The sequence below is a fragment of the Vibrio sp. 10N.247.311.51 genome, assembly GCF_041467855.1.
In the GTDB taxonomy this organism is placed as follows: Bacteria; Pseudomonadota; Gammaproteobacteria; order Enterobacterales; family Vibrionaceae; genus Vibrio; species Vibrio coralliirubri.
Map to the genome: position 1 here is coordinate 402,791 of NZ_JBFSVK010000001.1, position 57,671 is coordinate 460,461.

Consider the following 57,671-nt stretch of genomic DNA (forward strand, 5'->3'; position numbering starts at 1 on the left):
CCATGTGCGTGCCTGAGCCTTGCTCGATAAACAGAATCAGGAAGAAACTGACACGATGTGGCAATTGAGGATCGTGGTTAATATTGCTTTCTGAATAGAACCGAGACAAGGGCACCAACTCCAGCTCAGCTTGCGCCGTTTTCTCATGGTTAAAGCCAATATTCGGGATTACTTGAGGCACTATTAACTTCCTATTCATTTACTCAACGGCTCTTAGCAAGAGTAATGCATCGCAATGGGAACGGAAATGCTCTGAGCCTAGAAGTATGACTTAGCCAGCGTCACCAACAAGGTAAACATGCTCAACTTGCCAGACGCAACACAAGGTCAAAGCATTTAGATATAGGCAAAAAAATAGAGCCACCGAAGTGACTCTATTATTTTTAGCTCATGTTCTTTGCTAATTCACATCTGTTTTACAATGTAAATTAGTCTAGCTCAACGAGGTTCTTCTCGAACTCAGCGTGTTGCTTCTTAACTTCGTCTTCAGGCTCGCCCGTAATTAGACTCACGATAACGATAGAAAGAGTCGATAGGATGATTCCCGGTACGATTTCGTACACATCGAACCAACCGCCCGTGAACTGTTTCCAAAGTACAATCGTCACACCACCAACTACGATACCCGCTAGAGCGCCGTTACGGTTCATACGAGACCAATACAGGCTCAATACGATAGCTGGGCCGAATGCAGCACCAAAACCAGCCCATGCGTAAGACACAAGGCCAAGTACTGAACTGTCTGGCGTCATCGCTAGTACAAGTGCAATCAGAGAGATTAGGATAACCGCGAAACGGCCTACACGAACAATCTCTTCTGACGTAGCGTCTTTCTTCAGAACTTGCTTATACAGATCTTCTGCCATTGCAGATGAAGAAACAAGAAGTTGTGAATCCGCAGTACTCATGATTGCTGCTAGGATTGCCGCCAGTAGGATACCTGCGATTACTGGGTGGAACATCGCGTTCACAAGAAGCATGAAGATCTTCTCGCCATCGTCTAGCTTAGGTGCACCAGAGTTAGTTACGTAGATAAGACCAACAAGACCAACCAGCATTGCACCAATCATAGACAGTGCAGTCCATACCACAGCGATACGACGCGCGGTTGTTAGGTCTTTATTGCTACGCGTTGCTTTGAAACGAGCAAGGATATGTGGCTGACCGAAGTAACCTAGACCCCATGCTGCTAGCGAGATGATCGCGATAGCAGAAAGAGGCTCACCTTTCGCATCATTCCATAGCGTGAGTAGCTCTGGGTTGATGTTATGAAGGTCAGTAGATAACTGGCCAAGGCCGCCGTTCATTGCTGCGATTGGTACAATCAATAGCGCAGCAGACATTAGTAGGCCTTGAACCAAGTCAGTCCAAGATACCGCTAGGAAACCACCAAACAGGGTGTACGAAACCACACATACGGTACCGATAATTACCGCCGTTGTATAATCTAGGCCGAATACCGTTTCAAACAATTTACCACCTGCTACCAAGCCTGAGCTTGTGTAGAAAAGGAAGAATAAAAGGATAAAGAAAGCAGAAATTGTTTGGATCAGCTTAGAGTTATCGTTGAAGCGACGAGATAGGAACTCAGGCAGCGTCAGTGATTCAGTTGTAATACTGTAAGTACGTAGGCGTTTAGCACTGATTAACCAGTTTGCCCAAGTACCAACCAGTAGGCCACCAGCAAGCCAGAATGCCTCAAAGCCAGCAGCGTAAGCGTAACCAGGCAGGCCAAGTAGCAACCAACCACTCATGTCTGATGCACCAGCAGAAAGTGCAGCAGGCCATGGGCCTAACGAACGACCACCTAGGAAGTAGTCAGTTGAGTTAGATGTACGTTTGTAAGCAATAACACCGATCGCTAGCATCATAATTAGATACGCAATGAACGTCGTCGTTATTGCAAAACTGTTTTCTATCATTTGATAGTCCTCATTTTGTAGAAAGCCTTCCATGCCTAATTCAATGCAAGACACTCACCTAAAAGGCAAGCAAGTGCATTGAGTTAGGTATTCAGGCTCTAAAGCACTCAGAGTTAAATCCAAAAATGGAAAAAACCAACAATGGAGAAACCAAAAGTGCTTAGAGCCAATTTTACTGAAGGTTAGTGAGCTTCGCTTCCAAGTTCGAGCAAGGTCGCGTTACCGCCCACGGCTGTTATATTTATAGTTCGCGTACGCTCGGTAATGAAGCGCAGCGATAGGTGTGGATCATTAGCAACATTCATTGTCGCCAGATCCGTTTCAGCCACTAAACCGACGATTGCACCGTCACGCTTAGCAAGCTGTAAATTGATAGCTTGTGCCGTTTGTGAATTACCCACGTAACCTGCACTTCGCACATCGCAAGACAGCAGCTGTTGAGCAGCGTCGTACGATGAAACCTGTACTAAGTTGGTTGGTAGATTCGCTTGTTTTGCAGCATCAGCAATTAAGGTGTTGAACTGCACGTCATCACTGCACAATTGAACGCTGTTACCTGCCAATAATGCTGCAGTAATCATTGCTGTTGCGGTTTGCAGTGCCGGCAGCTTCTCTTCGCAATCATCAACAATCACCAAAGCCACACCGCGGCCAGCGGCATACAACTCGTTGGTTTCGCCCGTAGGACCCGCCATTAAGTGATGTTCAGAAAGCAGCGCTGATGCTTGCTCTAGATGATAAGTCGCCACCGCAGCCAAAGGCGCAGATTGGCTTTCGATCTCTGACTTAAATGAAAGTACCTGAGCACTCTTATGATCAAAGTCGGTAAGATTCCATTGTTCCCACGCTAACAAAGCATCAGAAAAACCTGTCACTTGATGAACCATGATACTGCTCCTTATGCCTTGTCTTGTGATTGAGAAAAATGAACATCAGTAAAGCGGTATAGGTAGTGAGGACCACCCGCTTTAGGGCCAGTACCCGACAAACCTTGACCGCCAAATGGTTGAACACCAACAACAGCGCCCACTTGGTCACGGTTGATGTAGCAGTTACCCACACGAATGTGTTTCTCGATCCAACGGTAAGTTGTTTCGTTACGGCTGTGGATACCCATAGTTAGACCAAAACCGGTTTGGTTAATTTGGTCTACTACTTGTGTCAACTCACTCGCTTTGAAGCGAACGATGTGAAGCACAGGGCCAAACTGTTCTTCTTTCAAGCAGCTGATGTCATCGATTTCAAACGCACTTGGTGGAACAAAGTCACCATGTTCACAATCCGTACCTAGAGAAAGTTGAGCCACCTTCTTCTGGGTATTGGTCATGTTTTCTAAGTGGGCCAACAACTTCTGTTTCGCGTTTTGGTCGATAACAGGGCCGACATCGGTTTTATGAAGATGTGGAATGCCAACACTCAGCTCGTCCATTGCACCGTGAATCAATGCAATCACACGGTCTGCGATGTCTTCTTGGATGTAAAGCACACGCAGTGCAGAACAACGTTGACCTGCTGAAGCGAATGCCGAACGAATAACATCACGAACTACCTGTTCAGGCAGTGCCGTACTGTCGACGATCATCGCATTCTGACCACCGGTTTCCGCGATAAACGGAACAGGCTTAGCGTTACGACTCGCCAATGACACGTTGATACGTTGTGCTGTTGGTGTTGAACCCGTAAAGGCAACGCCAGCAATTGCATCATGGCTGGTGAGTGCACTGCCGATCTCAGCGCCACGACCCGGTAGTAACTGAATCGTGCCAGCAGGGAAACCCGCTTCATTCATCAGTTCAACGGCGCGAGCTGCAATCAAGCTTGTTTGCTCGGCAGGCTTAGCCACAACCGTATTACCCGCAACCAAAGCTGCTGTAATTTGGCCAAGGAAGATCGCTAGAGGGAAGTTCCAAGGGCTAATACAAACGAACACACCACGACCTTGTCGAGAAGCGATTCGCGTTTGGCCATCAAAACCTTTTAGTTCGAAACCTTGTAGGTTATCTGCTTGTTTTGCGTAGTAACGACAGAAGTCGACCGCTTCACGCACTTCATCAACACTATCGTGAATCGTCTTACCCGCTTCTTGATGACAAATCGCCACCAGCTCAGCTAGGTTGTCTTCCATCAGGTCAGCTAACTTATCAAGTGCCGCCGCTTTGGTTTCAACCGAAGTTGCGTTCCAATCAGCGAATGCAGCATCTGCGCCAGTGATCGCTGCGGAAACATGATCAAGGTTAGCAAAAGCCACCTGACCCACATTAATACGACGATCATAAGGTGCAGTCACCTGTTCAACGTTCTGATCAGCCTTGATCATGCTTTCGGCAAGAGATTCACCGTTGATCACAGGGCCAGCAGTCCATTGATTGTTTAAGAAGCCTTTTACTTGCTCTTCAAACTGATGCGCTTCGCTTTCGATATCAATGTTCACACCGTATGAGTTCTTACGCTCAGGGAATACCGCTGGAGGCAGAGGAATCTTAGTGTTGTTCAATGTATCGAATGCCAGAAGCATATCGACAGGGTGTTGAGTCAGCTCTGCCACTGGGCAACGTGCATCAACTAGACGGTGTACAAACGAGCTGTTTGCGCCGTTTTCTAGCAAGCGACGTACTAGGTATGGCAGTAAGTCTTTATGGCTACCAACCGGTGCGTAAATACGTACTGACTGTTGGTAAGCTTCCATCGCATGGTTGTAAAGAGAATCACCCATGCCGTGTAAGCGTTGGAATTCAAAGTCTTTATGCTCGGTCATTACTGCAATAGCAGAAACCGTGTGAGCATTGTGGCTCGCAAACTGCGGGAAGATATTGCCACGAACACTTGGGCTCAATAGGTAACGTGCACACGCAAGGTAAGCTACGTCTGTCGCTTCTTTACGTGTGTAAACTGGGTAATCAGTAAAGCCCGCTTGTTGCGACCATTTGATTTCGCTGTCCCAGTACGCGCCTTTCACCAAGCGAAGCGGGATCAAATCACCCTGCTCTTTCGCTAGGCGGTTTAGCCAAACCAGAACAGGAAGTGCACGCTTTGAGTAAGCTTGAATTACCAGACCAAATTTACCCCACCCTTTTACAAGGTCAGTGCGGTACAGTTTTTCGAATAATTTAAGAGAAAGCTCTAGGCGATCCGCTTCTTCAGCATCAATCGTAATTGCAACATCAAGCTCTACTGCGCGGCGCAATAGCTGCTCTAACGTATCGCAAAGTTCCGTCAATACGCGGTCTTCGTTCGCCACTTCATAACGTGGGTGAAGCGCAGAAAGCTTGATAGATACCGATGGTGCTGGGCTCGATTTTGAAGAGACATACGTATCTCGACCTACGGCTTCGATCGCCATTAGGTAATCTTTGAAGTATTTGTTTGCGTCAGCAGTGGTCAGTGCCGCTTCACCTAGCATGTCGTATGAGTAGGTAAAACCTTTATCACGCATAGACTTACCGTTCTTTTGCGCTTCAGCAATGCTGCGGCCAAGAACGAATTGGTGACCCATGACCTTCATTGCTTGGTGCATCGCTTTACGAATTACCGGCTCAGAAAGCTTGTTCACTAAGCGGTTAACCGCTTGACCTGCACTCTGCTCTTTAGATGAAAGCCCAACTACCTTACCCGTTAGCATTAATCCCCAAGTGGATGCGTTAACAAACACTGAGTCAGAATTCTTTAGGTGAGATTTCCAATCCGCAACGCTGAGTTTGTCGCGAATCAATGCATCAGCCGTTGCTGAATCAGGAATACGCATCAAGGCTTCCGCCAGACACATCAGCAAGATGCCCTCTTGAGTATCTAAGCTGTATTCAAGCAACAGTGCATCGATCATCTGGATAGAAGCCTTATCCGCACGGATAGCTTCGATCAATGAGGTCGTTTTCTCTGAAATTTGCTGCTTTTCTGACTCAGAAGGGGTAGCTAGTGGCAGAAGTTGCTCTAGCCATTGGGTTTCATCCACCATATATAATGGTGAGATAAGCGACCATAGATCAGTAAGCGACTGCTCATTGAATTCTGGCTTTAACACATCAGTAGCTGTAAACATGCGTTTTCCTTAATCTCACACCCGGAATTAGCCCGGGATCTCTACAATGGCTGCAGTGTATTTAGAGTATATAAGGATTACTTGTCAAAAACTCCGAGTTTTTTGCTAAAAACTCGCTTTATTAACAAAACAAACACAACGTCACATATGAAACTTTAAAATAATATGCCGTTTTGTTTCACTATTTAACAGAAATTTTCTTTTTGTATTGGGATGGAGACATGCCTTGAAGGCGTGAAAAGGTGTGAGTAAAAGAGGATTGACCGGAGAAACCCGCCAGCTCAGCGACCTGGCCAAGGCTAAGATTACCTTGTTCAATTAAACGGCGAGAACGGTCGATACGCTTACCAAGAACATATTGGTGAGGGGTAATGCCCATTTGCTCTTTGAACAGCATATGGAACTGGCTTTCGCCCAAGAATACGCTGCCCGCAAGCTGAGCGACAGAGATCTTATTCGCGAGGTGTTGTTCGATGTAGCGATCCAGTGCTTCAAGATCAAAACGCGAGTCTTTAATTGAGGTTTCAAATGCCGAGATGTGCCTTTGCATCAGAGCGATCACCGTGTCATTACAGGCACGGCTTAACAATAGATCATCCGGGCTCGCCTGCATTTCTTGCACCAACATATGGATAAGCTTTTGAATTTGCGCGTCTAATTGAAAGTAGACGTTCGATGATTCTAACTGGTTAATCTTCTCTAACATTAGAGGGTCATCATCGGTTGGCACAGGCATGTTGAGCACTAGGATATCCGACTGACCGACCACCCCACCGAAAGCATGATCAGAGCTCGCTGTTACCACACAACCTTGACCCGGCCCAATAAGATTACCCTTACCGCAAACTTCAAATTCTGCCTGACCTTTTAAACCAATCACGACCTGCGAATAATGGTGATCGTGACAATCCATATGCGAAGGCAAAGTAATGATCTCCGCAGGGCGAGGGCCAGTAAGGCCTAGCGGGGACAAGTCTAGGTTTGGAAAGGGTAAAGGTTTTGGCATGACAGCAAAATACTCAGATCGACATAGTAAGAATAATACTCTGAAATCCGCATAAGATGAATTTGTAAATGATCATGAGAGTCATTTCCTCGCCTTAAACAGAAGATCATTACCGCGATCGTCTTGATCATGCCTCCGGAAAGATGATCAAGAGTGTACAAACTACGGGCATTGTAAAACCAATCGTTCCGGCGAGTTTAGGGGCTTCACCAGCAATCACACAAGCACGAAAAACCATGTGGTCAATAAATGCTTCTTCACGCCAACATAATGAATAAATTTTCTTATATAGCTCAAATAATTGGCTCTAAACCTGTAAAAAGTGTATCCGAAGTACCGAAACTTGGCTTTTGAGTAGATTGGATAGCAATAAAACGGTATAAAGACGGGTACTGTGTTAATTGCTAATAACTAGTGACTCACAACTAGGAAGTAGACACTTTATTAACGAGCCAATTTTCAATCTACAAGTTGCAGGGACCTATGACTAACTTTCGAATTTCAGCGCTTTTACTTGCGCTATCCCCACTTTGGGTATCTGCATCGGTATCCGCTGAAGAACTGAATCAAGTCGATCCCGTTTCAGCTATCGATGCAAAGCTAACAGAGAAAAACTCAGATATTGAGCGTATTTCAGCAACCAAAGTATCGGCGACTGAAAACCTAAAACAACTTCAAAACAAGAACAGCAAGTTGTTACGCGAAGGTGAAGAACTTAAGGCAAAACGTAACAGAGCCAAGTCTGTACTCGACAAGCAGTACAGTCGCTTGCTTGAAGATCCAGAAACGGATTTAGTCTCTTTCCAGAAAAGTTACCAAGACGCTTGGTCTGCGGTTAAAGAGAACCAATCGTCTCAACTAGATAACGAACAAACGATCAACGAGAGCGAAATTCATCTTTCTCAAATCAAGCAAAAGCAAGCTCGCCTGAATAATGAGCTGGCAAACTTGAGAGAATCAAAAGTTGAAGCTCGCGTAAAACGTATCGCAACAGAACTGCGTGAAAGTGCGGTACTTGAAACCAGCTACACCACCACATGTTCATCAACAATGACACTGGGTGAGTGTACTGCTCAGGGTAAATACCTGACCAATCAAAAAGCCGTACAAACGTTCAAGAGCCAATTACTTGAGCAGCTCACAGAAAGCACACTAGCGAAGCAAAACTTACAAGGTGTTCAGCTGAATATCCATGTTCAAGACAGCCAAGCGATCAAGAGCGGCTTCTCTGGTAACAACTCTTACTTCATGCAGATGCAAGCTCAACTTCAAGCAAAACCTGAAGCAGTGGCAGCATGTAACCTATTGAATGTTTCGACTCGCTACTGTTTAACAGGCAGTGACGCAGCAGTCGTTAAGAAGAGTGACAAACAGTGGGCTAACGTGACGGTACGTTCTGATCAGTACAACGACTCAGTAACCATCAACGGCATTAAGTATGGCAGCACCCCTCTTGAGGTTGCGCTACCAAGTGGTCGTCACCAAGTAACCATTTCAAAACAAGGTTACGAGTCTTACAACCGCACAGTTACCATCAACGGTAGCGACACGATTTGGGTTAAGCTTCTTCCTAGCAAAGAAAGCTAAACACCCTTTCTATATAGAGCTGAGCCAATTCAAAACGCTTAGCTCTATATCAGATAGCCGTGCCTATTTCACAAAGCTGAATGAACACTCGCCATTTTGTTGATAGTTATAAACTGTATGATCGTTACAAACTTGTATGGTCGTTATAACCTTATTTTATCGTTATAAACAATAGCTGCAGACGAAATGGCGTTCTCGTTTAGAATATTCGATTAACCTAAATTACGATTGAAGTAGCCCATCATGCGCCAAGGTCTTCCTACTCTATTATTTGCACTTGCTCCCTGCTTAATGACGCCAGCTGTTTTTGCTGAGGCAACACCACCAGCGATCGCGTCATCTGTCACCGACATTGAAAGCTCACTTTTCGAAAAGCATGCCGACTTAACGGCTGTTGAGAAGAAATTGGCTGACAAACAAAATGAAGTCGACAATCAGGCGCAGCAAACGGCACGTCTAGCTGAGTTATCAGCTCAAGTAGAGCAAACACTCGCAAAGGCGAAAGCCAGCCTAGAGCAAGATTACACGCGCATGATTGATGAGCCCGATTTCGATATCTCGCTTGCTCAAAACCGCTTCCAAGACGCTTGGAAAACCGTAAAAGAGGGCAAGCTTGCGATTTCAGACTCAGAACAGAAGCAGCAAGGCTTAGTGATGGAGCTTGAGGCTATTCAAGCTGAGAAAGCCGCGGCAGAAGCTTCAATCGCAAACCTGAACCAAGACAAGCTAAGGGCAAGAGCTGAGCGACTAAGAAACGAGATCACTCAGACGGAAGAGCAAACCGTTAGCTTTACCAACCGTTGCAGCAGCGATATGACACTGGCGCAATGTTCAGACCAAACGGTGACATTGGCACTTCAAAAAGCGGTAAAACAGTTCCAGCATAGCCTAGTGGACAACGCGACTGAATCGAAAACAGTGAAAGAGCACCTTGCGTCTGCTTCGCTGAACATTCACGTTCTGCAACACAAAGTGAAATCCTCTGGCTTCTCTGAAGATAACCGTTACCGAGCGGTGATTGCGGCGAACCTAGAAACTCGTCCAGATAAGAACACCCCTTGTCGCCTACTTGGTATTCAGTCATCAAACTGTTTCTCTCAAAGCGAGCAACAAGCCAACGACCAGCAAAAAGAAGTCGCTTGGGTTAACTTGGTGGTTCGTTCAAATCAATACAACGACAATGTCTCTATCAACGGCGTAAACTATGGCAGTACACCGGTTGAAGTGATGTTACCGACAGGCCAACACATGGTCACGATCGAAAAAGAAGGCTACCTTTCTTTCCATCAAGAGCTGAAGATAGCCCGCGATCACAACCTACGAGCCGTATTGCAAGCCAAACAAAATTCATTGAATGTCGGCACCAAGTTTGCTGATCCGATGGGTAACGACATTCAGAGCCCTGAAATGATTGTCGTCGGCTCGGGTCGCTACCTACTGGGTGAAAATAACGCACAACAAGTGACGATCAAACAGCCGTTTGCATTAGCCGCAACACCAACCCGTGTTCAAGACTTCAAAGCATTCGTAAAAAACACAGGCTACCAAACAGACGCTGAGCTGATGAACACCTGCGATACGTTCGTCAATGCAGAGATCACAACCGTTTCAGATAAAGACTGGCAGAACCCAGGCTTTAAGCAAGCTGATAACTCACCGGTCGTTTGTGTTAGCCAAAATGATGCCAAAGCTTATACTCGTTGGTTATCTAAAAACACAGGCTTTACTTACCGTTTGCCAACGCCACAAGAGTGGGAAGCTGCAGCAAGAGCAGGCCAAGACACCAACTTCTGGTGGGGCAATGAATTCCGTTCAGGCAAAGCCAACACAGGTTGGGCAGGTACACCTTGGTCAAACGTTAGCACATCTCCAGTTAAGTCATTCCTACCAACGCCAACAGGCTTCTACGACATGGTGGGTAATGTATGGGAATGGACAACCGTTCAGAAAGGCTTAGCGAAGGGTGGCGCGTGGAGCTTCTCTCCTGAAGAGGCAAAGGTGTTCAACGAACTGTACGTACCGCCTTCAACGGCAGCGAACTATCTAGGATTCCGAGTAGTACGAGAGCTGTAGGCTCCCTGTCACAGGCTCAGAATGCCAAATATTTACTCTAGGTTCTCAATTATCACATTGAGCAGCATTTATAGGGGAATTCCCCCCTTATGCATAAGCACTCCTAGGAGTAGATTCGTCGATAGAGTAGTAAGTCACTCTGGGTATCAAATTGATGCCTCAGTTTAATTTACCTGACCCTCGTAAATTAGACTGAAAATCTTCTACATGTCGACAAGGCATATCTTGTCTTTAGCCAGCCCCTCTTCAGGCTGGCTTTTTTTTGCCTGATTATCACCCTTTATGCCCATCGATTCTCCGTGATTGACACAGTTAAACAGCAGTCCGTTCAACTGTCAGTCACCCCTTATTTTTCGTACTCTAATTGCCATTGCAGCGCTATAAGAAACTGATATCATTGCCATACCTCAGCTTACGAGATAAAACCTTGCCAGATCCACTCAACTCCATACATCGTTCTTTATTCGAACAACTTCCAGGCTGCTGGGGCTGCAAAGATACTGACTCGGTCTTCGTGTACGCCAACCTTGCTTACAACCAATTGATTGGCTTAAAACCCAATGAGACTTGTACTGGCTTGACCGACTTCGACATGCCCAGTCAAACCACTGAGTGCGCACAAGATTTCAGAGCTCAAGACAAACATGTGATGGATACACGCAGTACCCTTAAGATCCTCGATATTCACCCCTATCCAGACGGACGCTGGCACGCCCATATCTTTACCAAAACCCCTTGGCTTGATGATGACGACAACGTCCAAGGCACCATCTTCTATGGCCAAGAGCTTACCGATACCGCGATCTTAGAGGTTGGTCATTGGGTTTGTCAGGCCACAGGAACAAAAGGCGATCAGGCATCGCTTGCGGGGTCAGAGCCGCGTGTGTCTAAACTGCAAAAGCGGCTGACTTCGAGAGAATCAGAGGTGCTGTTCTTACTGCTTTTCGGCAAGAAACCACAGTACATCGCGTCGACGTTAAACATTTCAATCAAAACGGTCGAAGGTCATGTCGCCAGATTGAAACAGAAATTCGATGCACGCAGTAAAAGCCAATTGATTGAGTATGCGTTGGATTCAGGATTGGGCTCAGTGATCCCAGAAACTCTGCTCAAAAAACAGATCTCTGTTGTTCTACACAGTGACTGATTGACTGTTCAACTGAAAATGCAGACAAAAAAATGCCGTTAATTTGATAAGTCTAATCAACGGCATTTTTGGATCTGTTAACAGCTAAGTGATCAAGCAGCCTAAGGTGCTAGGCGATCAATATCCCAACTATTGTCTTGGCGAGAGAACAAGAAACGGTCGTGCAAACGGTGTTCACCACCCTGCCAGAACTCAATGCTATCCACACGCACACGGAAGCCGCCCCAGAAAGAAGGCACAGGAATCTCTCCTTTGGCAAACTTCTGTTTAAGCTCTAGATATTTACCTTCTAAAATCCCACGTGCTGAGATGCGGCTACTCTGCTTACTTGCAATCGCGGCCAATTGGCTCTCTTTTGGACGTGACGAGAAGTACTTCATATTTTCCATAGCGGTCAGCTTTTCAGCCGTGCCCGTAATATGAACTTGTCGCTCAAGTGGATGCCAAGGGAAGTGCAAACTGATTTTGCTGTTGTGCTCAAGCTGGTGCGCTTTACGGCTACCTAAATTGGTGTAAAAAACGAACCCGTCTTTATCAACATTCTTCAGCAGAACAATTCGTTGGAATGGCTGACCATTTTCATCAACCGTAGCAACTGTCATGGCAGTAGGGTCCGTCAACTTCGCTTCAATGGCTTGCTCTAGCCATAGATTGAATTGCTCAATCGGGTCTGCGGCCAAGTCTTTACGTCTCAATCCACCCTTAGCGTATTCGCGACGAATATCTGTCAGTTCCATTTGGTTGCTCCTTTTAATTTTTTTGTGATTTTGCGCCGTAATCCTTTGAAACACAAGTCTAAGCCATGGTTTTGTCTCACAGAAGGTGCTCTGTGTTAACAAGATCTCGGTACTCTCTCCATCATATTGATAATCTTTATACAAACCGATGACAAGCAGAGATCCGAGTGACCAAAATACTGCCTAACCTAATGACGCCCTTTGTTTTATTCTCATTGTTATTGGGAGCTGCAGGGCTGACTGCAACCCACTTTATGGCAGTGCAATTCCAAGAAAAAATCGTCACTCAACAACTCGATGAAGCGGCGAATAAAGCCAATCTACAAATCGATTCTGAACTGGATAAATTCAAACAAATCCCAGATTTGCTCAGCCATGACCCGCGCTTGCTCTCTTATTTTGACTCATCACCACAAGCAGACAAGATTTCCGCTGCACAGCTCAATCAATTGCTGTTTGAATGGTCGAATCAAAGCCAGGCCGACACCATCTATATTCACGACCCGAGCGGTACTGTGGTCGCTTCCAGTAATTACCAAAAGCCTCGTACCTTTGTAGGTGAGAACTTCTCGTTTCGTCCCTACTTTGCTTCTGCCATACAAGGTAACAACACACAATATGTCGCGCTAGGCGCTCGCTCGAACGTACGAGGTTATTTTCTATCTTCACCTCTGTATATCGACAAGGAAATTGTTGGCGTTATCACCGTAAAAGTGAGTTTAGAGAATCTCGAAAACATCCTGACCAGCGACGATTTTGAGATCGTAGTACTCGACTCTAACCAAGTGGTCTTTCTATCAAGCCAAGCTCCGTGGCTTTACCATTCATTGTTGCCACTAACGCAGCAACAACAAACGGATATCGCACTTCAACGCCAATACGGTCAAAGCGAAATTTCGATCATCGAAACCTTTCGTTCTTCAAGCTCTCAGTCAGAAGCTAGCAACGCCAATCAATCTAATAACCTTAAATCCAATGAAATCCGAAAAGAGCTCACCGCCAACCAGTTATTCAAGCTTGGTGCTTTTAATCTTTACCCTGCAACGGTCAGCAACAACCAGTACCAAGTTGTCGCCCTAAAAGAGACCAGAGCTGAACTTATTAAAATCTTTCAGATCGATGTCATCTTCGTGGTGATTTACAGCTTGGTGATGCTCATCGCTTGGTCGTGGCGCCAGACTTATCTCGCGAAAGTGGCGTTGACCCGACTCAACCAAAACCTAGAGCAAACCGTTGATAAACGCACTCACTACTTAAAGCAATCCAATCAACAGCTACAACAAACCCTTTTTCAATACCAAGAGTCGCAGTCGAAGTTGAAACAGACAGAACAAGAGCTGACACAAACCGCAAAATTAGCGGTACTCGGTGAGCTGTCAGCCAGCATTAATCACGAAATCAACCAACCACTAGCAGCACTACGAACCTACAGTGAAAACAGCTTAAAGCTACTGGAAATGGAACGAACCGATTTGGTGAAAAGCAATCTTGAGAAAATGATTGGCCTCAACAACACCATTACCGACATAATCGCACGACTCAAAGTCTTTACTCGCAAGGTCACTAAACAAGAGCATCATGTGGCGAACCTGCATCAAGCGGTCAATAACGCCACCAGCATTCTCAGTGCGCTGATGATCAAGCAAGGCATTACGCTAAGGCTAAGCACGGTGCCAGATGACATCAATATTGCGATTCATCCAACCGAACTCGAACAAGTACTAGTGAACCTGATTCACAACGCGACTCAAGCGCTGCAACAACAAGTTCTTGAACAGAAAATCTTGCAGGAGCAACAAAACCTGGAAAGCGTTGACCAACAGGCTAGCCCACAGATAGGCATCGAATGGCAACTGCATCACAACTCATGTCAGCTGATCATTTGGGATAACGGAATTGGCATGCCGGATGACAAACTAGAACAGCTGTTCGACCCGTTTTTTACTACCAAACCGGAAGGTTTAGGGCTAGGGCTTTCAATATCGAAACGGATTATTGAAGCGTATCACGGCACGATCAGCGCGAACCGGTTAGAGCCTTCAGGCATGGTATTCTCGCTAAGCATCCCGTTATATAACGATAAGGGCTAACACGCCGTTATTATCGCTGATTAGAAAACAAATCTCACATACTGCTAAGGACTCGACTTTTGCACTCTATGCCTAAACTCTATTTTGTCGACGATGAACCCGCCATTCGAGACTCCGTAGAACAAGCCATGCTCATTGAAGGCATCGATATCGTCTGCTTTCCCAATGCTATTGAGGCATTAAAAAAAATAGATACCACGCAAGCCGGAATTGTCATCACCGATATTCACATGCCGGTGATGGATGGCATTCAATTGACGCAAAAGTTACTGAGCCAAAATCCTCATTTTCAGGTCATCGTGCTGACTGGGCATGGTGACGTGCAAACAGCGGTATCCGCAATGAAAGCCGGCGCTTACGATTTTCTGGAAAAGCCATTTGTGGTCGATGCCCTACTCACTGCCGTTAAAAAAGCCGCGGATAAGCTCGCACTGGTTGAAGAGAACAACCTATTGCGTAAAGAGTTGGCAATGCAAAATCAGGTTGGCCCAAAACTGATTGGTCAATCTCCATCGATGCAGGCATTGCGCCGAGAGTTGATCACCCTAGATACCAAAACCAATCCACTTCTATTGTTTGTTGGTGATTTAGGGACGGGGAAAAGGGTCACTGCACAATACACCCATGATTTACACAGTCATCAAACCGCAGAGCTTTGCCCTGTCGCTGCGTTTAATTTGCCACGCGGTGACGAAGCGACATTCCATCAGTTTGTTTTGCAACTGTTCTTGAAGCACCGAGGTGGAACACTCTATATCCATGAGACAGAAGCATTAACTCAGGATCAATGGCTTTGGTTAGCGAACCTAAAACCCACTCTACTTCGTGAAAACTCATGCAAGACCAATGCAACTTGTATCATTATCGCAACTACAGTAGTTCCTACTACAATTGTAGGTGAACTGCGCCGGTTTAATTTACTACCCTTGGCGCAAAGAACGGAAGATATTGGCTCTTTGTTCAAACACTTTGCTCGTGGTGCAGCCAGTCGCTATCAACTGCCGCCACCCATCATTACAGAAAAAGAGATTCAGCGACTCATTGCAACGCATTGGACGGAGAACATTCGTCAGCTTCGCCAACATGCCGAACTCAGAGTGCTGACTCAAATTAAGCAGCCGTCGCTCGACAGAGATACTAATGAGCAAAATGAACTCGATATGAGCATTGAAGATCAACAACAGTCGTTAAACCAACGCACCGATAGCTTTGAACAAATTATTTTGATTGAGGCGCTACATCGCCATCAAGGCCGTTTAAAAGAAGTACAACAAGAGCTGCAGGTATCGCGAAAAACACTGTATGACAAACTAAGAAAGCACCAGCTCGATAAAACGGATTTCAAGAACCGATAGGTCTTAAAAAATATATAAATTCAAAGATTTAAAGGAACAAAATCTTAACATTTATCAGAAGTAAGAATACACTCAATAGGCTTGCACTTTTATTTAGCGAACAAGGACTGTTATGAGTCAGAAAAATTTCAGCAAATTGAACGAGACCGAGCTTGAGTATGTCGATGATAAAACAGCGGCACTGCTCCTCAATACGCCCACCAGTGCGCGTATTATGTTGTGGGTGATCGTTCTGTTTTTTATTGCTGCTATTGGGTGGTCTGCCTGGGCAGAGATCGACAAAGTTACCGTTGGCCAAGGCAAAGTGATCCCTTCCTCTCAGATCCAAGTGGTGCAAAACCTTGAGGGTGGCTTGGTTAAAGAGATCTTAGTTAGAGAAGGCCAAAGCGTTCAAAAAGGTCAACAACTACTATTGATCGATGACACTCGCTTCCGCTCAGACTTCCGCGAACGTGAACAACAAGTTGCCAATTTAACCGCCAACGTATTGATGCTTTCAGCCTCATTAACCAGTGTTGTTATCGACGAAGAGTTCTCTGAAAAAGAATGGAAGAAAAGTGTCACTCTCGATTATGGCAAGCTTGCGTTCCCACCTAAATTCTATGAACTTCAACCTCAACTGGTTAATCGTCAAAAAGCAGAATATCGTCAAGATCTCAATAATCTGAGAAACCAACTTTCCGTTTTTGATCAACAAGTTGAACAGAAACAACAAGACCTTGTCGAAATTAAAGCGCGTGTCGATAACTTAAGACAGAGTTACCGATTTGCCCGCCAAGAACTGGATATCACCAAACCTCTCGCCGATGAAGGGGTAGTACCACGAATTGAATTACTTAAACTGCAAAGACAAGTGAACGACACTCGCCGAGAAATGACTTCAAGCGAGCTAAAAATCCCTCTGCTACGCTCAGCAATCAAAGAATCCATGCTCAGCCGTATTGATGCCGCATTGAACTTCCGCTCGGAACAACAAGAAAAACTCAATCAAGCCCAAGACAAGCTCTCTGCAATGACCGAATCGGCCGTTGGCCTAGAAGACAGAGTAAACCGTACCGTAGTGGTTTCTCCGGTAACTGGCACCGTTAAAACACTCGGTATTAATACTGTCGGCGGTGTTATCCAACCGGGTATGGACATCGTTGAGATTGTACCGACAGAAGACTCTCTATTGGTTGAAGCGAAAATCGCTCCTCAAGACATCGCCTTCCTACGCCCAGAACTGACAGCCATCGTTAAATTCAGTGCTTACGACTTCACTAAATACGGTGGTCTAGAAGGCGTGCTAGAGCACATCAGTGCCGATACCACTCAAGATGAAGAAGGCAATAGCTTCTACATCGTGCGCGTGCGCACCGAAAAACACAATTTTGGACAGAACGAAGAGTTGCCAATCATTCCAGGTATGACCGCCTCTGTCGATATCATCACGGGTAAAAGAACCGTGCTTGAGTACATGTTGAAGCCACTATTAAGCGCTCAAAACAATGCACTAAAAGAGTAAGGACGTTTGATGTTTGATAACGCCTTTCAATACACAGCAAATAGACAAGAGCAGAGGCTATGAAGTCTCGGATTTCGCTATTGCTGCTGGTCCTCACCTCTTTTACCTCTGTGGCGCTCAACAAGAGCGACCAACGGTGGATAGATGCGGTGACCAAAACCTACGGCGACAGAGCCGGAAAGCGAGTGGCAACATGGCGTTCAAATATGACGTCATACGACGGATTAAGTGAAAAAGAGAAGCTCAGGTCGGTGAACCAGTTCTTCAACCAGATGTACTTTGTCGATGACAACATACTGTGGGGAAAGAATGACTACTGGGCAACACCACTGGAATTTTTAGGCAGCAACGCCGGTGATTGTGAAGACTTCACTATCGCAAAATACTTCTCTTTGCTTGAACTGGGCGTCCCAGATAAGAAATTACGATTAGTGTACGTAAAGGCACTTGAGCTAAATCAGTTCCACATGGTGTTGGCGTATTACTCAACACCGAGTGCAGAGCCACTAATTTTGGACAACTTAAACCCTGAAATTAAACGCGGTTCCAAACGCCCAGATCTACGACCAATTTACAGTTTCAACGGTAAAAACCTTTGGTTGATCAAGTCGGCAGCAGGCAGCGGCAAGTTAGCAGGGAAATCTTCAAGATTGAGCTTATGGAACGACTTACGTTCACGTGAGCGCTCTCTAAAATTAAACAAACCCATTATCAATTACGATGAGTAGGTACAATGACTTTATATAAACAGCTTGTGGTCGGGATGGTTGCAGTGTTCATACTGCTGATGACGTCAGTTTTTATGATCGAATTCAATACCACCCGTGGATACTTAGAAGAGCAGCAACGCTCTGAGGTAAGTAATACCATTAATACTGTTGGACTGGCTCTCGCCCCTTACCTAGAAGAAAAGGACAAGGTGGCAGTAGAGTCTGTTATCAACGCCCTGTTTGATGGCAGTTCTTATTCCGTCGTTCGATTAATCTTTCTCGACAGCGGTGAAGACATTCTCCGCTCATACCCTGTAAAGCCAACCGGCGTACCAGAGTGGTTTACCAACCTAAACCTGTTCGAACCTGTTCATGACCGCCGCGTGATCACCAGTGGCTGGATGCAATTGGCCGAAGTCGAGATCGTAAGTCACCCAGGCCCTGCCTACGATCAACTTTGGCAAGCATTCATCCGCTTACTGAGCATATTTGGCACGATCTTCTTGCTCGGTTTAGTGTCTATCTCTTGGATCCTTAAGCGTGCTTTACGCCCACTCTCGTTGATCATTACTAAGATGGATCAGATCGCTAAGAATCAGTTTGGCGAACCACTGGCTCGTCCAAAGACAAAAGATCTGACCTTGGTTGTCGATGGTATCAACCACATGTCGACTCAAGTTGAACTGGCATTTAAAAACCAAGCGAAAGAAGCTCAGAAGTTACGTGAAAGAGCGTATATCGACCCTGTATCTCAGCTAGGTAACCGTGCTTACTACATGTCTCAGTTAACTCAATGGTTAGAAGAGTCGAGCTTAGGTGGTTTAGCGGTACTTAAAGCGGAGTTTATTAGTGAAGAGTACGATGAAAAGGGCTATCAAGAAGGTGATGCCTTGGTTCATCAACTGGCTGAACAGCTACAGGCTTCAATTTCATCACCAGACATTACCATCGCTCGTATTTCTAGTGACGAATTTGGTTTCATCATGCCAAACATTGATGAGAGCGAACTGAAACTTGTCGCGAGCAGCATCGTAAACTGTATTCAGAGCCTAGGTTCAGACCCAACAGGTACTGCGAATCCACATATTGCTCTTGGTGTGACCTACAGCAACAAGCGTAAAACCAGTACTGAAATCATGTCGCTGGTGGATAACGCACTTTCAAGTGCCAAGGCGAATCGAGAACTTGCTTACGGCTACGTAACCGCAGACGATCACGGCGCAGTGATGGGCAAACAACAATGGCGTATGTTGGTTGAAGAAGCGATCATCAACGACCTCATTACCTTCCGTCTGCAGGCTGCAAACAATGCCTTTGGTAAAACGTATCACCAAGAGGTGTTCTCTGCGATTGAAAAAGATGGCGTGCGTTACGGTGCTAACCAATATCTATACGCCCTAGAGCAGCTTGAAATGAGCCACATTCTCGACCAATACGTTATCGAGAAGATGATTGAAAAGCTCAATGCAAAAGAAGTAACCAGCCCTGTCGCTATCAATATTTCACCAAGCAGTATTTCTCAACCAAGCTTCATCCGTTGGATCGGTAAGACGCTTGAACAGAATGCTTCAATCGCTCATTTGCTGCACTTTGAGATTCCAGAAAACTGCTTCATCAACGTTCCGCACTACACGGCACTCTTGTGTAACACCATTCGCAACGCTGAAGCGGTGTTTGGTGTCGATAACTACGGACGTAACTTCCAATCACTGGATTACATCAACGAATACCGTCCAAGCTATGTGAAGCTAGATTACCTGTTCACACATAACCTTGATGACGAAAAACAGAAGTTCACCTTAACGTCGATCTCTAGAACCGCTCACAACCTAGGCGTCACCACCATCGCGTCTCGAATAGAAACTCAGACTCAGCTAGATATCCTGTCTGATAACTACGTAGAAGTGTTCCAAGGCTTCATTGTTGATAAATAGTTGTAAGGGTTATATCACATGCAAGATCCACTATTGAACTCACTGATCTACGTTAGCCGGTATTACGGGTTAGCTAACTCGCCCGAAGCGTTGATCAATGGGCTACCACTATCCGATGGAAAGCTAACCCCTTTCCTATTCCCTCGCTCTGCTGAACGAGCAGGGTTAGTGGCGAAAGAAAACCGTTCCGACTTAGAAAAGATCCCTCACCTGATACTGCCTGCTGTCTTACTGCTTAAACAAGGCGAGGCGTGCGTTCTCAACAGTATCGATTTAGAGAAGCAAGAAGCGGAAATCATTACCGCGGAAAGCGGAATGGTGCCAATCATCATTCCTGTCGAAGAGCTGAAAGAACAATTCATCGGTCGCTACTTCTTGGTAAAGAAACAGTTCCGATATGATGAACGTTCACCAGAGGTTCTAAAAACACGTAAAGGACATTGGTTTTGGAGCACTATTTGGGAATCTAAAAACATCTACCGAGATGTGTTGATTGCCTCCATTCTGATCAACATCTTCGCGATAGCCGCGCCGATGTTTACACGCTTGGTGTACGACAAGGTAGTACCCAATCTCGCCTTTGAAACTTTGTGGGTGCTAGCGAGTGGTATCTTTGTCGTGTTCCTATTCGATTTGCTGCTCAAATTGATGAGAAGCTACTTCATTGATGTTGCTGGTAAGAAATCCGATATTCTCATTTCCTCCAAGCTGTTCAGTAAAGTACTGGGGATTCGTATGGAAGCAAAGCCTGCTTCTGTCGGTGCTTTCGCTAAAAACTTGCAAGAGTTCGAATCCATTCGTGAATTCTTTACCTCTGCAACCATTGGCTCGTTAATCGACCTCCCCTTTGCACTGATGTTCTTAGCACTCATTTGGTTAATGGCTGGAAACCTTGTATTCGTTCCCGTTGCTGGCGTGGTCATTTTGATCGTCTATGCATTGCTAATCCAAGGCCCACTGCGCCGCACCATTGAAGAAGGCTCTCGTCTTGCTTCGCAGAAGTACGCAAACTTGATTGAGAGTTTGGCAGGATTAGAAACGGTTAAGCTGTTCAGTGCACAAAGCCAATTCCAATTCCGTTGGGAAGAAGCGGTTGCTCACATGGCAAATTGGAATATCAAAAGCCGACGCATCACAGACAGCATCCAAAACACCGCCGGCTTCGTTCAGCAAAGTACTAATGTAGGTATGATCATCTTTGGCGTGTACCTAATAGCGGAAGGCGAACTTACTATGGGTGGCTTGATTGCCGCGACCATGTTGAGCGGCCGAGCGATTGGTCCTCTTGTTCAGTTGTCTTTGCTTTCGACTCGTTACAACCAAGCGAAGTCGTCAATGACTCTGATTGAGCAAGTGATGTCGATGCCTGATGAACAAGAAGAAGGTAAACGCTACATCCACCGTCCGATTATTCAGGGTCATATCGCACTAGATAAGGTGACGTTCCACTACCCAGATTCACCAGTGGCTTCTATCAGAGACTTAACCCTCAATATTAGCCCAGGCGAGAAAGTAGCAATCATTGGTCGTATTGGTTCAGGTAAAACCACACTAGAACGTCTGATTATGGGCCTGTACAAGCCCACAGAAGGCCATGTACGCATTGATGACACCGACATGGAGCAACTGCATCATGTCGACGTACGACGCAATATAGGTTGTGTTCCGCAAGACAGTAACCTGTTCTACGGTTCGGTAAGAGACAACATTACTTTAGGTCGCCCTTTGGTGGATGACCGTGACGTGATGGATGCAGCGAACCGTGCAGGCGTAACTGCGTTTACTCAGCAAGATCCTGCAGGTTTAGAACGCCAAGTCGGTGAAGGCGGTGCGTTACTTTCTGGTGGTCAGCGTCAGTCGATTGCAATTGCCAGAGCCTTCTTAGGCCGTCCGCCAGTGTTGTTAATGGATGAACCAACCAGTGCTATGGATAACCGTTCAGAGATGCACATCAAGCACCAGCTTAACCAATTGCTTCCAAGCGAGACGTTAATCCTGATCACACACAAAACGTCGATGCTGGATATTGTCGACCGCGTGATTGTAATGGAGAAAGGCTGCATTATTGCCGATGGTCCGAAAGCGCAAGTTCTGTCAGACCTCAAACAAGGTAAAGTAAGAGCGGTGAGCTAGAGCGCTCAAGCCATCTAAATAAATCATTATCAGTAGAAAGCAAAAGGGGAGCATCAGCTCCCCTTTTTCTATTTGTCGGTATCGTCACCTAAGCCATACGTCACTCGTGTTCAACACAAAGCCTACAAAGCAATGTCTTCTTGCTCCATCTTGAATGAACATTGGATCTCGTATTGGTTGAATGAGAAAACACTTCCGCCGTGGGTTCGCTTGGTTGTGACTGTCTCATCACCAAATTGAATCGTCACTCGGGTATACACTTTTTCGTGAACCTCTACCGTGCATTCAGCAAGGTTGGTTTCAAACTCCGCTTCGAGTGTATCTAACTGCGATTTTGTATTTTCAATTGCGAGGTTGTTCTTCTCTCGTTGCTGCTCAATTTCTAGAGCTTGCTCTTCGCTTCTCTCGGCTTTCGGACGCTTCTTAAATTCTAATTCTTGGCGAATCACACCCATGGTTTGCTCTTGCGTATGTTTATAAGTTTCCTTCAGCTCGGCTATCTTCTGTCGGTAACCGTCGTATCGCGCAAAGCCATGTACTTTAGTTGCGGTGTCTCCCTCAACGCCTAAGAAGACACATTCTACTTTCCCGCCGACTTTGGCTTCACCACCGCTGAGCGTGCCGTGTTTTTTCAAACTGTCCATCACGATAAGGTTGTTACCACAGCGAATGTCATTACTCATACTGTGCACACCAAGTCTAAGGTCGTTGGCCGTTTGTAGCTCGGCATTCTGTGCGTAGCTTGCTGTGATAGAGCCTTTGCTAAATACCTTACAACTTTTTGGCTCACCCTCTTTGGTCGTATGGCCGATAATGCCTTTGGCGACTTTTATATCCCCCTGAGCTTGAACTTCGGCCGATTCGATAAAGCCACCAACCGTAACACTTCCGGTCGCCTTGACGATCATCCCCGGCTCGATGTTGCCAGAGACAAACACATTACCTTTAAATTTAACGTGCCCAGTTGAGACATCGACGTTGCTGACACATAAGGCGTCATCCACTTCGATGGTTCGATCTTTAATGATGGGCAATCCAGGGTGTGAGGCGAGTAGTAAATTGGGATCTTCAGGGGAGATGTAGGTGCCCTTTCCAGGCTTGATTAAACTGTCTTGTCCAGGAAGCGGTGGGATAATTCGGCCTTGAACGGTAAAGCCAGCGATACCTTTGGTAGCGGGGGTACGTTTCATTAAGTGATCATTTTGACCAACGGTAATGGTTTGTCCCAAGTCTCGCATATCAATCTTGCCTTCATCTTTGCTGCGAGGCTTCAAGACTTGGCGAGTAATATCTTCAACCAAAGCGGCAAACTTAGCGTCTTTACCTTTTACTGGTTGTGTCCCTTTAGCGACTGGCTGAGTAAACTTTTCGCCGGGCTTAAGTTTGCTACTCATCATCAGAACTTTTCTGAGCGCTAACTTATTTATTCCTTTTGTTATTTGAGCTTGAGATAAACATTGGATGATGTCGCTGCCACGCAGTGGGTGTCCATTATAGGGACCAGTAACTACAAGACTCGCCAACATCTCATCATCAGACAGTTCGACCGTAACACTGGCATTTCGAACTTCTGCAATCAAGATACCTTCATAAGCTTCACCTTTACCTTCTTTAGCAAGAGTAACAAAACGCAAAACCTCTTCTTCGAAAAGAAAATAGTTTGATGCATTCAAAGCTTCCAAGGTTGGTGGCAGCGTCTTGTTATCAAAGCTTGCGTCAACCACAGTCCCGGTTGGCAGACATGCCATTACTTGTTGCTTGTCTTCCGACAATGTAACGATGTTATCCCACATTCGAATTGAGTATCCCTAATGACTCAGTTGTTATTCAGTCTATATAATTCATTCTGCGCTGAGTATCACATTATTAGAATAATCAGCGTCACATCACTTACTTTCGATTCTGCAAACATGACTCATAAATAAGACTTACACATTTTATGATCTGCTTCGCCTTTACAAATACATAGGAAAATTTTTCAGCATATTTCGTGTGATTGAATGTCGATTCGATATTGGTGCAAGATAGTAAAGGCGAATAGCTTTAGAAGATTAAAGGCTGTCATGGAGAGATGAAACAGAAGTGATGTAACAGATAATCAGGGTAAAAACGGATTTCAATATAGAGCTTCAGTTTACAGTGTAAATCCAAGATTCTAATTTACACTGTAAATCTAATTTGTAGCGGTCAGTCTATTTAAATGATGGCTTGTCTATTTACACTGTAAATTTGCTAGCAGAGCATCGACATCTTTACGAAACTGAATCTCTGCTTGTTTGCGACCAACAAGATTAAACTGTTCGACACAAATCCCCCACTCTTTCTGCTGAACAACCTTTGCGATGAGTAAGTCAGAAATACCTATATTTCGATCGTTACTGAGTAGAATCAAGTTCAGTACGCTGAAGCTGATCGCATCATAGCTGTTGCCACCGTTCACGTAATTTCTAACTAACTGAGTTTCAAACTCGCTAACGATGTGGATATTCTTTGGCAGCAGTGCTCGCACCATATCGGTTTCAAGTGAAACCAAAGAACCTGAAACAAGAAAACAGTAGCTACGCTCGAAGTGATTTTGAACTTGATTTAACCAGCCTTGAGAGTTTGAGCTAAGCGCCTTAACCATCAGAACCGAGTGGCAGCCGCTGGCCTGATCTCGCTGGTGGCCGATGTGTACAGCTTCGAATTCACTACCACGCCAAAAAGAAATCAATTCGCTGGTCGCGCCAAAGCTTGTCGCCAGATAATCTACTTGGCTGGTTTGCTGTGATAACTGAGCTAACATCCAACGGCCAATACCCAAACCTTGATGAAGCGTTGAAACAGCAATGCGCATAATTCGAAGGCAACGGCTGGTCGCCGCCTGAGTACAGCCAAGTTGGTTTGCCAGTAATACTGGAGCAAGGTGACCTTGAGGCCTGCGTTTTCCAAGTTGAATTTGAGCAATCAACTCGCTATCCAAACCACCCTCTTCCGTCACTAACATACAACCTAAACATTCATCTTGCTGCCAAGCGGCGTATAAACGGATTGCTGGATTGTTGAGAAACTGCATTAAGTCATTAGGCGAGGTCTGATAGTGCGCATCCACAAGAAGAGAAAAACATTGCTGTAGCTGCTTAGGATTAGCCAAGCATTCTGCTTTTGATAACTCGACCAAGTTTAATTGGTTGATTGCCTCGGCAGAAAAGCCATCGAGTTCATCAACCAACGATTCACTGAGTGATGCGTCATTACCAAGTAGGAAGCAATCAAACAACCAAGCTTCTAGCGGATCGTTGTTATTCCAACGAATCGGTTGTTCGAGCTTAAAGCCTTTCCACCCCGGACGATGCTCAGAAAGCCAAGACTCAAACTTAATACCGAACCCTCGTCCACTGCCTTCGTAACCATGTACCGTGGTTGAAAAGATCATACGGTGATAGATGTCGACCATGGATTTAAGCATCGGAATTGGAATTGCAGCTGCTTCATCAACCAATAACAGATCGCAATCAGGCTTAGATTTAAGTAATTCATCTGGCGCGACAAATCTTAAACTGCCACCTTGATGACGAATGTGAGTAGCATTTACCACTTCGCAAGATTCCAACCCTTGGCTAGCATGAGAAAATACCGGCTCTACCGCCTTCACTGAAGGTGCCGTAACAATAATATTAAACCCGTGACGCTCAGCTAACAGCTGCGCTGCTGCAATACCCAATGTTGAGCTTTTACCACGCCCTCTATCCGCGGTGAGAATCAAAGGACGTTTACGATGTCCAGACACTACCTTTTTAACTAATTCAACAGCCGTGTTTTGCTGTTCAAATTTGTCCAATCCGTTTCGGGCGCTTTGCATCTGAGGAAGAGCGTGAGTTGCTTGAACTACATCGCCGGCTTCATTGTGTTGTGAAACAGAAATCAGTTTATCGAAATGACGTTTTAACCAACGTTGACCAAAGCTCTCGCTATCTTCAGAGCCATCAAATTTTGGCGGCAACACCAACAACAGCCCCCCTCCGACTAACGAACCTAGTGCGGCACTAAAACCATTCGCATCAAACTGCTCTCTAAAATCACAAACAAGAACTTGGCACTCACGACCAAGCAGTTGTTGGCCTTTTTTTACTGGAGCATGAATCACACCTTCAAATGGCGTACCGCCAATCTGGAAGATGCTCGGAGTGTGTGAGTCTTGAAGGAAAGTAAAAACAGCTGAGTTTTGCCAATCAAAATCGCCATCAAAGACCACGCCGTAACGGTGATCATTATGTTGAGCAATATTAGAAAGTGTATGCAGAAAAGTGTTGGTTGGGTTTGTCATAGTTAGCGTCCAGATTCATCTAAACACAGTTTATCACAGCCAAATAAAAAGCCGCATAAAGCGGCTTTGGAGGAGTAATGAAAAGTCGTCGACTTAGTCGAGCTTCGATTGAACGAAGGCGAGGATTTCTTCCATTGTTGCATCATCAACTTTCTTAAGGTTCAACGCCAAGTTTGAACCCTTACGGCTGTATGATGCGCGGCCCTTAATAAGCTCAACTTTTGGAGAAGCTTTCTTCGCTGGCGCTGGCGCCAATTCAAGAATCCAACCTTCCAAAGTTTCTGTCACGTCTTTGGTTAGACGAGTTACGCCTTGAGCTTCACTACGCTGCCATACAAAACCTTCAGAAGCATCACACTTAGTCAGCAGTGTTTGCTGCTGTTCACTAGTCAATCCACCAAACTGCTTGTGCAGTTTAACAATGGTTGGACGACCAAGGTCGCTCACATTTGGGTAAGCTTGTAGCAATTCAAGTGGTAGAGCAGCCGCTTTCAATGCACCACTCACCAAAGCTTCACTGCACTGGAACATTTTCGCCAGTGCTTTCTGGTCTTCAGCTTCGCCTTTATCCAGCTTCGCTTGCATCTCTTTACCCTTCTCATAAAGAGAAAGCGGTTTATGAGCGTTAGCAACGTCTGATAGGAACTTAGCGTGTTCGCCGTTAATGTTTTCAGCAACATAGATTAGGAACTCTTTGTCAGCCAAAATACATGACATACGACGACGGCTACCATCAAGAACTTCAATCTTACCGTCTTTGTTCTTACGACCAACCGCTGGGTATTGCTGACCACGTTCTTTCAATGTTGTAAGAACATCAGAAAGCGCGTGCTCGTTTAAGAAAGATTGCTCACGAGCGTTCTCTTCAAAAACAACCGTTCGAGTAGCTACTTCAGCCGCAGGGATTCGAACCAATTCAAATGAAACCAAATCTTCGCCAGCAACAGAAAGCTCGATCACTTGAGCCTGCTCTTTTGCCGCTGTTTGCGCTTCTTGTGGTGTTGCTACGCGACGTTTGTTTGCTTTACCAAATAGCTTTGCATTTAAGTCAGATGTTTTAATTGCCATTGTTGTTATCCCTGATTAAGTGAAGGCCAGTTGCTATGTAATACGCGCTCTAATTCTAGAGCACTTTTTTGTACTGCGTCTTGAGCAACAGCTAGAGTTTTCTTACCGCCCTCAAAGTCGCTCACCGTTAGATCGAAAACCGTGCTGTAAGTGTCGGCACAGGTTTCAAAAGCACGGCTTCTTGGAATGGTTGCCATCATTACTTGGTCATTCAACAGGTAGTTCATTTCAGTCAGAACTGACACCTGTTTCTTGTTGTCGTCTTCAAACATGGTTGGCATTAGACGAACAAATTCGAGCCCTTTCCAGTCATCCGGGAACATTTCGTAAACCGTTGGTAAGTGCTGGAAGAAGTTAACCGTTGAAGCCCAATCCAAACGCTTAGCAGCACATGGAATCAGAAGTGCGTTCGACGCGTACATTGCATTCCATACTAGAGGGTCAACGTGCGGGCCGGTATCAATCATAATCACATCGAAGTCATCGGCGATTTTGTCGATTAGCTTCTCTTTTAACAGACGAACAATATCAAGTGACTGATCTTGTGAAAGGCTTTGCCAAGCTTCAGCGTTAAACATCGCATCTTCTGGGAAAGCAGAAATTGTCTTCAGGTTTGGATACTGAGTTGGCAATAGTACGTTCTTACGAAGAAACTCTAGATCGACATCTTGGCCTTCAGGTACGTTGTCCAACATGATATCGACGGCAGAATAAATGCTGTCGTGCTCTGCCCCACTAATTTGTGGATTAAGGAACAGACGCAAAGAGCCCTGTGGATCCAAGTCAATCAGACAGATACGGTAGCGCTTATCTAAATTCAGAGACAAACAAGCAGCTAAGTGAACCGCTGTCATTGATTTACCCGTACCACCTTTCTGGTTTTGTACGTTGATAATCCATGGCTTATTGTCAGCGTGCTGCTTACGTTCATGGAACTTCGGCACTTCTGCCGCGTCCATCAACATGTGAGCTTCTGTCAATGAAATCGAGTAATGATTGGCGTTGTTCTTTGTAAACTGATGGCCATCAGCTTCAAGTTTAGTGATCGCTTCATCGAGTTTACGACGCGTTAAACCAGAACGAGTCTCCATCATAGCTTTAGACATTGGAGGGAAATGTTCATCACTTCGCTCTTCCAAAATAATCTCAATTCGGTCAGCCTGAACTTGTTGAGTTTGTTCGGCTAGCTGATAGAGCTTATCAATCGTTTGTTCTCTTTTCATTGCCAGTTTCCGTAATGATTAACTAAGTACAAATTGTACAGCGATTAACAACAAACACAACAAAAACATGAACATACATTTATGAGTAAAATCACATAAAATAGACTGCGTTTTTACAATTTGATGAAACATCGCCTTAGACAAACACAAAAATCACCGTTTTTATCATGCATAACCATATTATTTCCAGCCTACATTTAAAATGTTACAGCATCACTTATTTACAATGTAAATGGAATTTCAGAGAAAAACCTTCGGAACGATTGAAATACAACCGTAGATTACGGTTGGTGTGATTTGCATTCGAATTTATAGATTTTCAATACAATAAAAATTAAAAAACGCTCAATGAACAAAAAAATTCAAAACAGAAGAGAGATGGGGTGTCAAAAAAAAGCAGAGGATTGGAGCCTAACCGGAAGAATGATCATGGAACACATCCAGTGTAAGATAATTAATAACGCCAAATTATGAAGCATGATCAAGGCGTAAACTGAGCGATATTGATCCGAGCAACTGCACATTGGAAATGATCAACTTCCGGAAAAATGATCAAGTAAACATAGTTCCGGAAGCATGTAATTTATGAGCTAAGTTACGGACAAATGCTTTTGGAATGGGGATTCAACGCCTATAAGGGCTCAATGATTGAAAATTCAATCGACACAGACCGAGAATACACAAACATGACAATTTCATGATCATGCTTCCTAGTTAAGACCCACCAGCGCTAAATACATCAAAGCAATCCATTTCCAGCGGATACAGACTAAATTTTGCACTCAATAGGGTAGGAACGATAAAAAAGTATGCTCTCTTGATCATTGTTCCGATAGATTGGCCGCCACAAGTGTCCACATAGACAAGTCAAAAGCGACTTAGAAACCGATGTTGAATTCCGATCTGTGGATAAGCTGTATAAGTATAATGATCATGCTTTCGAACCAATAATGATCATGCTTACAATGACTTAATGATCATCGTTCTGATGTTCTGTGATCATGCTTTCTTAAGTTTAATGATCATAGTTTCGGAACCTTTATGATCATGCTTTCCAAGGCGATTTATTTTAATACTTTAAATTCAGCTACTTAAAAGCAAAGTTACGTCCAGATCATTAGATCACTTAATCATTTAAGATCATATTAATCAAAAAGATCAGTTATTTAAAAGCCAATAAATTCTCTTTATTTATGATCATTCTTTCTTTATCATTCAGGAACTATAGTGAAATTACGGTTAGTGTGATACGGATCAAAAATGAAACCAGAAGAGAAATTGTTAATTAAGGCACGAAGCCACAAAGATGGTCATTTATTTGAGGTATCTGAAACAGCCGTTGAATGGATAGAACAATATCAACACTTCAAAGGTGTCACCAAAAGCATCGTTGAGCTTCTTAACCTAATTTCACTTCGTGGGTTTAGCAGCAAAGACGGGTACGTTTCCACCACTGAGATTATTGAATCAACCGATGGTCAAGTCACTCGCGCGGCCTTACAGCAAAGGCTGAGAGCAGCAGTCAATATCGGATTGTTCAAACAAATCCCCGTTCGCTTTGAAGAAGGCCTTGCTGGGAAAACCATGTTGCATCGCTTTGTGAACCCAAACCAATTGATATCGGTACTGGGTGCCACTAGCTTAGTGACAGAAAGCGTGAAGCAAAACGAAAAGCAAAAGCGCTCTAAAGCCCTAGCTCAAACCAAAGTAAACAAGCGCTTACTGAATGAACATGGGCTGAATACCCCACCAACGATGAAAGATGAAGCGGATCAATTCATTGTTTCGCCAACCAATTGGGCGGGGATTATTGATCAAGCGTTAGCGCCACCTAGAACTCGTAAGAGCTACCAGAAATCCATGGTTTCGATCTCTGGCACTCGAGCTGTGATCGAGACACGATCTTCTAAAAATATCATGACCGTTGACGATCTGATGACGCTATTCGCGTTATTCACGCTCACCGTTCAATATCATGATCATCACCAAGATGATTACCATCTAGACGCGAAACACACGCCGAACAAAACACCACTCTACATCACTGATATTTTGTCTTTACGTGGCAAGAAAGACAGCGGCCCTGCGCGTGATTCGATCCGCGATAGTATTGATCGTATCGAATTCACGGATTTCCAACTGCACGAGCTTACAGGCCGTTGGCTTAGTGAGAACATGCCAGAAGGCTTTAAGAGTGATCGTTTCCGATTCTTAGCTAGAACCATTACCGCATCGGAAGAAGCGCCTACAGAGGGCTCTGACGGCGAAATTCGCATTAAACCGAACCTATACATCCTGGTTTGGGAACCTTCGTTCTACGAAGAGCTGCTGACGCGTGACTATTTCTTCCTATTTCCGCCAGAAATCCTGAAGCAACATACCTTGGTCTTCCAAATGTATTCGTACTTTAGAAGCCGCATGGCACGTCGCCATTCAGATAGCATGTTGCTCAGTGAGCTCAACCAGAAATTGGCGCGTAACATCGATTGGCGTCGTTTCTCGATGGATCTGATCCGCGAGCTTAGAAAGCTGGGTGAAGTCGGAGATCAAGAAGATACCTTCCTGGTTAACCTTTGGGGTTATCACTTGACGATCACCTCGTTGATCGAAAAAGGGAAAACGACCGATTATCAGGTAGATATCAAATGTAATGTGGAAGAAGTCTTACGTTACTCAAGAGCGCGTACCACTAACGCAGGTAAGCGTAATATGGCACCAACGCTGCCGAACCCACTTCGTAACGAGATGGTGTCTAAGCAGAAGCTGGAAGAGCTGTCTGAGATTATCGACGGTGAGTTTGAGCCAATTCAGCGTAAAGCACCGTCGCCAAGAGGCAAATTGGGACGTCGAGTTAAGCAGCGCAAACACTCTGTTGAGATCAACGCTGACGAGATCATGATTACTCTCTCTAAATATACCTCAGCAGAGGCTCTAGAACGCAGCATAACGGCTTTATCTGCTATGACAGGGCACTCACATGCCTCAATCAAAGAAGAGTGCTCAGAGCTCATTGAGAAGCTTGATTGGTTGAGAGTAGGGGAGGACGTTATCCCATACGAAACACTGAGTCGCTTAATTGAGCTTTACAACGACCGTGATAGTACCAGCAATCGACATCTGTCCATTGAACGTTTGATCTCTGGTTTAGCGGTGCGTCGTAAAGTGTGTAAACAAGTTCATGAAGGTCATTTAGACGAAAACGTGTTCCTTGCGCTCGATGAAATGGCGATTGGCCACTAGTCATTATCCTATCGCGATAAGCCTGTTTTACCGTCGCTGAATGGATAGTTTTGAACACATTAGGTGCTGATTAAAATCGCACCTAACGCTGACAAAGTGATGACAAAGTAACGCATCTAGTTGATTATTATTTATCCCGAATAGACAACCTTTGTCCTTTCTTATGATTAATAGATTGGCTCATATTTTGTTACATCATACTGAATAGATTTTTGCGAGTTCCTAAGGGACTCGCTTTTTTTTGCCTGAAATTCAGTCAATCATTAAAATTCAATAGCTTACAGAGTTAAACGCCGAAGCATGATCAAGGCCAGATCATGCTTTCTACGGATCTAACTCTGATGATATTCTGATTTAATGTTTGATCGAGAAGGGCTTGATCAGTGGAGATGGCGTTGAATGCTGCCTTGATCATCGTTTCGGGGGTGGGTTGCCATAAAGCGTACATGCGATTCGATCAATTTCTCTGATTCTGCTTTCCAACGTGGTTCTTGCTGTTGGTTCGTAAACTCCAAAGCCAATACACACAAGTGTTGTAGCCGCTGTGTACACCACTCTTGCAATCCTGCTTCTGATTTTGGGTCGCATGACACCGCTTGCAGCTTACTGTAGGCAAACATCAGGTATTGGTAGGCTTTATCTTGATGGCTTGAACTGCTGACCTCCTGCGAAGCCAACTCAGAATTCGATGAATCCGCGAGGTGGCGATAGAAAGTAAAGATTCTCAGGCATCCGTCTAGCCAACATGCGATGCCTTTGCTCTGCTCATCTGTGATCAATGGCCCCCAGAGTGCATCTGGAGGCGTTAAGATCAAAGGTTCTAACCGGTCCACTTGATCATGCTTTCGGTCTTTGTACCAATCTCCGATCCGCTCTAACCAAGTGTCTAGTTCATTCATGCAACGTTATCCCACTGTTTTACAAAGTGATTATCAGCAACTTGTTTGATTTTATGCTGTATTTCACTGCTCTGCTCTCGAATACGATCAGCGTCTATTGAATAGTTTGGCTCATTTTTAACGAGTTCGCCAAATGGCAGATCGGGATCAGGGACGGCAGAGATCAACAACTTAGTGTATGGGTGTTGTGGATTGGTCAAGATCGACTGGGTTGATCCCCATTCGACGATCTGTCCTTTGTACATCACCGCTGTCTCTTCTGCGATGTAATGTGCCGTGGCAAGATCGTGGGTTATGTACAAAAAGCCTATGCCTAACTCTTTCTTCATTTTTTGCATCAAGTTCAACACGCCAAGTCGAATCGAAACGTCCAACATCGAGGTGGGTTCATCAGCAAGAATAACCTCAGCACCAACGGCCAGTGCTCTGGCTAGGTTAACCCTCTGTCTTTGGCCACCACTGAGCTCGTGCGGGTATTTGGCGAGCGTTTCGATGGGTAACTCCACCAGCGTTAATAACTCTTTGAGGCGCTCTGTGAGAGCCTGTTTAGTGGCTACCTGTTTATGGATCTTAAGTGGGCGGGTTAAATGGTGCTCAATGGTGTGAGTGGGATTGAGTGAACCAAAGGGGTCTTGAAAAACCATTTGCACACGGCTGCGATAATCCAAGATATCTTTACGGCTTTTCAGCGTAGAGATGTCTCTGCCTTTGAACAGTATCTCTCCCTCTGTCGCAGGGTAAACCTTGGTCATCAATCGTGCGCAGGTGCTTTTACCGCAGCCAGATTCGCCAACCAGTGCCAGTGTTTTGCCTGCATGTAAGTCAAAACTCACACCATGCAGTGCTCTAAAGATCTCTTCTTTGCCAAATCCACCACCAACGGTGAATTCTTTAACGAGGTTTTTTACTTGAAAAATAGGTTGTGACATGGAGATCTCCTAGCACGCCGTCGCGTGAGCATGTTCATGAATATTAGGGAAAGAACTCCATAGCTTTTGGGTGTAGGAGTGTTGTGGGTTATTACGAATCTCATGGGCGTTATTGACCTCAACTATCTTGCCGTGGCGCATGATGGCAATGCGATCGCACAGCTGGCTCATTAGTGCGAGGTCATGGGTGATGAAGAGTATCGAGAAACCAAACTCCTCTCTGAGTTGGTGTATCTGCTGCAATATTTCGCGCTGTACCACCACATCCAGAGCTGTGGTTGGCTCGTCCATGATGATCAGCTTCGGGTTAAGGGCTAGAGCAATGGCAATCACCAAACGCTGACGCATGCCGCCACTGAATTGATGCGGGTACTCTGTTAGGCGATGGCGTGGAATATTGACAAGGTCGAGCAGTTTCTCGGCGCGATCTTTGGCCTGTTCATTGGTCATGCCTTTATGGTGACGCAGCACATCAGCAAACTGCTCTTCGATGGTTAATACGGGATTGAGTGAATTCATGGCGCTTTGGAACACCATCGCGATCTCACTCCAACGCAAGGTATTCAAATGGCTGTCCGATAAGCTCAGTAGGTCTTGCCCACCAAACAGTATCTGGCCTCCTGAGATGAAAGCTGGCGGCTTATGCAGGCGGTTAATGGCAAATGCGATGGTGCTTTTTCCACAACCGGATTCTCCGGCTAAGCCGAAAATCTCGCCTTGGCCTATGTTAAAGCTAACGGATTTGACTGCATTGAAATCACCGTCATCGGTGATGTAGTCGACACATAGATTCTTCACTTCGAGAAGTGGTTTATCTGAATTTCCCACAGACATGATAAATACTCAGTTATGATATTGATAACTATTATCATTAGCATGTGTTGGATTTAGTGGAAGCGATGAGCACGAAAAGGATGAAGTGCCTCGAAATTTATCTTGGGTTATTTCACGAATTTTCAGCAGAAGAGAAGCATTGAAAGCGGGGAAAATGAGAGTTGGATCAAACCACATTTCTTATGGGGAATCTTTTAAATGTAATTGCAGAAAATGGCTTTGGCAAAGTTTAAATGAGGCATTTATTAATTAGCTTTGTGAAGCGTCGGAATCATCACACTTCAGTACAGAATTTCTTAACAAGCGAAAAAGCATTTGCTACAGATTACCTGTCCATTACATGGTGCTTTTCGGAGGAAAACATGTCCATTAATTCTATCAACCATGATGAAATGACAAATATTGCAAACAAGTGGGATGCTGAAGAAGAAGTATCTTTCAAACCAGAAAAGAAAATGAAGTCTGCTGAAGCTCGTCGTCGTATCGAGACTCTAAGAGAAATTAGAGAAAGCGGTTTGAGTCTGGAAGAAGCGAGGGAGCTAGGTCTTATTCACTAATAATCCCCATTGCATTTAGAAGGGTGGTACAACGCCACCCTTTGATCTATAAGTACTTTTTCATAGTTCCTATCTAGATTGAATCAACTCCTTGATTCTTTGGCTCACTGTTCCGTTTAGCTTATCCCTTTTGATATTACGCTTTTCAGATGAAAAACACGCACATGGCATACTCTTGAACTAAGTTGTTTGACAGTAATATTCAACGCCACTAATTTTAAAGTTAAAGCAAAAATATGCGATGTCGTTGGTAAGGAGAAGGCTATGTCTAATTCTGTGGCTCAAGCTAAAGAAGTGCTGTTTTACGAACCCGAAGATCCGAACGGATACCTGTCAAATTTTGCCGCTTGTCCTATCAAGGTGGGTGATCAAGTTTGGGCAACCAGCGAACATTATTATCAAGCGATGAAGTTTGCCTCCGAAGCGCTACGCAATACCATTTTGGAAGCCAGTACACCTGCCGAAGCGTTCTCTTTAAGTCGTGACTACGAAGACCAAGTTCGCGAAGATTGGTATGACATTCGTGTTGAAGTGATGCAGTTCATTGTGACAGAGAAGTTCAGACAGAATCCACAGTTTGCGCTGTTTCTTACCAATACAGGAGATTCGGTGATCAAAGAACATTCGCACAAAGACCACTTCTGGGGCGATGGTGGCGATGGAACCGGCGAGAACCATTTGGGTAAGATTCTGATGGCAGTGCGTCACCAGCTTCGTACTCAGCAACTGCATTTGATTGCTTCGCACTGATTCGTCGATTCAGATAGCGGGCATACTTATGATTACCCCTAAGACGCATTTAAAAGGCCGCCCTGCTATCTAGTATGAAGCAGGGCGGCCTTTTCGGTTTTAGAGAGTCAGTCATCAATGATAGTTAAAGTACGTGACTAAGCTATCCGTTGCTAAGTTCTACGTTACGCTGGTGCTACAAGTAACTCTGTACGATGTCGTCGAGCTGTCCATCGTCTTTCATTGTGTCTAGGCGTTGGTTGATGAAGCTTTGCAGCTTAGGATCCATCTCAGGGTCAAACGCCAAATGGATAGGGTAGTTATTGATTACAGAACCAAACTCTTGCATCTGGTAATCATCAATACTCAGTTTTTGCTCGTTTAGGTTGTATTTGATTCGTGATTCCATTTCCACAAACACGGTATCGCCAGGTGCTCGGTTCAGGACACGAAACGCAGCAGTGTAATCTTTTACTCGAATCTCGTTGAGCTTGCCCTGTTGGATATAAGGTTCCAAATTCGGATACTCAAATCCCACCAGCAATACCACGGCTTTCCCGTCTAGATCATCGATTGTGTTGAACTCAAATGGCTTTTTACCACTACTCAGTAACACGTGTTTTACATTGTAAATCGGATCTTCAGATAGGTTCACAGATTGGATATTTCCCCAACTAGGGCTGCCATAGGTAACCCAGTTTGGGTTCTCTCTCGCATCGAGCTTGTCGATCATTCGATTAAAAGGGTAGGTGTGGTAGTTGATCTCATATTGGCTGTCATCAAACACGGCTTCCACAATATCTGAAACAATTCCTCTGTGAGATGACCCGTCAGTTTCGATCTGAAAAGGTTGCGCTTGGCTCGCAATAATGTAGTAGTGAAGAGGTTCGCTTGCAGAAGCATAACTGCTTGAAAACAAACTGACTATGGATGCAAAGATAAGATGTTTTTTCATAACCTTCCCTAGTTATTTGATGAATGACTACTATTATACTAGTTGAGTAATTGTAGTTTACTAGGATAACAATAATGGTAATTCGTGTATGGTGACAAAAGGAAAACGCTACGTTGGACTCTCCCGACAGTTGATCGGGATGATAATAGCGATCAGTACCTTATTCACAGTTATAGTGACAGGTCTCGGGTTGTATGTAGAGTACCAAAGTCGAGTTTCTTTTATCAGCTCTCAGATCGAGCAGGTCAAGGCTGGTTACCTTTCTGGTTTAACGGCCAGTTTGTGGGTGGAAGATCGAGAGCAATTGTTTGTGCAAGCCGAAGGCATCTCTCGCCTCCCTTCGGTAAGTTACCTTCTTATCGAAAGTCCCGATGAAAAAATTCTAGAGTTAGGTCAAAAGACCGAAGGCCAATCTTACTCTCAGTCTTGGGAAATGGTGCACCAGATGGGCGGCACAGACTTCCCATTGGCGACGCTCACGGTGCAATCTGATTTAAGTATGATTCTAGATGACTTTGAAGAACGAGTGTTACTGTTGCTCGCCTTCGAAGCCGTTAAAATCTTCTTGTTGTCTCTGGTATGTTTAACCATCGTTTATCGTCTTGTCGTAAAACGTTTGATGACCATGTCTTCCCAAATCAACCAGCAACAGGTCGAAGACAACAAACCGCGCTTTATAACGCCAACTCACTCTACTTACAAAGATGAGATATCGACTCTAGAGAGTAGCTATAACCGATCGGTAGAACGTATTCGTCAACAATATCAAGATCTGGAAAAAGCCAAAGACGTTGCTGAGGTGGCAAACCGTAATAAAAGTGAATTCCTTGCCAACATGAGTCACGAAATCCGTACTCCAATGAATGGGATTATCGGGTTGTCGTCTTTGCTTTCTGAAATGGATATGCCGAAAGAGCAAAAAGAGTATATCAACATGCTCAATACCTCTTCGCTTACTTTGCTCGACTTAATCAATGACATTCTCGATTACTCGAAGATCGAAGCGGGGCGACTAGAGCTTCAGCAAGAGCCGATGAAAATGATGGGCATTGCGGCCGACGTTGAATCAACCTTCCGAGTGAAAGCGGAGCAGAAAGGGCTTCGATTCCAATTAGCGATCGACCCTAAGATCCCAACCATGGTGATTGGCGACGGTACTCAACTAAGACAAGTCTTAAATAACTTAGTAGGCAACGCAATTAAATTTACCGAGCACGGCCACGTCACGCTCTCGCTTCGTTTGGAAGAGGTGGTTGAGCCTGAACAAAAACTCAGAGTGAAGTTCGAGGTTGTCGACAGCGGTATCGGTATTGCAGAAGACAAACAGAAATCGGTGTTCGATAAGTTTCAACAAGCCGACGGCAGTACCACACGTATTTACGGAGGCACAGGGCTTGGTCTAACAATATGCGAGAAGATTGTGACATTGATGGGCAGCAAGCTTGAACTCACCAGTGTTGAAGGTAAGGGCAGTACATTCTTTTTTACGGCTGACTTTGACCCATGTTTAGAAGCCGATGAAAGCAATATCGATTTCAATAAGGTTTCGGTTCTGCTTGTGGATGATAGCCAGCTGAACATGCGTATAACGTCTACACAGCTTCAATCCTTTGGTGTTAAGTCTGAGTGCTGTGAAACGGCAAACCAAGCGTTAGAGTTGGTTTCAGAGTCTGTGGCTAAGTCATCACCTTATGATCTTGTGCTGATAGACAAAGTGATGCCGTCCGTTGATGGCTTTCAACTGGCAAGAAGCTTAGTTGAACGCTTTGGTGGTGAGTGTCCCAAGTTAGTGATGATCTCTGCTGACCCTAGAAAGCAAGATGAAGCTCGTGCCAAACAAGTCGGTTTTGTTGCCTACATTGCGCGTCCTTACCAAGATAATCAGCTTAAATGGACCATCAGTGAGGTACTCGCGAGAGCCGCTGATACTTCAGTCTTTACTTATCCGAATAGAGGAGAGGTTGCCTTTAAAGACAATGAGCCTGTGCCGCTAATCAAACCTGCGGCGGTTGTTAAAGAGGATCCCACTGTTTCTGTAAACGCCCCACAAGCCGGTAAACAAGCTCCAATTGAAGCAGAGTCAAAACCTGTCGCGGCTGCCGGAGAATTTAGTGGTACGGTTTTGGTCGTTGAAGACTCGCGAGTAAACCAGCAAGTTGCCAAGATGATGCTCAAGAAACTTGGCTTTGAGGTTGATATTGCCGACAACGGTGAAATTGGTGTCGAGAAATTCAAGGCTAACGAATACGAGATGATCTTTATGGATTGTCAGATGCCAGTTCTCGATGGCTTTGAAGCGACCAAGCAGATCCGAGCGCTCGAAGAAGGGTCTGCAAAGCACATTCCAATCGTTGCGCTGACAGCCAACGTCGTGCAGCGAGACAAGCATTTGTGTTTCGATGTAGGCATGGATGAGTTTTTACCTAAGCCTGTTAATCAAGGGAAACTGAGAGAGATCGTAGCCAGTTTCTTGTCTGATAAGAGTAAACTAACGGACGAAAGTGAGCAGAAGATTGTTTAGCTCAGGCGTCATTAAACCCAATCGTTAAACCCCAAACTCCGACCTAATCAGTCGGAGTTTTTGTATGTATTCAGTAAGTGAATTCCTTTCTACCTCTTTATCATTTTAGAATAAATGGAGTAGACTTGATTGTCATCTTCACGAAACATAATTGCCACAGAAATGCGCTCTAATTGTCATACATTCGCTATAGTATTCAGCCAACTTGAACTCCTGTTTAACCTTAACGAAATTCAACCTGTGAGAGCCTAAGATGTTCAAACCTTTGTATGTATTTGATATGGACGAAACGCTCATCAATGCTGATGCAGCGATGCTCTGGAATGAGTTCTTGGTTGAAAAGGGCATTGCCACTGCGCCCAACTTTATTGAAGAAGATAAACGCTTAATGGGCCTGTATTCGGAAGGCAAACTGAACATGGAAGATTACCTCACGTTTTCCATGCAGCCATTAGCCGATATGCCAACAGAGCAAGTGACTGCGTTGATGGAAGAGTGTGTTGAACAGCATATTCTGCCTAAACAGTTCAAGCAGTCAAAACCTTTGATTGAGCAGCTTGAGAATGATGATATTGATATGCTGATCATCTCTGCCAGCGTGACTTTCTTAGTGGAAGCGGTCGGCCGTAAGATTGGTATTGAGAACGCACTCGGTATTGATTTGATTGAAAACCAAGGCCGTTTTACTTCTCAAATATCAGGTGTGCCAAGCTACCGTGAAGGCAAAGTGACGCGTTTAAAAGAGTGGTTAGACAATCAAGAAACTAATTACTCAGATATCCACTTTTATACAGATTCAATCAACGACTTACCTTTGTGTGAACACGCTGATTTTGCTTACCTAGTAAACCCATGCCCGCGTTTGAAAGCGTTAGCCGATCAACCGAATTGGTCGATTCTCAACTGGGATTAAATTGAATCTTATATTCAAATTAGGTTCGTTCTAGAACTCATAAAGCCGCTGACTACAGCGGCTTTTTTGCATCATCAGTCTAATGTTTGATTTATCACCTTAGCTGACAAAAGGATGCATGTAACAATTCAATAACATCTCTTGCTCTGCTGTAAATCAAACCACCATCTTTCAATCCCTTGATAGCACTCACTTTGTTGTTGTGAGGTTTTGTGTGTAACAAATATTTTACAACTTGACGGGTTTTGAGCGTTATTGCCCATTTCCTTCCATCCATTCCAATCTTTCCGCTTGTGGGCCAAATTTAATTAAGGACAAAAACCACGTAATACAAAACCAATAGGTACAAGGAGAAAGTTCATGGTGGATACATACAACCCGCTTGGCACGGATGGATTCGAGTTTGTTGAATACACGGCCGTTGACCACAAGGGAATTGAGCAACTTAAAGCGCTGTTTGTGTCACTTGGTTTTGCTGAGATCGCCAAGCACCGCTCAAAAGAGGCTTGGCTGTATCGACAAGGTGACATCAACTTTATCGTCAATGAACAGCCTCACAGCCAAGCGGAAGCGTTCGCTAAAGTGCATGGGCCATCGGTCTGTGGTATGGCTTTTCGTGTCAACGAAGCAACCGCTGCAATGGAACAAGCGTTTAAGGGCGGTGGTGAAGAGTACAAAACAGAAATAGGGCCGATGGAGCTGAGCATTCCTGCCATTTACGGTATCGGTGAAAGCCTGCTCTATTTTGTGGATCGCTATGGCAAGCAGAGCATCTATGACGTCGATTTCCGATTCTATGATGATGCGGAGCAGCGCATGGCTGAAGCCAATGTTGGCTTGTATGAAATCGACCACCTCACGCACAACGTGAAGCAAGGCAATATGGATGTTTGGTCTGGGTTTTATGAGCGCATTGGTAACTTCCGCGAAATTCGCTACTTCGACATTGAAGGTAAGCTGACAGGCCTTGTGAGCCGCGCCATGACCTCACCGTGTGGCAAGATCCGAATTCCAATCAATGAGTCTTCAGATGACAAATCACAAATCGAAGAGTTCATTCGCGAATACAACGGCGAAGGCATCCAACACATCGCGCTCGCCACCGATGACATCTACAAAACGGTGAAAACCCTGCGTGATCGCGGCATGGACTTTATGCCAACCCCAGATACCTATTACGAGAAAGTCGACGAGCGTGTGAAAGGCCACGGTGAAGACACTGATCTGCTGCGTGACTTACGGGTTCTGATTGATGGTGCGCCGACCAAAGACGGCATCTTGCTGCAAATTTTCACGCAGACAGTAATCGGGCCTGTGTTCTTTGAAATCATTCAGCGTAAAGGCAACGAAGGATTTGGCGAAGGTAACTTCAAGGCGCTGTTTGAATCGATTGAAGAGGACCAGATTCGTCGAGGAGTATTAGACGATGCATAAATGGATCTCGTTTCCTCATCGGGAGGGTGTGTGCTCGAAACAAGCGCATGCCGACTTCCCCGAAGAGGCCATCTATGAGCGAGAAGCGGGTCGGAGTGGTTTCTTCGGCCCTGCCGCTCACTTTCATCACCAACATGCCCCAACAGGTTGGTCGGAGTGGGAGGGCGATCTGCGTCCTCGCGCTTTCGATTTTACGCTGGTGGACAAAGCCAGCCAGATAACCCCTTGGGCGGTGCCTCATCTTTTGTACAACGCGGACTGCAAAATCCGCGTGTGGCGCATGGATGAGAAGATGGATTTCTTGGTGCGTAACTCCGATGGTGATGAGCTGCTGTTCATTCACCAAGGCTGTGCTGATCTCTATTGTGACTATGGCCATTTAGAAGTCAGTGAAGGGGATTACGTGATGATCCCGCGCTCGACCAACTGGCGCTTGGAGCCAAGCGAGCCGATGTTTATTTTGATGATTGAGAACACTGACGCGGCTTATTCCTTGCCAGAGAAAGGCATGGTCGGCAATCACGCGGTGTTTGACCCGGCGGTTCTTGAAATTCCTTCTATTAATGATCAATTCCGCGCTCAGTACTCAGAAAATCAAACTCAGGTTCAGGTGAAGCGCCACGACAAAGTCAGTGTGATCACCTATTCGTTCAATCCATTGGATGCGATTGGCTGGCATGGCGATTTGGCCGTGGTAAAAGTGAATTGGCGCGATATCAGACCGCTGATGTCACATCGCTACCACTTGCCACCTTCTGCGCATACGACGTTTGTTGGCGCAGGCTTTGTAGTGTGCACCTTTGTACCTCGCCCGATTGAGAGCGACCCTGGTGCATTGAAAGTGCCGTTCTATCACAACAATGATGACTACGACGAAGTGCTTTTCTATCACGCTGGTGACTTCTTCAGTCGCGATAATATTGAAGCGGGCATGGTGACTTTCCACCCTGCGGGCTTCACTCATGGGCCTCATCCTAAAGCCTTTAAAGCGGGTCAGGCACACAAGAAGAAATTCACCGATGAAGTCGCGGTGATGATCGATACTCGCCACGCACTGCAGTTCTCTGATGAACTCGATAGTGTTGAGAACAAAGAATATGTCTACAGTTGGCAAGACTCTGGTTTGAAAGAAATGGCTGACGATAAGAAATAAGGGACAAGGATGAAATTAGCAACCAAGAAAAATGGTACTCGCGACGGCCTATTGATGGTCGTGAGTAAAGATCTCAAACAGTGTGTACCTGCCACCGAAATCTTCCATGCAATGCACCTTGCACCCACCATGCAAGTGGCGTTGGATAACTGGGACAGAATTGTTTATCAGTTAGAAGAGTTATACACCTCGTTAAACAACGGGCATGTGACAGGCAGTGAAGTGTTCGCTTCTCAATATTGTGAATCGCCTCTGCCACGCGCTTATCAATGGGCTGATGGCAGCGCGTATGTAAACCACGTTGAGCTGGTGCGTAAAGCACGTGGTGCTGAAATGCCAGAAAGCTTCTGGGTTGATCCACTGATGTATCAAGGCGGTTCAGATGCGTTTATCGGCCCTCGTGACAACATCGAATTTGCCAGTGACGAGTGGGGCATCGATTTCGAAGGAGAGGTAGCGGTTGTCACCAGTGATGTACCGATGGGCGCCAGTGCTAAACAAGCGCACGATTCGATTCGTCTACTGATGTTGGTGAACGATGTGTCTTTGCGTGGTTTGATTCCGGCAGAGCTTGCTAAGGGTTTTGGTTTCTTCCAGTCTAAACCGTCTTCGGCGTTCTCTCCGGTTGCGGTAACACCTGATGAGCTTGGCGAGCAATGGAAAGGCAGTAAGGTACATTTACCGTTGATATCGACTTACAACGACCAGCCTTTTGGTTGTCCGAATGCGGGCGTCGATATGACTTTCAATTTTGCAGAGTTGGTTGTGCATGCAGCGAAAACTCGCCCGCTGTCGGCAGGCGCGATCATTGGCTCAGGCACGGTATCGAATAAGCAAGGCACTGACCACGGCACCTCAATTGCCGAAGGTGGGGTGGGTTATTCATGCATTGCCGAGGTGCGCATGATAGAGACGATTCGCGATGGCAAACCTTCGACTCAATTCATGTCGTTTGGTGACTCGATCAAGCTTGAGATGTTTGATGCGGCGGGTGGCTCAATTTTTGGTGCGATTGACCAAAAAGTTAGCCAATATCGAGCGTTATAGCCCATATTATAAAGATTCAGCTCGAGCGAGATCATTGTATGAATCAGAACATGACACTTTACGGTTACTGGCGCTCTTCGGCCGCTTATCGGGTGCGTATTGGATTGAACCTAAAGCTACTCGACTATGAGTCGAAATCGGTGCATTTGGTGCGTAATGGCGGCGAGCAGCATGATCCACAATATCGTGAACTCAATGCCAGTGAATTAGTGCCAGTACTGGTGGATGGTGACGTTCAACTCAATCAGTCGCTGACGATCTTGCAATACTTGGACGAAAACTATTTGTGTGAGACCAGCCCAGACTCCTTGTTGATTCCTGAGCAAACACCATTGCGCTATCAAGCGTTGGCAATGGCTCAGGATATCGCGATAGAAATTCACCCTCTCAATAACCTGCGTGTATTGCAGTATTTGGATCGAGAATTGTCGTGTGAGCAAGAGGCGAAAATAGACTGGCTTCACTATTGGATGAGCCAAGGTTTTTCGGCATTAGAAGAGAAGCTTTCTAAGCATCGTCAAACACACGGTGATTCGGTGTATAGCCTCACCGATTTACCATGCATTGTCGATATCTGCTTGGTGCCACAGGTGTATAACGCGCTGCGCTTTGGCGTTGATATGTCGCCGTTTCCACTGATTAACTCAATTGTCGAAGCGTGTAATCAGTTACCCGCTTTTATCGACGCGATGCCAGAGAACCAAGCGGATGCGAATGAATCCATGTAGATTCACTGATGTAAACGCAAATACTCGCCGCTTGCGCTACCAAAACCGACTCTTGAAAGAAGCGGTTTCCAAAATTAAATATATTAAATGCAGTGAGTGTGTGAATATTTATCCCGTTTAGCACTAATATGCTCCTAATAAAAAAGCCTCGTTATTAAATAAGAGGCTTTAACCCAAGGTTTTATATTAGTGGTGATTATTGCTCGATAATATTAATAATAAACAATACCTTCACCTTTCGTTATCAGAGTGCCAGCTTCATTGGTGATTATTTTATCTAAATCAAATAATGAACCAATCGCCGCATTACCTAAGCCAGCTTCAACGAATTTACAAACGGCATCAATTTTTGGCCCCATAGAACCAGCAGGGAATGAAAATTCTGCTAAACCAGCAGGCGTTGCTTGCTTCATTTCTGCTTGGTCTTCTTTACCATAGTTACGGAAAATCGACCCATCGGTTAAGATAATAAATAAGTCGGCATGGATTTTTTCAGCCAGTAGTTCAGCCGTAAGATCTTTGTCAATGACGCACTCTACGCCAGTACTCTTACCTTGCTCAATACTCACGGGAACACCGCCGCCGCCACAAGCGATAACAAGGTTTTCTGTATCTAGAAGAGTTTCAATTTGCTGAATTTCAACAATGTTTTTTGGCATAGGAGAAGGCACAACGCGACGGTAGTACTCGCCATCAGCTTTAAACTGCATTGTGCTTTGAGCCATTAACTCTTTAGCTCGTTGCTCTGTATATACAGGGCCAACAAATTTAGTCGGGTTAGCAAACGCAGGGTCTTTTTTACATACTTCAGTTTGCGTGACTAGCGTCGCTACGTCTAACTCAGGGTCAATGTTTCTTAGTTCTTGCTGTAACATGTAGCCCACCATGCCACAGGTTTGAGAGCCGAGTACATCCATTGGATACGGGGTCGTCTCTGGTGAATATTCGTTGTAAGCTGCGTTTTGTTCCATCAACAAACCTACTTGTGGGCCATTACCATGAACGATAACAATCTCATGCTCGCGAGCGATCGCGGCAATACTCGCCGCTGATTTGATTATATTTTCACGTTGGTTCTCAGCCGTTAATGCTTGGCCTCTTGCTAAAAGAGCGTTACCGCCTAAAGCTAATACTATGCGCATGATAATGTCTCCGATCATTTAATAATGATTTTATTTTACGTAGGGATTAACCGCTTGTTTCTAATTAAATTCAAGCTTATTAATAACAATGACTAGGTTTTTAATTACTCTTAAGTAATTAACATGCCGAGATAGTATGGGAAAATAACCGTCCTAAATGTGATAGCTATCAAATTATTATTTCACTAGAAATAGAGCTGTGGAAACGGGAGTTATTGCAATTCGATTAAATATCCATAAGCTTGGATACAATCTAGCGGTGGAGGCTTTTTTGGTATAAATGATTCGTGTTTAGTGAATATTATCTCTGGCTATAAAATGATTAATTTTCTATTTTTGTTTTAAATATGATGAGCAGATCGCATTAAGAGCTTTGGAAAAAGTACGGGGCTATACTGAGGCGAGGGTTCACAAGCTTAAATAGAAGTTTAGATTCGGTTTTCAATCGGCTGCCTTTCCTCTAAGTGTTATCTGACAGCCAAGTAAAAATTGGAGATAGTTAGCCACTTCCTAAGGCTCAACACTAAAGCGAAACAACACTCTTTATCTCTTCCAAGACCTCGGCGTTAGCGATAGCCCCAAGGTTTTCTACACTCTTGCCATTGATCACCTGTTTCACCGCCAACTCCACCAGTTTGCCTGAGCGTGTTTTTGGCACGTCGCTGATCGCAAATATCTGGCTTGGCACGTGTCTTGGCGAACAAGAGGATTTGAGTTTGCTTTTGATGGCTGCCAATAACGTTTCATCTAGATCCACACCTTGCTGCAGTTGAACAAACAGCCATATCTGCTCGTTGCGGTCGATGTCTTTACCGACTGCTATCGAATCGATGATGCCTTCAATGGTGTTTACTTGCTGATAGATTTCAGCGGTACCAATTCGCACGCCACCAGGGTTGAGTGTAGTGTCGCCTCGGCCATAGAACAGATAGCCGCCATGCATGCTCTGTGAGACTTCGTCACCGTGATGCCACACATTATCGAACCTATCCCAATAGGTGCTGTGATAGCGCTCTCCGGTGTCATTCCAAAAGCCTGCGGGGAAGTTGGGTAGGGAGTTGGTGCATACTAGCTCGCCTCGTTCTTGATTGACCTTTTGACCAGACGAATTGTACACCTTGATGTCGACGCCGAGCCCGGCCTGTTGGCACTCGCCGCGATACACTGGCGAGATAGGACTACCCAACACAAAGCAGCCACAAATATCCGTGCCGCCAGAAATGGACGCTAAATGCAGGTCTTGCTTGATGTGCTTGTAAACGTAATCGAACTGCTCTGGGTAAAGCACAGAACCGGTCGAGCACAGTGTTCTTAATTGAGGCAGAGAATGGCTGTCGATCGGTGAGAGTTCCGCTTTCTCAATCGCCTCTAGATACTTGGCTGAGGTGCCAAATGTCGATACGTCAGCACGCTGTGCTAAATCCCATAGAACGTTAGGTTGCGGGTAAACCGGGCTACCATCAAAGATAACCAAACAAGCACCGCTGGCGAGCGCAGATACGTGCCAGTTCCACATCATCCAACCACAAGTGGTGTAGTAGAACACGCGATCTCTCGGTTTAATATCGCAATGAAGTTGATGCTCTTTTAGGTGGTTGATGGTGGTGCCACCGACAGAATGCACAATGCACTTTGGCTTGCCTGTGGTGCCGGAAGAGTAGAGTACGAATAATGGTTCATTGAAGCCGATACGCACAAATCGAAGAGCTTTTGTCTGATAGTGATTAATGATGCTGTGCCAGCTTAGAATCGACACATCATGTTCAACTTTTTTCTTCTCTAAATCGCTCTTCTCTAAGTCATTACTCGGTTTCAAATAACCGATCTCACACACCTGTTTTAATTCGTTTAAGTGTTCGATAATTTCACGGTTCTTGTCCGTCATATCGAACGTCTTGCCATTGAAGGTGTAGCCATCACAGGTGAACAGCACCTTAGGTTTCACCTGTCCGAATCGCTCAATCACACTCTCTACGCCAAAATCAGGCGAGGTTGATGTCCAAATCGCGCCTAAGCTGGTGGTTGCCAACATCGCGACCACGGTTTGCGGCAGATAAGGAGTATAAGCGGCGACTACATCGCCTTGTTGTACGCCACAATCCACGAGCCATTGTTGAACGCTAGAAACTTCCTCACACAAGGTTTGCCATGTGTAGCTTTGCTGCTCGCCACGCTCATTCTCAAACCAAATCGCAAGCTTGTTTGGCAACGTTTTTGCTGAATGCAGTAAGTTTTCGGCGTAGTTAACTTGAGCATTAGGAAACCACACCGCATCGCGATTCGATTTTGGCTGCTGCCAGCGGCTCTCGCCTTGAGTTTTGATGTGCTCGCTTTCTGCCTTGTTAATACAGTCTTGCGAACCCACCATTCCACAAAACTGCCACACGTTATGCCAAAACGACTCCGGCTGCTCCACAGACCATTGATGAAGCTCCGTATAGTTTTTCAATTTCCGCTCGAATACGCCCTGCTGATCGAGATTATTCATAAATCGGGTTACGTTGGCGTGTGCGATACGTTGGTCACTGGGTTGCCAAATTGGCTTATTGCTCTCGTGCATTCCTTTACCTTTAACAAAAAGTTAACGATTTCAGTCTGGTATTTAGGTTTTACAAAGTCAAAAGATCAGCAAAATAAGGGGTCGTCGGAATTGTGTAAATAAAATGTTACACGACCGCCCGTTTCGAAAAATCGTGCAAATTGGCGGATATAAGGAGTGGAGATAGGCTTAAAGTGAGACATTCGAAAGGAGGTGTGTAATGACTCAATATCATTCTAAGCCCGTGAGCCAAGAGGGATGGGTTGAGTGGAGCCTCGAAGAAGACGCCATTTGGCACGACTTAGTGAAAAGGCAACTGGACGTCATCAATGACCGCGCATGCGATGCTTATTTGCACGGTTTGACCTTGCTGGATCTGCCATTAGACAGAGTTCCCCAGCTGCCAGAGATAAACAAAGTGCTAATGGAAACAACAGGTTGGCAAGTTCAGCCTGTGCCTGCATTGATCGATTTCGACCGATTCTTTGATTTGCTCGCCAATAAGAAATTCCCAGTTGCGACATTTCTGAGAACGCGAGACGAGTTCGATTACTTACAAGAACCTGATTTCTTTCATGAAATTTTCGGTCACTGTGCCATGCTCACTAATGCCGATTTCGCAGCATTCACTGAGCATTATGGAAAACTAGGCCAAGCCGCTACATCCAAACAGCGCGCTTATCTTGCCCGTTTGTATTGGTTTACGGTCGAGTTCGGTTTAGTAAAAGAAGGCCAACAACTGAAAATCTATGGCGGTGGCATTCTCTCGTCTCCGGCGGAAACCATGTACGCATTAGGCGGTGATTTGGCGGTTCGTGAGCGGTTCGATCTGCAAAGGGTGTTAAGAACTCCTTATCGTATCGACATCATGCAGCCGAAATATTACGTGATCGACGAGCTATCTGAGCTCTTCAAAATCAGTCAGGAAAACCTATTACAGCAAGCTGATCTCGCCATAGACGCGGGGTTACTACCACCACTTTTTGAACCCAAGGAACCAACACATGTTGAATGAACAAAAATGCGAAGCCTGCAGTATCGACGCGATTGCCCTAAGTAAAGATGAGCAACAATCTTTACTGTTGGAGTTGTCTGATTGGCAGATTATCGAAAGAGACGGCATCCCGCAGCTTGAGAAGGTGTTCAAGTTTAAGAACTACAAACAAGCATGGGCATTCAGCAACAAAGTGTCAGAATTGGCAGAAGAAGAGTTCCACCACCCTTCGATCTTATTGGAGTGGGGCAAAGTCACCGTCACTTGGTGGAGCCACTCAATCAAAGGCCTGCACAAGAATGACTTCATCTGCGCCTCACGTTGTGATGTGTTCGCGGTGAGTGAGTAGTTTTGTAGGTTAGGAGTTACTCTTGCAACCTTCGTGATGCGATTACCTCATTATTCGGCTCATTAGGTGAGTCGAATACTCGATACTTTCTCATCATGGGGCGTCACTTCTCTTAAACTAGCTTGACCTGCATCAGCGACTTGCTTGGTTTCTTGTCTCATAAACCCTTTCTGTTACTCATAGTATTGGTTTTATGAGGCTGCTCTATGATATATTTCTCGGCCAAGTGTATTACAGACGAAGGCTAATAATGTCTATCAACCTTTCACTCCTTCCACCCAGCGAGAAAAATAAAATCGAACTGGATAAGCAAGCATCGTTTCTTGTATGGAAACTGAAGCAAGCGAAATGTGGCCCTGAAGCCATTGTTGAAGAAGCAATGAAGCTAGGTGACCCAGAAGAAAAGGCTTGGTTTGATCAGTCTGTAGAAAAATACAAACGGGTAATGGGTGTCGCATAAACGCAGACAAACCTTGCCCAGCAGTGCTGTAGAATTGAAATGACACAGTAATTTGCTAGAATTTGCACCGTTAATTGAATCAGAGAGAAGATCCCGATGGGAAGAAGTTTTGAAGTGCGCAAGGCCTCAATGGCGAAAACTGCAGGCGCAAAAATTAAAGTTTATTCTAAATACGGTAAAGAGATTTACGTACTGGCTAAGAACGGCAGCTCTGACCCAGACATGAACCTACCTCTTAAGCACCTGATTGCTAAAGCGAAGAAAGACCAAGTACCAGCTCACGTTATCGACAAAGCGATCGATAAAGCGAACGGCGGCGGCGGTGAAGACTTCCAACCAGCTCGTTACGAAGGTTTTGGCCCAGGTGGCACAAGCGTAATCGTTGACTGTCTAACTGACAACGGCAACCGTACTTTCCAAGACGTTCGCCAATGTTTCGTTAAGACTGGTGCGAAAATCGGTGTTGAAGGTACTGTTTCTCACATGTTCGCTCACCAAGCTGTATTCCAGTTCAAAGGCGAAGATGACGAAATCATCCTAGAAACGCTAATGATGGAAGACGTAGACGTGACTGACGTTGAGCTAGAAGACGGTGTTATCACTGTATTCGCTCCAACGACTGAGTTCTTCAAAACGAAGACCGCACTAAACACTGCGTTCCCAGAGCTAACGCTAGACGTTGAGGAAATCACTTTCGTTCCTCAAACAACTACGCCAGTAGCTGAAGAAGATTCTGAGAAATTCCAGAAGTTCTTAGACATGCTTGACGACTGTGATGACGTTCAGCAGGTTTACCACAACGCTGAGCTGTAATCTTTACAGTAACAACAGTTATAAAAAAACCGAGCCTAGTGCTCGGTTTTTTATTGTCTTAATTCAGGCGCTTATCCGTGAACATAGCTTTTTGACTGCAGTTCTTTGGTGGCAGAACTTAGGTCATAGCGCCTTGGTCACAAACCCTTGATCATCGTTCCGTTATCTCAGGTTCGCAAAGCGTTCTCGGGCGACAAATCCATGCTGAGAATTTTCTGATCAAAGGAAGCACGGTGAGGTTGAGTGCGATGGCACAAGGCCAAGCGATGAAAAAGCTTTGCATCCAGATTGGCGGCCATTCGGGGCTAAATCCCATTTTGTAGCCAGAAATTAACCCAGACATGATGGTCGCCATGGTCAGTGAAGATAAAATCGCGGTTACCCAAAATTGTTTGTTGCTCATACTGTGTTTCTCCCGTGATTTTCTGATGTTGATGAGATAAGGTTATATTTATCCATTAATGAGAAAAATAGGCACATATAGAAGTATGAATTCCATATTTGGAAACATCGATGATCTGTTCTTATTCTGTGCAGTGGTTGAAGAGGGCTCTTTGCTATCGGCTTCGAAACGGCTGCAACTCCCTGTGTCGACTATGTCGCGTCGGCTAACTGCATTGGAAGATCGTCTCAATATCCGACTTTTAGAAAAGAAAGGTCGTGAGTTGGTGGCCACTAAAGACGGCGAGTCGGCATTTTCTGCACTGAGCAGCGGCATGGAGTCGATCCATCACGGCTTTAATAGCTTGCTTGAAGAGCGTGACGCTATCCAAGGCAAGATAAAGCTCGCAGTGCCTCATAACTTCTACAGTGGCTTTCTACGGTCGACGGTAGAGCAATTCCTCACTGAATATCCAAACGTTCAGCTCGACCTTACTCTGAGCCAGCAGCAGCTTATTCCACAGACCGATCGTGACTTACTGATCACGTTTAAGATCTCGGACATGGAAGGCATGATTGCTCGACCGCTGTTTAAAGCTAAACACGGGTTTTATGCAAGCCCAGAATACTTAGATTCGCGTGCAACAATAGAAAAACCGGACGACCTAGAGCTACAAGACTGGATTAACGTCGATGATGTGTTTGATATGCCGCTCTACAAATCCGACTGCTTAGAGCAGATGATCACGATTAAACCTAAGTTTATCGTCAACGATATTCATGCGGTGGCAGCCGCGGCACAAAAAGGCTTGGGGCTTGCTTCATTGCCTTTTCGTCATGTCTCCCCAGACATGAATTTGATTCAAGTGCTTCCTGAATATCATCGAGGTGATCGCCAAGCGTATTTAGTGTACAAAGAAAGAAAATATCAGCCAAAGGCTTTGACCCTGCTTATTGATGCATTGATTGAGAGTGTTCGATCTTTTCATAGCGATGGTTTGGTCAAATAAAAGGAGAAAGAAATGAAAGTAAGTTTTATCGGGCTAGGCGTTATGGGTTTCCCAATGGCAGGTCACCTAGTCAAAGCCGGTTTCGAAGTAACGGTATTTAACCGTACTCACAGCAAAGCGCTAGACTGGGCTGATAAACACCAAGGTAAAGCGGCAGAATCTGTGGCTGAATGTGTAGCAGAAGCTGACGTGGTATTGGTTTGTGTGGGTAACGATGACGACGTGCGCAGCATGACAACCAGCGAAACAGGCGCACTGGCTGCGATGAAGCCAAACGCGATTCTTGTCGATCACACCACAACGTCTGCAGTTCTGTCTGAAGAGCTTGAAGTGGCAGCGAAGCAAGCAGGTGTTCGCTTTATGGATGCACCAGTATCTGGTGGCCAAGCGGGCGCAGAAAACGGCGTGCTAACCATCATGTGTGGCGGCGAACAAGCGCTTTTCAATGATCTTCAACCTGTGTTCGAAGCTTACGGTAAGTCGTCAGTTCTAATGGGTAAAGTCGGCCAAGGCCAACGCGCGAAAATGGTTAACCAGATCTGCATTGCAGGTGTATTGAATGGTCTTTCTGAAGGCTTAGTACTTGCAGAGAAATCAGGTTTGGATATCCAAACGCTAGTTGATTGTCTTAAAAACGGCGCAGCAGGTTCATGGCAGATGGAAAACCGTGCTACCACAATGGCGCAAGACAAGTTCGATTTCGGTTTCGCCATTGATTGGATGATCAAAGATTTAGGCTTCTGCCTAGATGAAGCAGAGCGTCAAGGCATCCAGCTTCCACTGACTGAAAAGACCAACAACGCTTACAAGGCACTGTCTGCCCAAGGACAAGGCCGCATGGATACCTCGGTATTGATGAAAGCCGTGGTTGAAGAGACGAAGAAGTAAAAGTCATCAAGCTTTGTTCTGAACATTGAAAATAGCCGCTGATTAGCGGCTATTTTTGTTTGTGTTAGCTAACTTTATTTAGAACTTTCAGGTGTGTTGGTGGCTTTAATCCCTAGATGTGCCAAAGGCAGAAGTAGCTCATTTGACATCACGTTGTGATAGTTACCTTTATGAACCAAATCTTCATCACTTTCATCAAGAACCAGTTCGATATTGCTTGCCAGATCCGGAAGTAATAAACGAAATGTGTATTCCTTTACACGATTTAAGAAATCAGCCCCTAATTGCGTCAGTTCATCACCAATTACCACTAAATCAGGGTTTAATTGGTTAATATTGTTCACTAATCCATGTGCTAAGCACTTAGCTAAGTAATCAACCGCGTTTATCGCAGCAGATTCTCTGTCATGAAATGCATTTATTACCATTTCAAAGTCCGCGGATTCTAATGAGGCCTCTTCCTTGTAACGTTCAACCAAGGCTGTTGTTGAGCTATACAGCTCAAGGCAACCTAGATTGCCACACTTACATTGCGGCCCTTGAAAATTGATCGATGTGTGACCAATTTCTCCAGCCGTCCCTAAACTACCGTGATAAACCTGCCCTTCAATTACTAAGCCCGAACCTACACCCTGCCCAAGAGAGACATACAGTAAAACGCTTGCTTCATAAGTGCTTTGTAGCTGGCGCCAAACCGCGAGCGCAGCCAATTTTGCATCATGGCCTGCATAAATTGGATAGTCTGGAAATTGCTCTCGCATGTGGGAAATAAAATCAACATCTTGCCAATTTTTTGCGTCAGTCATCAGTATAATTTTATTATCTTGCTCTAAGAATGGGCCGGGCATCGCAACCGAGATCCCTAAAATGTCACCTTCCTGATCTTTCAGAACATCGCTCACTTGCTTGGTCAAATACTCGATCAGCTCTTCTGGGCTATTATCAGTATTAATTGGTTTGACTATGCTGGTTAGCGAAACACCATTGAGATCGTAGGTATCAATTGAGAAGTTAGTACGCTGTATTCGAACGGACACAATTCGTAGATGTTGGGTATTGAACCCCAGATAGATAGAGCTTCGACCACGTGCCGCTTTTCGCACACCAGTTTCAACAATAAGCCCTTGTTCAATTAAAGGTTTTATCGCTCTAGTCACCGTCGCTTGGTCAAGTCCAACCAATTGGCTGATCTCTTTTCTGGAGCAACTACCACTATTGTGAAGTGCATTAAGAATGACGCGCTTATTATGATTTTGTACATCATCTAACGAAACGCCCAGTCCGCTTCTCATAGGCTTATTCATAGTTCTCCTGACCAATTTGATCTGCAATAACGTTCCAATGGATCTACACAATATATAGAAAAAGTTAAGTTTCAATAAAATCATATAGTTAGAAATTGAGTCTACTTTACTTATGTGAGCGCAATCTCAAGTTCATCATACTATATTTGTTAGCTGCAATTAAATGAAATATATTTGATTGCAGGTTGCAATTAAATATATTTCGATAACATTGGAGGTCCTTGTGGTATTCGATAAGAAGAAGCATCAGGCAATTATTGATCAAGTTGAAGAATACATCGCTGAGCATAAAGATACGGTTAAGCAGCACCATTGGCGTGAGCATTACCATTACCAAGCACCGGTAGGCTGGATCAATGACCCGCATGGACTGATTCAATATCAGGGTAAATATCACCTTTTCTATCAACACCATCCTTTCACTGGTAAGTGGGGAACCATGCACTGGGGGCATGCAGTCAGCGAAGATCTCATTCACTGGGAAACACTGCCAGAAGCTTTAGCACCAAGCGAAGAATATGACGGTTGGGATGGCGGAGGTATCTTCACGGGTAGTGCTGTGAATAACGATGGTGTGATGACTCTTTTCTATACGGGATGTGCACAAGCTCGCCAAGTTCAATGTATGGCAACGTCGACTGATGGCGTTAACTTTGACAAATATGACGGGAACCCAATTTTATCTGATCCACCAGAGGGAATTAACCTACATGACTTCCGCGACCCAAAGGTTTGGAAGCATGAAGGCTCATGGTACATGGTGACCGGTGTAACAGATGGCGTGAGCGATCTAATTAACCCATCAAACTACGAGACCAATGGATTCGGTAAAGTCTGCCTTCACAAATCAGACAATTTAACCGATTGGGAATTCGTAGGTTATTGTGTAGAGAGTATGGGCGAACTCGGGACAATGCTTGAGTGCCCAAATATCTTCAAATTGGGTGACAAACACGTCCTTATGTATTCACCTATGGGTATGCAGCAACGTCAAGTAGTTTACCTTGTTGGTGACCTTGATTACCGAACCGGTAAGTTCCATTGGTCTACGATGGGCTCTCTAGATTGGGGATTCGACTACTACGCACCACAAGTATTCGATGATGAAAATGGGCGTACCCTAATCCAAGCATGGATTGGTTCATGGCCATTCATGCCATGGTGTGATGGCACTTACGATACCAGTGAACTGGGTTGGTACGGTAGTATCACTTTGGCCCGAGAAGTCTCTTTATGTCACGATGGGAAACTGAAGTTCACGCCTGTGCAAGAAGTTGAAAAATTGCGCCATTCTCCAAAAAGACATACAGAGCTCCAGTTAAACGATGGTGAAAAATTCGCATTTGAAGCTGGTGATAATGTTCACTGTGAAATCATTGCGGACATTGACCTAGCTGCAAGCGATTGTGACAGCGTTGTATTTGAAATTCGCAGTAAAGGTGAGCAGAAAACACTGATTGAGTTGGATCTAAAGAAAGGCGAACTGGCTTTCGATCGCACTCAATCGGGCAGTCGTTCAGCCTTACGTAGAACATGTCCACTAGAGTGTGCGAGTAAAGATCGAGCAAACATCCGTATCTTTATGGACAGTATTTCTGTTGAAATCTTTACCGATGGCGGCCGTACTGTGATGACCAATAACATCTTCTCTGATGAAGACAGTGCAGGTCTCTATGTCTACGCTCAGAACGGTAATGCAAGAATTGAGACACTAAAAACATTCGGTATGAAAAGTGTTGCTGAGTAACTGATTCAGCTTTCTCCTTCTTCTTTTTAGCCTAGCTTATTGCTGGGCTTTTTTGTACCTCAAAAAGTATCCCCTAATAAAAGTCCTGGTTATCCAACTCAAATAACGATCCTCAAAACAAAAACACGATCCTTTTCACATTCTAAATTCTATTTAATTGTTTCTTGCAATTAAATTAAGTAAGTTTAATTGCAAGAAACAATTAAATTACTTTGGAGAAGAAAATGGCTATCGTTACACTAAGACAATTACTGGATCACGCAGCAGAAAATGGTTACGCAGTTCCAGCATTCAACATCAGCAACATGGAGCAAGGGCTTGCTATTGTTCGCGCTGCAGCAAAATGTAATTCAGGTGTCATTCTGCAGGCGAGCATCAATGCTCGTAAAAGCTACGCTGGTGACGTGATGCTTTATAAGATGGTTTGCGCTCTCGCTGAAATGTTCCCGAAAACACCAATCGTTCTTCACCAAGATCATGGCAATAGCGAAGAAACATGCTTGTCAGCAATTCGCCACGGTTTTACATCGGTAATGATGGATGGCTCATTGGAGCGTGATGCTTCAACACCAAGCAGCTACGATTACAATGTAGATATTACTTCTCGTATCGCTCAATCTGCGCACTGGGTAGGTGCTTCAGTTGAAGGTGAGTTGGGTTGTATTGGCTCTTTAGAAACTGGCGAAGCGGAAGCTGAAGATGGCGTTGGTGCTGTTGGTATCCTTGAAAAGAGCCAATTGCTAACAGACCCAGATCAAGCCGTTGATTTTGTGAAAAGAACAAAGGTTGACGCACTAGCTATCGCTTGTGGTACAAGCCATGGTGCTTACAAGTTCACTCGCAAACCGGATGGCGATATCTTAGCGATGAACGTTATCGAAGAAATTCACTCGAAGCTCCCAACGACTCATCTAGTTATGCATGGTGCCTCATCGGTTCCTCAATACCTTCAGGATATGATCAATGAGAATGGCGGTGAAATGCCTCAAACATATGGTGTGCCAATCGAAGAAATTGAGCGCGGTATCAAACATGGTGTTCGTAAGGTAAATATCGATACTGATTGTCGTATGGCGATGTCTGGTCGCTTTCGTGAACTCGCGATGAAAAATCCGCAAGAGTTTGACCCACGTAAGTTCCTGTTAGCTGGAATGGACGAATTAACGAAGCTTTGTTTAAACCGATTTGAACGATTTGGTTGTGCTGGTCACGGTGACAAGATTACACCAATTTCTATGGATGATATGGCTACGCGCTACGCTAGCGGTGAGCTG

45 protein-coding genes (2 of these 45 running past the window's edge) are annotated in these 57,671 nt (G+C 45.0%); 26 read left to right on the top strand and 19 right to left on the bottom strand.

The annotated features are described in order from the left end of the window. The 5 genes from AB6E85_RS01795 to AB6E85_RS01815 form a co-directional block, all read right to left on the bottom strand. Positions 1-181: the 5' end (the start) of a helix-turn-helix domain-containing protein gene (locus tag AB6E85_RS01795; RefSeq protein WP_372141189.1), read on the bottom strand. The gene continues 710 nt to the left of window position 1, outside the view; 181 of the gene's 891 nt are visible here — the first part of the coding sequence; it begins with the start codon at positions 179-181; the stop codon falls past the left edge of the window. 247 nt (positions 182-428) lie between these two features. After that, positions 429-1,955, bottom strand: a complete 1,527-nt coding sequence (gene putP / locus AB6E85_RS01800; RefSeq protein WP_170930181.1) for a sodium/proline symporter PutP — start codon at positions 1,953-1,955, stop codon at positions 429-431. A 149-nt stretch (positions 1,956-2,104) separates the two neighbouring features. After that, a complete protein-coding gene (locus AB6E85_RS01805) occupies positions 2,105-2,809 on the bottom strand; it encodes a 1-pyrroline-5-carboxylate dehydrogenase (protein WP_048614230.1) in 705 nt (234 codons plus the stop codon). A gap of 11 nt (positions 2,810-2,820) precedes the next feature. Then, positions 2,821-5,958, bottom strand: a complete 3,138-nt coding sequence (putA, locus tag AB6E85_RS01810) for a bifunctional proline dehydrogenase/L-glutamate gamma-semialdehyde dehydrogenase PutA (protein WP_372141190.1) — start codon at positions 5,956-5,958, stop codon at positions 2,821-2,823. Between the two features lie 181 nt (positions 5,959-6,139). After that, positions 6,140-6,964 (bottom strand): AraC family transcriptional regulator, encoded by an 825-nt coding sequence (locus AB6E85_RS01815; RefSeq protein WP_019823315.1) that lies wholly within the window; start codon positions 6,962-6,964, stop codon positions 6,140-6,142. Positions 6,965-7,447: 483 nt separating this feature from the next. On the opposite strand from AB6E85_RS01815, the gene AB6E85_RS01820 reads away from it, so the two are divergent. From AB6E85_RS01820 to AB6E85_RS01830, 3 genes are all read left to right on the top strand, one after another. Continuing rightward, positions 7,448-8,551 carry a PEGA domain-containing protein gene (locus AB6E85_RS01820; protein WP_372141192.1) on the top strand — a complete coding sequence of 368 codons (1,104 nt, stop codon included), beginning with the start codon at positions 7,448-7,450 and terminating at the stop codon, positions 8,549-8,551. A gap of 243 nt (positions 8,552-8,794) precedes the next feature. Beyond that, the gene (locus AB6E85_RS01825) at positions 8,795-10,624 is read left to right on the top strand and encodes an SUMF1/EgtB/PvdO family nonheme iron enzyme (protein WP_372141194.1); all 1,830 of its coding nucleotides are present in this window, start codon (positions 8,795-8,797) and stop codon (positions 10,622-10,624) included. A 364-nt stretch (positions 10,625-10,988) separates the two neighbouring features. Beyond that, complete coding sequence (locus AB6E85_RS01830) at positions 10,989-11,771, top strand: helix-turn-helix transcriptional regulator (protein ID WP_032547136.1); 783 nt, start codon at positions 10,989-10,991, stop codon at positions 11,769-11,771. A 101-nt stretch (positions 11,772-11,872) separates the two neighbouring features. Here AB6E85_RS01830 and pdxH read toward each other — a convergent pair whose 3' ends face one another. After that, positions 11,873-12,508, bottom strand: coding sequence for a pyridoxamine 5'-phosphate oxidase (gene pdxH, locus AB6E85_RS01835; protein WP_017061203.1), 636 nt, complete (start codon positions 12,506-12,508; stop codon positions 11,873-11,875). A gap of 167 nt (positions 12,509-12,675) precedes the next feature. On the opposite strand from pdxH, the gene AB6E85_RS01840 reads away from it, so the two are divergent. The 6 genes from AB6E85_RS01840 (at position 12,676) to AB6E85_RS01865 (ending at position 22,234) form a co-directional block, all read left to right on the top strand. Then, positions 12,676-14,598 carry an ATP-binding protein gene (locus tag AB6E85_RS01840; protein WP_372141196.1) on the top strand — a complete coding sequence of 641 codons (1,923 nt, stop codon included), beginning with the start codon at positions 12,676-12,678 and terminating at the stop codon, positions 14,596-14,598. 68 nt (positions 14,599-14,666) lie between these two features. Next, positions 14,667-15,953 carry a sigma-54-dependent transcriptional regulator gene (locus tag AB6E85_RS01845; protein ID WP_372141241.1) on the top strand — a complete coding sequence of 429 codons (1,287 nt, stop codon included), beginning with the start codon at positions 14,667-14,669 and terminating at the stop codon, positions 15,951-15,953. 112 nt (positions 15,954-16,065) lie between these two features. Next, a complete protein-coding gene (locus AB6E85_RS01850; RefSeq protein ID WP_372141198.1) occupies positions 16,066-17,457 on the top strand; it encodes an HlyD family type I secretion periplasmic adaptor subunit in 1,392 nt (463 codons plus the stop codon). A gap of 59 nt (positions 17,458-17,516) precedes the next feature. Further along, positions 17,517-18,185, top strand: a complete 669-nt coding sequence (locus AB6E85_RS01855) for a transglutaminase-like cysteine peptidase (protein ID WP_019823329.1) — start codon at positions 17,517-17,519, stop codon at positions 18,183-18,185. 5 nt (positions 18,186-18,190) lie between these two features. Beyond that, the gene (locus AB6E85_RS01860; RefSeq protein ID WP_048610189.1) at positions 18,191-20,101 is read left to right on the top strand and encodes a LapD/MoxY N-terminal periplasmic domain-containing protein; all 1,911 of its coding nucleotides are present in this window, start codon (positions 18,191-18,193) and stop codon (positions 20,099-20,101) included. A gap of 18 nt (positions 20,102-20,119) precedes the next feature. After that, on the top strand, positions 20,120-22,234 hold the full coding sequence (locus AB6E85_RS01865) for a type I secretion system permease/ATPase (protein WP_372141200.1): 2,115 nt from the start codon (positions 20,120-20,122) through the stop codon (positions 22,232-22,234). A 122-nt stretch (positions 22,235-22,356) separates the two neighbouring features. Here AB6E85_RS01865 and AB6E85_RS01870 read toward each other — a convergent pair whose 3' ends face one another. The 4 genes from AB6E85_RS01870 to AB6E85_RS01885 form a co-directional block, all read right to left on the bottom strand. Continuing rightward, entirely contained in the window at positions 22,357-24,027 is a 1,671-nt protein-coding gene (locus tag AB6E85_RS01870; RefSeq protein ID WP_372141202.1) for a FapA family protein, read from the bottom strand. Positions 24,028-24,446: 419 nt separating this feature from the next. Continuing rightward, complete coding sequence (locus AB6E85_RS01875) at positions 24,447-26,540, bottom strand: GNAT family N-acetyltransferase (RefSeq protein WP_372141204.1); 2,094 nt, start codon at positions 26,538-26,540, stop codon at positions 24,447-24,449. A 93-nt stretch (positions 26,541-26,633) separates the two neighbouring features. After that, on the bottom strand, positions 26,634-27,608 hold the full coding sequence (locus AB6E85_RS01880) for a ParB/RepB/Spo0J family partition protein (RefSeq protein ID WP_017065141.1): 975 nt from the start codon (positions 27,606-27,608) through the stop codon (positions 26,634-26,636). Positions 27,609-27,613: 5 nt separating this feature from the next. Continuing rightward, the gene (locus tag AB6E85_RS01885) at positions 27,614-28,831 is read right to left on the bottom strand and encodes a ParA family protein (protein WP_017061213.1); all 1,218 of its coding nucleotides are present in this window, start codon (positions 28,829-28,831) and stop codon (positions 27,614-27,616) included. Positions 28,832-30,091: 1,260 nt separating this feature from the next. Here AB6E85_RS01885 and AB6E85_RS01890 point away from each other — a divergent pair. Then, the gene (locus tag AB6E85_RS01890) at positions 30,092-32,071 is read left to right on the top strand and encodes a replication initiator protein RctB domain-containing protein (protein WP_372141205.1); all 1,980 of its coding nucleotides are present in this window, start codon (positions 30,092-30,094) and stop codon (positions 32,069-32,071) included. Positions 32,072-32,451: 380 nt separating this feature from the next. Here AB6E85_RS01890 and AB6E85_RS01895 read toward each other — a convergent pair whose 3' ends face one another. The 3 genes from AB6E85_RS01895 to AB6E85_RS01905 are packed head-to-tail and all read right to left on the bottom strand — an operon-like array spanning position 32,452 to position 34,733. Then, entirely contained in the window at positions 32,452-32,970 is a 519-nt protein-coding gene (locus AB6E85_RS01895; RefSeq protein WP_048610183.1) for a hypothetical protein, read from the bottom strand. Then, on the bottom strand, positions 32,967-33,899 hold the full coding sequence (locus tag AB6E85_RS01900) for an ATP-binding cassette domain-containing protein (RefSeq protein WP_048663996.1): 933 nt from the start codon (positions 33,897-33,899) through the stop codon (positions 32,967-32,969). The genes AB6E85_RS01895 and AB6E85_RS01900 overlap by 4 nt, the downstream gene beginning before the upstream one ends. A 9-nt stretch (positions 33,900-33,908) precedes the next feature. After that, positions 33,909-34,733 (bottom strand): ABC transporter ATP-binding protein, encoded by an 825-nt coding sequence (locus tag AB6E85_RS01905; protein ID WP_048610179.1) that lies wholly within the window; start codon positions 34,731-34,733, stop codon positions 33,909-33,911. Between the two features lie 362 nt (positions 34,734-35,095). Here AB6E85_RS01905 and AB6E85_RS01910 point away from each other — a divergent pair, with 362 nt between their 5' ends. Together AB6E85_RS01910 and AB6E85_RS01915 are read left to right on the top strand one after the other, a co-directional pair. After that, entirely contained in the window at positions 35,096-35,290 is a 195-nt protein-coding gene (locus AB6E85_RS01910) for a hypothetical protein (protein ID WP_017061218.1), read from the top strand. 189 nt (positions 35,291-35,479) lie between these two features. Further along, positions 35,480-36,040 (top strand): NADAR family protein, encoded by a 561-nt coding sequence (locus AB6E85_RS01915; RefSeq protein ID WP_050643559.1) that lies wholly within the window; start codon positions 35,480-35,482, stop codon positions 36,038-36,040. 175 nt (positions 36,041-36,215) lie between these two features. Here the strand turns inward: AB6E85_RS01915 and AB6E85_RS01920 are convergent, their stop codons facing one another. Beyond that, positions 36,216-36,974 carry an ABC transporter substrate-binding protein gene (locus AB6E85_RS01920; RefSeq protein ID WP_052879351.1) on the bottom strand — a complete coding sequence of 253 codons (759 nt, stop codon included), beginning with the start codon at positions 36,972-36,974 and terminating at the stop codon, positions 36,216-36,218. An 88-nt stretch (positions 36,975-37,062) separates the two neighbouring features. Here AB6E85_RS01920 and AB6E85_RS01925 point away from each other — a divergent pair, with 88 nt between their 5' ends. Both AB6E85_RS01925 and AB6E85_RS01930 read left to right on the top strand, forming a co-directional pair. Beyond that, positions 37,063-39,495: a response regulator gene (locus AB6E85_RS01925; RefSeq protein WP_372141207.1), complete on the top strand. Its 2,433-nt coding sequence runs from the start codon at positions 37,063-37,065 to the stop codon at positions 39,493-39,495. 253 nt (positions 39,496-39,748) lie between these two features. Further along, a complete protein-coding gene (locus AB6E85_RS01930) occupies positions 39,749-40,408 on the top strand; it encodes an HAD family hydrolase (protein ID WP_372141209.1) in 660 nt (219 codons plus the stop codon). Positions 40,409-40,502: 94 nt separating this feature from the next. On the opposite strand, the gene AB6E85_RS01935 is transcribed toward AB6E85_RS01930, so the two are convergent. Next, entirely contained in the window at positions 40,503-40,685 is a 183-nt protein-coding gene (locus AB6E85_RS01935) for a hypothetical protein (protein ID WP_372141210.1), read from the bottom strand. 83 nt (positions 40,686-40,768) lie between these two features. Here AB6E85_RS01935 and hppD point away from each other — a divergent pair, with 83 nt between their 5' ends. From hppD to maiA, 4 genes are read left to right on the top strand one after another with little or no spacing between them, the layout of a single operon-like run. Then, complete coding sequence (gene hppD / locus AB6E85_RS01940) at positions 40,769-41,842, top strand: 4-hydroxyphenylpyruvate dioxygenase (RefSeq protein WP_017067769.1); 1,074 nt, start codon at positions 40,769-40,771, stop codon at positions 41,840-41,842. Next, entirely contained in the window at positions 41,835-42,995 is a 1,161-nt protein-coding gene (locus AB6E85_RS01945; RefSeq protein ID WP_372141211.1) for a homogentisate 1,2-dioxygenase, read from the top strand. Before hppD ends, AB6E85_RS01945 begins: the two co-directional genes overlap by 8 nt. A gap of 9 nt (positions 42,996-43,004) precedes the next feature. Next, a complete protein-coding gene (locus AB6E85_RS01950; protein WP_372141212.1) occupies positions 43,005-44,042 on the top strand; it encodes a fumarylacetoacetate hydrolase family protein in 1,038 nt (345 codons plus the stop codon). A gap of 38 nt (positions 44,043-44,080) precedes the next feature. Further along, complete coding sequence (gene maiA, locus AB6E85_RS01955; protein WP_372141213.1) at positions 44,081-44,770, top strand: maleylacetoacetate isomerase; 690 nt, start codon at positions 44,081-44,083, stop codon at positions 44,768-44,770. A 212-nt stretch (positions 44,771-44,982) separates the two neighbouring features. Here maiA and AB6E85_RS01960 read toward each other — a convergent pair whose 3' ends face one another. Then, a complete protein-coding gene (locus tag AB6E85_RS01960; RefSeq protein WP_050620231.1) occupies positions 44,983-45,912 on the bottom strand; it encodes a carbamate kinase in 930 nt (309 codons plus the stop codon). Positions 45,913-46,435: 523 nt separating this feature from the next. Continuing rightward, positions 46,436-48,472 (bottom strand): acetoacetate--CoA ligase, encoded by a 2,037-nt coding sequence (locus tag AB6E85_RS01965; RefSeq protein WP_372141214.1) that lies wholly within the window; start codon positions 48,470-48,472, stop codon positions 46,436-46,438. A 199-nt stretch (positions 48,473-48,671) separates the two neighbouring features. Here AB6E85_RS01965 and phhA point away from each other — a divergent pair, with 199 nt between their 5' ends. The 4 genes from phhA to AB6E85_RS01985 all read left to right on the top strand — a co-directional run bounded on the left by phhA (position 48,672) and on the right by AB6E85_RS01985 (position 51,067). Then, positions 48,672-49,466, top strand: coding sequence for a phenylalanine 4-monooxygenase (gene phhA / locus AB6E85_RS01970; protein ID WP_372141215.1), 795 nt, complete (start codon positions 48,672-48,674; stop codon positions 49,464-49,466). Further along, positions 49,456-49,794: a 4a-hydroxytetrahydrobiopterin dehydratase gene (locus tag AB6E85_RS01975; protein WP_004732613.1), complete on the top strand. Its 339-nt coding sequence runs from the start codon at positions 49,456-49,458 to the stop codon at positions 49,792-49,794. The genes phhA and AB6E85_RS01975 overlap by 11 nt, the downstream gene beginning before the upstream one ends. Before the next feature lie 250 nt (positions 49,795-50,044). Then, positions 50,045-50,254 carry a DUF3283 family protein gene (locus AB6E85_RS01980; RefSeq protein WP_004732615.1) on the top strand — a complete coding sequence of 70 codons (210 nt, stop codon included), beginning with the start codon at positions 50,045-50,047 and terminating at the stop codon, positions 50,252-50,254. A 96-nt stretch (positions 50,255-50,350) separates the two neighbouring features. Beyond that, positions 50,351-51,067, top strand: coding sequence for a YebC/PmpR family DNA-binding transcriptional regulator (locus AB6E85_RS01985; protein ID WP_017057670.1), 717 nt, complete (start codon positions 50,351-50,353; stop codon positions 51,065-51,067). A gap of 151 nt (positions 51,068-51,218) precedes the next feature. On the opposite strand, the gene AB6E85_RS01990 is transcribed toward AB6E85_RS01985, so the two are convergent. Further along, positions 51,219-51,470: a DUF2798 domain-containing protein gene (locus AB6E85_RS01990; RefSeq protein WP_172378478.1), complete on the bottom strand. Its 252-nt coding sequence runs from the start codon at positions 51,468-51,470 to the stop codon at positions 51,219-51,221. A gap of 85 nt (positions 51,471-51,555) precedes the next feature. Here AB6E85_RS01990 and AB6E85_RS01995 point away from each other — a divergent pair, with 85 nt between their 5' ends. Both AB6E85_RS01995 and AB6E85_RS02000 read left to right on the top strand, forming a co-directional pair. Next, the gene (locus AB6E85_RS01995; RefSeq protein ID WP_372141217.1) at positions 51,556-52,458 is read left to right on the top strand and encodes a LysR family transcriptional regulator; all 903 of its coding nucleotides are present in this window, start codon (positions 51,556-51,558) and stop codon (positions 52,456-52,458) included. A 12-nt stretch (positions 52,459-52,470) separates the two neighbouring features. Continuing rightward, positions 52,471-53,346, top strand: a complete 876-nt coding sequence (locus AB6E85_RS02000) for an NAD(P)-dependent oxidoreductase (protein WP_304570111.1) — start codon at positions 52,471-52,473, stop codon at positions 53,344-53,346. Between the two features lie 74 nt (positions 53,347-53,420). Here AB6E85_RS02000 and AB6E85_RS02005 read toward each other — a convergent pair whose 3' ends face one another. Further along, positions 53,421-54,650 (bottom strand): ROK family transcriptional regulator, encoded by a 1,230-nt coding sequence (locus AB6E85_RS02005; protein WP_059017936.1) that lies wholly within the window; start codon positions 54,648-54,650, stop codon positions 53,421-53,423. A 223-nt stretch (positions 54,651-54,873) separates the two neighbouring features. Between AB6E85_RS02005 and AB6E85_RS02010 the strand changes: the two genes are divergently transcribed. Then, the gene (locus AB6E85_RS02010) at positions 54,874-56,397 is read left to right on the top strand and encodes a glycoside hydrolase family 32 protein (protein WP_059017939.1); all 1,524 of its coding nucleotides are present in this window, start codon (positions 54,874-54,876) and stop codon (positions 56,395-56,397) included. A 224-nt stretch (positions 56,398-56,621) separates the two neighbouring features. Then, positions 56,622-57,671, top strand: partial view of a class II fructose-bisphosphate aldolase gene (gene fba, locus AB6E85_RS02015; RefSeq protein ID WP_061037753.1) — the 5' portion only. 3 nt of this gene lie beyond the right edge of the window; only the first 1,050 of its 1,053 coding nucleotides appear in the window; its start codon is at positions 56,622-56,624; the stop codon falls past the right edge of the window.

What these genes read in the sequence shown, in the direction of transcription:
- putP (WP_170930181.1), bottom strand. Translation starts at nt 1,955, where the DNA reads ATGGAAGGCTTTCTACAAAATGAGGACTATCAAATGATAGAAAACAGT.
- AB6E85_RS01805 (WP_048614230.1), bottom strand. Translation starts at nt 2,809, where the DNA reads ATGGTTCATCAAGTGACAGGTTTTTCTGATGCTTTGTTAGCGTGGGAA.
- putA (WP_372141190.1), bottom strand. Translation starts at nt 5,958, where the DNA reads ATGTTTACAGCTACTGATGTGTTAAAGCCAGAATTCAATGAGCAGTCG.
- AB6E85_RS01815 (WP_019823315.1), bottom strand. Translation starts at nt 6,964, where the DNA reads ATGCCAAAACCTTTACCCTTTCCAAACCTAGACTTGTCCCCGCTAGGC.
- AB6E85_RS01820 (WP_372141192.1), top strand. Translation starts at nt 7,448, where the DNA reads ATGACTAACTTTCGAATTTCAGCGCTTTTACTTGCGCTATCCCCACTT.
- AB6E85_RS01825 (WP_372141194.1), top strand. Translation starts at nt 8,795, where the DNA reads ATGCGCCAAGGTCTTCCTACTCTATTATTTGCACTTGCTCCCTGCTTA.
- pdxH (WP_017061203.1), bottom strand. Translation starts at nt 12,508, where the DNA reads ATGGAACTGACAGATATTCGTCGCGAATACGCTAAGGGTGGATTGAGA.
- AB6E85_RS01845 (WP_372141241.1), top strand. Translation starts at nt 14,667, where the DNA reads ATGCCTAAACTCTATTTTGTCGACGATGAACCCGCCATTCGAGACTCC.
- AB6E85_RS01850 (WP_372141198.1), top strand. Translation starts at nt 16,066, where the DNA reads ATGAGTCAGAAAAATTTCAGCAAATTGAACGAGACCGAGCTTGAGTAT.
- AB6E85_RS01855 (WP_019823329.1), top strand. Translation starts at nt 17,517, where the DNA reads ATGAAGTCTCGGATTTCGCTATTGCTGCTGGTCCTCACCTCTTTTACC.
- AB6E85_RS01860 (WP_048610189.1), top strand. Translation starts at nt 18,191, where the DNA reads ATGACTTTATATAAACAGCTTGTGGTCGGGATGGTTGCAGTGTTCATA.
- AB6E85_RS01865 (WP_372141200.1), top strand. Translation starts at nt 20,120, where the DNA reads ATGCAAGATCCACTATTGAACTCACTGATCTACGTTAGCCGGTATTAC.
- AB6E85_RS01870 (WP_372141202.1), bottom strand. Translation starts at nt 24,027, where the DNA reads ATGTGGGATAACATCGTTACATTGTCGGAAGACAAGCAACAAGTAATG.
- AB6E85_RS01875 (WP_372141204.1), bottom strand. Translation starts at nt 26,540, where the DNA reads ATGACAAACCCAACCAACACTTTTCTGCATACACTTTCTAATATTGCT.
- AB6E85_RS01880 (WP_017065141.1), bottom strand. Translation starts at nt 27,608, where the DNA reads ATGGCAATTAAAACATCTGACTTAAATGCAAAGCTATTTGGTAAAGCA.
- AB6E85_RS01885 (WP_017061213.1), bottom strand. Translation starts at nt 28,831, where the DNA reads ATGAAAAGAGAACAAACGATTGATAAGCTCTATCAGCTAGCCGAACAA.
- AB6E85_RS01890 (WP_372141205.1), top strand. Translation starts at nt 30,092, where the DNA reads ATGAAACCAGAAGAGAAATTGTTAATTAAGGCACGAAGCCACAAAGAT.
- AB6E85_RS01895 (WP_048610183.1), bottom strand. Translation starts at nt 32,970, where the DNA reads ATGAATGAACTAGACACTTGGTTAGAGCGGATCGGAGATTGGTACAAA.
- AB6E85_RS01900 (WP_048663996.1), bottom strand. Translation starts at nt 33,899, where the DNA reads ATGTCACAACCTATTTTTCAAGTAAAAAACCTCGTTAAAGAATTCACC.
- AB6E85_RS01905 (WP_048610179.1), bottom strand. Translation starts at nt 34,733, where the DNA reads ATGTCTGTGGGAAATTCAGATAAACCACTTCTCGAAGTGAAGAATCTA.
- AB6E85_RS01910 (WP_017061218.1), top strand. Translation starts at nt 35,096, where the DNA reads ATGTCCATTAATTCTATCAACCATGATGAAATGACAAATATTGCAAAC.
- AB6E85_RS01920 (WP_052879351.1), bottom strand. Translation starts at nt 36,974, where the DNA reads ATGAAAAAACATCTTATCTTTGCATCCATAGTCAGTTTGTTTTCAAGC.
- AB6E85_RS01925 (WP_372141207.1), top strand. Translation starts at nt 37,063, where the DNA reads ATGGTGACAAAAGGAAAACGCTACGTTGGACTCTCCCGACAGTTGATC.
- AB6E85_RS01930 (WP_372141209.1), top strand. Translation starts at nt 39,749, where the DNA reads ATGTTCAAACCTTTGTATGTATTTGATATGGACGAAACGCTCATCAAT.
- AB6E85_RS01935 (WP_372141210.1), bottom strand. Translation starts at nt 40,685, where the DNA reads ATGGATGGAAGGAAATGGGCAATAACGCTCAAAACCCGTCAAGTTGTA.
- hppD (WP_017067769.1), top strand. Translation starts at nt 40,769, where the DNA reads ATGGTGGATACATACAACCCGCTTGGCACGGATGGATTCGAGTTTGTT.
- AB6E85_RS01945 (WP_372141211.1), top strand. Translation starts at nt 41,835, where the DNA reads ATGCATAAATGGATCTCGTTTCCTCATCGGGAGGGTGTGTGCTCGAAA.
- AB6E85_RS01950 (WP_372141212.1), top strand. Translation starts at nt 43,005, where the DNA reads ATGAAATTAGCAACCAAGAAAAATGGTACTCGCGACGGCCTATTGATG.
- maiA (WP_372141213.1), top strand. Translation starts at nt 44,081, where the DNA reads ATGAATCAGAACATGACACTTTACGGTTACTGGCGCTCTTCGGCCGCT.
- AB6E85_RS01960 (WP_050620231.1), bottom strand. Translation starts at nt 45,912, where the DNA reads ATGCGCATAGTATTAGCTTTAGGCGGTAACGCTCTTTTAGCAAGAGGC.
- AB6E85_RS01965 (WP_372141214.1), bottom strand. Translation starts at nt 48,472, where the DNA reads ATGCACGAGAGCAATAAGCCAATTTGGCAACCCAGTGACCAACGTATC.
- phhA (WP_372141215.1), top strand. Translation starts at nt 48,672, where the DNA reads ATGACTCAATATCATTCTAAGCCCGTGAGCCAAGAGGGATGGGTTGAG.
- AB6E85_RS01975 (WP_004732613.1), top strand. Translation starts at nt 49,456, where the DNA reads ATGTTGAATGAACAAAAATGCGAAGCCTGCAGTATCGACGCGATTGCC.
- AB6E85_RS01980 (WP_004732615.1), top strand. Translation starts at nt 50,045, where the DNA reads ATGTCTATCAACCTTTCACTCCTTCCACCCAGCGAGAAAAATAAAATC.
- AB6E85_RS01985 (WP_017057670.1), top strand. Translation starts at nt 50,351, where the DNA reads ATGGGAAGAAGTTTTGAAGTGCGCAAGGCCTCAATGGCGAAAACTGCA.
- AB6E85_RS01990 (WP_172378478.1), bottom strand. Translation starts at nt 51,470, where the DNA reads ATGAGCAACAAACAATTTTGGGTAACCGCGATTTTATCTTCACTGACC.
- AB6E85_RS01995 (WP_372141217.1), top strand. Translation starts at nt 51,556, where the DNA reads ATGAATTCCATATTTGGAAACATCGATGATCTGTTCTTATTCTGTGCA.
- AB6E85_RS02000 (WP_304570111.1), top strand. Translation starts at nt 52,471, where the DNA reads ATGAAAGTAAGTTTTATCGGGCTAGGCGTTATGGGTTTCCCAATGGCA.
- AB6E85_RS02005 (WP_059017936.1), bottom strand. Translation starts at nt 54,650, where the DNA reads ATGAATAAGCCTATGAGAAGCGGACTGGGCGTTTCGTTAGATGATGTA.